Source organism: Clostridium sp. (assembly GCF_047777555.1).
Taxonomy (GTDB): domain Bacteria; phylum Bacillota; class Clostridia; order Clostridiales; family Clostridiaceae; genus Clostridium_H.
Window position 1 is genome coordinate 115,343 of record NZ_JBKEEV010000001.1, and the last position, 57,671, is coordinate 173,013.

The window sequence follows — 57,671 nt, forward strand, 5'->3', positions numbered from 1 at the left end:
ATTAAGCTTTTAGCTCCTTTTGCTCCTCACTTTGCAGAAGAACAATGGGAACTACTTCAAAAGAACTTTTCAATATTTAATGAGTCTTGGCCAAAGTTTGACCCTAGTGCATTAGTTAAAGATGAAGTTGAAATAGCTATTCAAGTAAGCGGAAAGATAAGAGCTAGAATGAATATACCTACTAATCTTACTGAAGATGAAATTAAAGAGGCTGCTCTTAACAATGCAACTATAAAAGAATTCCTTAATGGTAAAAATATTATGAAAGTTATTGTTGTTAAAGGAAGATTAGTTAATATAGTGGCAAAATAAAAATTTTATCTATAACTTAAAATATAAAAAGAGAAATGCATATCAGCATTTCTCTTTTTATATATCTCTTTATTTATATATTTTTAGACTTTTTTCTGTAGCTTGAAGTAATTTATTAAGTTCTCCAACTTCTCCTTCTGAAATAAGCTTATTTAGTTGATTTCTATAGTTATCTGCTTCTATGTTTCTTCCTATAGATATAAGAGTAAGTATATTTCCCATTATATCGGAGACTAGACTGGATTTTACCTCGAACAGCTTTTGAGCATCCATTATTTCATCCTTTATCTCAAGCATCTCTTGATCTAAGTTAAAAGCTGCATCAGCCGCATTTTTTAGCTTTTCTTTTATCTCCTCTGGAATTTGATGCTTATACTTATAATTTAGTGAATGTTCCACTGTTGCCCAAAAGTTCATCGCCAAGGTTCTTATCTGGAATTCAGCCAATATTTCCTTAACTCCATCTGCCATGTTTACAGGGTATTTTACAATTATATGATAACTCCTGTATCCGCTTGCTTTTACATCAGTTATATAGTCTTTTTCATACATAATCTGCATGTCTTTTCTCTTTCTGATTAAGTCTACAACCCTATATATATCGTCAACAAATTGGCACATTATCCTCATACCAGCTATGTCTTCCATCTCATATTCTATTCTCTCTAATGGTATATTAAATTTATCTGCCTTTTCCAATATAGAAGAAAGTTCTTTTACCCTTCCAGTTACAAATTCAATAGGTGAATTCTCATTTTTCCTTCTATATTCTCTTCTAATGCTTTTAAATTTAACTTTTAGTTCCTCTACTGCCTGCTCATAAGGTATAAGAAACTTTTCCCACTCCCTTACCGCCATATAATTCATCCTTTACATACGTATTATTTTTAATATTAATTTAAAACTTCTCCAAGTACTACAATATTATATTATAATACAGAATTAATATACATATAAATGTTTATTAAAAAAATTTATGATTTTTTTAATTTTTTTGCTATAATTTACTTAAACAAACTTTTTCTAATTTAGGATGGTGTAAATAATGAAGAATATATTTTCTGAATCTGATGAACTAGACTTTGATAAAATGAATTGCCTATATGATAAAAAGGTAACCTGCCCTGTTTGTGGTGCTGATTTTACAGTAAAGGCTGTTAAAACGTCTTCATATAGGATGAAAGGTAAGGACAGTGATTTTTTTATTAGATATGACATAATAAATCCTTATTTTTATGATGTCTGGATATGTAATGATTGTGGATATTCTGCCATGAAAGTCGATTTTGATAAAATAAAAAGTTTTCAAAAGAATTTGGTTAAATCAAAAATAACTCCTAAATGGAGAGCTAGGACCTATAATGTGCCTTACGATGTAAATACCGCTATTGAAAGATACAAACTATCTCTGTTAAATTATTTTTATATAGAATCCTACGCTAGTAAAAAAGCCATGAATTGTCTGAAGATAGCATGGATGTTTAGAATTCTTGAAGATACAGATAGTGAGCAAAACTTTTTGAGCCAAGCCTTAAAAAATTTTAATGATGCCTACTATAACGAGGATTTTCCTATATATGGTATGGACAAGTTCACTATAATGTATTTAATAGGAGAACTTAATAGAAGGTTAGGAAATAATGAAGATGCTCTTATTTGGTTTAGCAATGTAATAACTTCGCCAATGGCTTCTCCAAAAATTAAAAACATGGCAAGAGATCAAAAGGATTTAATAAAAAAGCCTACTATTTCAGAAGAAAATGATTCCTCTCAAAGCAGTTCTAATAAGAAAAAAGGATTTCTTTCCTCATTATTTAGAAAGTAATACCTTGTTAAATATAAACTCGGTTAGATCATTTAAGATTCTAACCGAGTTTATATTATTTTTACTGGATCAAAATTTATATAGTCACATGAAGTCATTATGTATTCAATTCCATTATACGTTCCTTCAAAAACATGATTTAGGGATGGTCCATGCAAATGCCCATATATTACCTTTTCCACACCATATTCTTCAAATATCTCTGTAAAGTTAGAAGGTTCAAATTTATCATTTACTGGAGGGTAATGAATCATAACAATTATTTTATTATGTCCTGAACTAATAGCCTTGTCTAAAGATATCTTCAGTCGTATTTGTTCTCTATTGTATATTTTTATATCGTGACTACTACTTTTATCCCCTGGAACAGTCCACCCTCTTGTACCACAAATTGCATAATCTCCATAAGTAAAAAAGTTATTTTGAATGAAGCTTATATCTTCGTAAAGATTGTTAAGCTTACTTATACTTCCCCACCAATAATCATGGTTTCCTTTAGAGACTATTTTTCTTCCAGGAAGACTGTGTATCCATTCTAAATCTGCTAAGCCGTCCTCCATCTTCATAGACCAGGAAACATCTCCTGCTATTAATACAGTATCTTTATCACTGATTTTTTTTATCCAATTTTCCCTTATTCTCTCGTGATGATTGTTCCATTGCTCTCCAAATACATCCATAGGCTTATCACTAGATAGGGATAAATGTAAATCTGATATAGCATAAAGCCCTATTTTCATCACCTTCAATCTGCTAATCTGTCTGTATCCATTATATAAGCAATTACTTCTGCTACAGCGTTATATAGCTCTTCTGGTATATAACTGCCTACATCTACATTAGTCAATAACTCTGCTAATTCTTTATTATACACTACTGGTACTTCATTTTTTTCGGCTTCTTCAATAATTTTATCAGCTATATATCCCATTCCAGCCGCAGTTACTATAGGTGCATTATAATTACTTTCATATTTTAGAGCAGCAGCCCTTTTTCTTTTATTTTTACTTGTATTTTGTTCCACAAAAGCCTCCTATTCACTAAGCCATAAGGTTTATTCTCGTAAACTCACTATCTTCAAAAAAATCTCTACATTCTACTAAATCAACTTCTTTATGTTTCTTCTTTACCTGTATACTTACATTATAACCTATATCAGAAAGCTTTCTCCATAGTTTTTCCTTACCTAACTCTAAAATTTTTGTACAAGACTCTTCACAGTTTATGTCTACGTTAATATTGGAATTGAATACCTTAATATATGCATCTACAACTCCCATATTTATAGTTTTAACTGAAACTACAAATTTCACATTGGAGGAATCAATCTTTTTTCCATTTTTTCTATCATCTTTGATAATAAGCTTGCATGGATACTCTTCATTATTAAACTTAACAGGTACATCTAGATAATAGTATTGGTTTGATATAGAATTAAATACCTTAAAATCATTAGCTTTGCTTTGCAAACTTTGAAGTATTTTATTAAAATTCTCCGATTTACCATTATTATTTTCTTCTATAAATCGCTTAATTATATCCTTCATTTCGCCAATTTTACTGTTTAACTCTTCCTTAATATCATGAGAAATTTCTAGGACTTTATTATTGATATTATCAGTTTTACTATTTAGTTCTTCTTTGATATCATGAGAAATTTCTAAAGTTTTACTGCGAGGATTATCCGTTTTACTGCTCAACTCTTCCTTGATGTCATGAGAAGTTTTCAGAACTTTATCATTAGCATTATCAGCTTTATTGCTTAATTCTTCCTTAATGTTATTAGAAGTTTCTAGAGATTTATTAGAAACTTTATCAGAAATATCTTGTTCTTTAATTATAGGCTTGCTTTCAACTTCTTCAGAATCTAAATCTAACAGCCTTTTGAGTATTTCCTTTCCTGATATATCTTTGCTGCCAACTGAGAAATTATCAATACTTTTTAATATTTTTCTAGAGCCTAACTGTACCTCTTTAAAATTTGGCGATGACCCATTATCCATATTAATCTCTAGCAAATCTTCAGTATTCTCCATAACCTCCTTAGGGTCTTTATAAGAATATGCATTCTGATCTTCTAAACTTTTAGGAGAAATATCAGGATTATCTTGTCCTATGTTAATCAAGGCTTTAAATATATCCAAAGCTTCTTTATCTATATTATTAAAGCTTTTAATACTGTCCAAAGAAAAATCTATGTTTTTCTCCAACATAGATGTCAGTACCTTTCTATTAGGCTCATCAAGCTTATAAAAAAGTTCCTTTAATAGCCTTTGAGCAGCTTTCCCATTTTCACTGCTTATATCAATATTCTTATTTTCTAAATACTTTAATACAGATGTTTCCAAATCCTTTGTTATTATTTCTAAGTTATTTTTATGATTTGGTGCTGCAATAATTGAACTTTCATTCTCCTTGAACAAGCTTTTGTCTAAATCAATTAAACCCTTATATATTACTGCAGATTCTTTATTAATTCTATTAAAGCTTTTAATGTTTTTCTCAGTAAGCTCTATATCATTTTCTATAAGAGTAAAAAGTTCATCTATATTTAAGCTTTTAAATTCCTTAAAAAATCCTTTTAATATTTTTTGTATATCTTTACCCTTTTGTTCACCTATATCAATTACCTTATTATTTAAATATCTTGATATAAATATTTCTTCTTCACTCGGATTTTCTATTATCTTATGTTGAAAATCCAATAAAGACTTCATTTTTGATATATTTTCTTTATTTAATGGCATATTATGTTTTACCATCTTTTCCAACATAACATAATCTTCTTTTTTTAAGTTTATTCCTTGCTCTCTTAAAGTATCTAAAAGAGAACTTTCCTTCACTTCTACTTTTTCTTCTCCAAGTACCTTTAATATAATTTTTCCCTGCTCATATCCTTCAACTTCAAACCTTATCAATTTATTTGGTGTAAAATCTATTTTATCTTTAATCTCAGCTGAAAATTGCCATCCATCTAAAAGCTTTAAAATAGCTTCTCTAGTTTCTTCATCCAAGCTCATAATTCTAGCAGAAAAACTTTCTCCGATTTCAAATAAAAGCTTCTTATGAATTCTTTTAGAATTTACATTATAATTACCATTTACATTCCAAATTTCTGGCAATTGATTTCACCTCCAAATAAATTAATAACCAGTCTAATTTGGCTTAATACAAACTAATCTTTTCAATAAATTAATCCTAATCACTAATTTCTAATCGCTAAAATTATAAATATTGATTTAAATAATAGCGACTAGAAACCAGAGATTAGTCATTAATAAGTACTAGAATTGGGAAATAATTTTACTATTGTATAATGATTTTATAGTAGTTTTTCTTTCCTTTTTTAACAAGAACACTTCCATCTTTAAAGTCTTCTTCTTTTAATGTTAGATTTGGATCTTCTACTTTATTATCGTTCATGTATAGTCCGCCTTGATCAATTAATCTTCTTCCTTCCTTTTTAGATGGAATTGCTTTTCCTCCTACTAATATATCTAAAAGAGATTTATTAAGATCATCTTTTGATACTTCAATAGTTGGAACATTGCTCATGTCTGTTCCACCGCCAAATAAGGCTTCAGCTGCTGATTGAGCCTTTTTAGCTTCATCTTCACCGTGAACAAGCTTAGTTACCTCATAAGCTAAAACCTTTTTAGCTTCATTTATAGCAGAATCTTTTAAACTTCCAAGTCTTCTAACTTCGTCCATTGGTAAGAAAGTAAGCAATGCTAGACACTTTTCTACATCAGCATCATTTACATTTCTCCAGTATTGATAGAATTCATATGGTGAAGTTTTTTCTGGATCAAGCCATAAAGCTCCCTTTTGAGTTTTACCCATTTTCTTTCCTTCACTATTAGTTAATAATGTACATGTCATTGCATAAGCTGGTTTTCTTTCTTTTCTTCTTATAAGATCCATACCAGCTATCATGTTAGACCATTGGTCATCTCCACCAAGCTGCATAACACAACCATATCTTCTATTTAATTCTAAGAAGTCATATCCCTGCATTAACATATAGTTAAATTCTAGGAAGGATAATCCTCTCTCTAGTCTTTGTTTAAAGCATTCTGCAGTAAGCATTTTATTTACTGAGAAGTGAACTCCAATTTCTCTTATAAATTCTACATAATTAAGATCTAAAAGCCAATCAGCATTATTAGCTAGTATAGCCTTGCCATCTTCAAAATCTATAAATCTTGTAAGCTGTTTCTTTATTTTATCCACATTACAATTTATCTCTTCTTTTGTAAGCATTTTTCTCATATCAGTTCTTCCACTTGGATCTCCAACCATTACAGTTCCACCACCAACTAAAGCTATTGGTCTGTGTCCTGCTTTCTGCATATGAGACATGAACATTAATGCAATAAAATGCCCTACATGAAGACTGTCTGCTGTAGGATCAAAGCCTATATAAAACGTAACCTTTTCCTTTCCCAATAACTCTCTTATTTCATCCTCGTGGGTAGTTTGTTTTATGTATCCACGCTCTTTTAAAATGTCAAATACATTTTCCATTTTTAGCCCTCCGTATAAATATTATTTTTTAAATAAAAAGTCCCTTTATATTTTGAATATAAAGGGACGAATCTTCTCCGCGGTACCACCCAAGTTGATATGCATTTCTATATGCATATCCTCTTATTCCCTATAACGTTGGGATATCCGTATCAACCTACTAGGCGTAAATTGCTTTTCAGTCTAAGATTCAGGAATGTATTTCACCATACTCCTCAACTGGTTTGCACCACCCACCAGCTCTCTTAATGATTTATATGACTACTTCTTTCCATCATCATCTTTGTTCTTTATAGATTTATCTATAATTATATAAACTTTCACTATAAAATGCAAGAACAGAATGCAATAAAAATGCGCAGCGCTTTTTTAAGTGGAGGCGTCAATGCACAAGTGGAGAGTGGAGAAGTGGAGAGAGTGTAAGTTCTAAAACGCTCTCATTTAATAAATGAGATAATCTTTTTTTAATATTGAACTGAAATATGAGATTTGCATTGTAGGAAGCGTTGAACTAGCATTAGAAGCTTTCCTAAATGCAAATCTCATATGGAATATTCAATATTAAGGATTGTTACAATTTATTTCAATCACGCAACGTATTTTTTCATAAACTCCGGCATGACATTATTTTCAAAATTTATATTTAGATGGAAGTCAACCTCATATTTCTGTGATAATTTTTCCATGGCATAAAATAAATGTGCAGCATCTTCGATATTTCCTTCTATGATATTAAACAATCCATCTATATAGATATTGGTAATATCATAGTCCTCCGATAAAATGCCGCACAAAAATCCGTAGAAATGGCTACAGTCCTTTAAATCATATTCTTCAGTTGAAATAAATCTGATTTTGCTATCTAATTGGAACATAGGTCCTTTGTCATCATCGATATAAACTATATGACCTTTTGAATCTTTAACCTTTTCGTTAGCAGAATCAATCAAAAATTTAGTTTTACCTGATCCTTTCCTATCACAAAAAACATGAAGCATGTTAACCACTCCTTCTTTTTTATTTTTATAATATATAATTTATTATAATTATATACAATTTAATTATATAATATTCTGAATTTTCTTTCAACATCTTGTAAAATATTTTAGCATATTATTCAAAATAAGTTATAATTCCTGTACTCATTTATAATTTATCCTTCACTATATTTATACCTGGATATATGACTTTAAAGCTATTATCTCTTAATGAATTTACAAATATAACCTTGTTCATTTTTTTAAAGGCTTTTTTCATCCTTGAAAATCCTCTTCCTGACTGAACAAATCTGTTTCTATCATCTAAGGTTATAAGCTTTTCATAAATCCACATGTTTCTTTTTATATAATTATGAGAATATGTTCCCGCATCCTTTGTATCTTTTAATAGTACTCCAGGACTTATTACCTTTACACTATTATATCCTATAACAACTTCAATCTCTTTGTTCATAATAGTATAATCCCTGTATAAAACTGCATTTTTAACAGCTTCATGCACAGCAAATAAAGGATAATTTTTAGGAATTATCTCTGACATTATCTTTTCGCTCTTGTCTAAAATACCTAATAAATCTCCCTGTATTATATTGACTTCATCTACATCTTTGTTTACCTTATTTATAATTCTCACCATATTATGAGGAGCATATATATAATTTATCTTAGAAAAAACTAATAGACCGCCTAATGTTACATAATATTTCTTAGCTTCCTCATCTAAATGAACTATTCTCGCATTTTCCATAAGAGTTAGCCTATTCTCATCATTTGCTTCAATACCATGGTTTTTAAAATATTTATCTACTAAATCAATATTTAAGTCTTCTATGCTGCTTTTCACAACAGGAGTTAGTTCTATATTTAAATTCATATTTTCTTGAAAGGCTGTAATTAACTCCTGCTTTCTCATAGTATCTGTAGTAGAGCCTCTTCTAATATAAAAAGCCCCGTTTTCTCTAAACTGATATGGCTTCTGGCTACTCTGAAATATAGTTATAACAGCTATGTCCTTACCTTCTATATTAAAGGTTTCTAAAATGATAGGTATAGGAGGCTCACATCTTGAGCATACTATTTGCTGAATTTGCTCTTCTGTAAAGCTAGATTTTTCAATTCCAACTATTTTCCTTGTTTTATCCTCTACACCTATTATAAGGTATCCTCTTCCTCCTCTAGAATTTGCTATGGCACAAATATCTTTTGCTAGCTCTTTTTTTTTACCATTTTCGCAGTTTAAATCTAATTGCAGCTTATTTTTCCTCTAGAAATGGCACAAATATCTTTTGCTAGCTCTTTTTTACCATTTTCGCAGTTTAAATCTAATTGCAGCTTATAATCTAATTTTACTCCTTCATGCCTTTTTAAAACTCATCAACTTTTTCTCATTCATAACTTCTACCCTCAATTTCGTGCTTATTATATTGTATTCAAAAAATGACGATGAATTCCTCATCGTCCTACTTATCAATGACTTTATTTTTCCCTTTTTTCTTAGCTGCATACAACCTAGAATCAGCTACGCTTATCATCTCGTTTATATTAGCACCATCAATTGGATAATAACTTATTCCAAAACTAGCAGTAATTTTTTGCTCAATATCTTTATACCTTACAACGTTTTCGCTTATTTTTACTCTTATATTATCTATTTTTTTATAAACCTCTTCAATATCGGTTACTTTTCTTATGCAAATTATGATTTCTTCTCCACCATATCGTGCTACTAAATCATTTTTATCATCTATATTATCCAATATTACATTCGTGGTCTGTATTAATACTTTATCACCAAATTGATGACCATATTTATCATTTACTTGTTTAAAATTGTCTAAATCCATCATTGCAAACGCAATTGCTTCCATTGGATTTTTACATAAAACATCCTCTACAGTTTCAAAAAAATATTTTCTATTGTATATTCCAAGCAAAGGGTCTCTTATAGCAAGTTCTCTTATTCTATTGTATAAAGCATTATTCTCTAGAGCAATTGCTATCTGGTTTGCTATGGTAGAAATAAACTTTATATGTTCATGACCAAAAAAGTTATTTAGTCCGTGTTCAACTAGTATATACCCCATAAACTTTTCTCTTAAATATATAGGAACACCTATTACGGAATGTATTTCGCTTTTTAAAGTTTCTTTAGAAAATATTGTATCTTTACAATTTATTATAAATGCTTTTCCGTTAAATAACTCTTTATATTCATCATTGCAAAAATTGTAATTTTTATTTTCAACATTAGTAGCTTTAACCACTAAACAATCATTATCCACAATATAAATTGAAGAATAGGTGGCCCCTAATATTCCAATTATCATATCATTTATCATGGGGATTAAATTTTTATCGCTAAGGTAAGAATTTATATACTTACTTATTTCCACTATGTTTATTATAGAATCTAACTTTTTTTCTAATTTTATATTTTTTTCTGTTATCATTTGAATAGTACTTTCAGCAAAGCTTTGGTATGTTTCAAATTCATCCTTTAGTTTTAAGAACTCTTCCTTATACTTATCTTTTAAATCGCCATCATAACTTTCCATATAGTTCCATTTTCTCCTAAATTATTAAATTAAAACATATATAGTGCAAATTTATATATTGCATAGGATTATAAAACCTCTTGAAAATATTTAGTATTAACATTTTAATTATACCATATTTTACAGAACTATATTAGCATATTTTAAAGCTTTTTTTATACTTAAACTTAGAGGAAGACTTATTATTATTCCTGCTGCAGCTTGAGCTATATTTCCTGGTATATCTTTCATAGCAATAATACATGCCTGATTTAAAGTTGCGGCTTTCAAAACAATAAATCTAGCCAAAATCACTCCACTAAAATAGTAAGCAGCAACCATAAATATGCCTGATATTAAGAAGGCAAATAAGTTATTTATAAAGCTTTCTCCTTTATAATTTTTTCTATATGCAATGCTCCCTGCTATTAAACCCATTAGTCCCTTTATGATAAAAGTAAATGGAGCCCAAGCAGTATACCCATTTAGTAAATCAAATAAGCTCATTCCAACAGCAGCAGAAATGGCTCCTTTTTTCTTTTTTAGTAAAACAGCACCTAAAAGTACCATACTATCTCCCAGATGTATAACCCCCATAAAGGAAGGTATATGCGCTATGGATGTCATTACAAAGATTACAGCTGCCATTAATCCTACTTGAATAATATCATGTATAGCTGTGGTTCTTGAAGTTAAATTAGTCTTTTCATAATCCATAATCTTTTCCCTCACTTTGTTATATTGCTAATTCAATTATAAAATAACATATGCATTAAGCAACTGTATCGATACAAATCTAATAACACTATCTCAACTTTAATTTTATTATCAGTAAAGCTATTTATAATTATCATTGTTCTGCAAATACTATTATTAATTTAAATAGAAAGAAGAGAAATTAGTATGAATATATTCAAATGGATAGGAGGATTTATTCTTGTTATATGGCTTTTAGCCATATTGTTTAGAGTAGGAAATAGTTTAATACATGATCTACTTATTCTTGCGTTCATACTTTTTATCATAGATCTTTTATATAACGAAGATAAATCCAAAGAAAATAAATCTAAGGAAAATAAATCTAAATAGGAATACTAATTCCTAGAAAGGAGTGAAAGCTGTTTAAATCAGCTAAATATTATGACATTAGAAAATAAGTATACATATTGTAATATTATAAATAGGGGATATATACGTTACCCAGCTTTAAGCAAAAATGAAAAATGCGATGTTGTAGTAATAGGTGGTGGTATATCTGGTTGCTTAACTACCTATTTTCTTTCTCAGCATAATTTAGATACTATATTAATCGAAAAGGATTTTGTAGCTAACGACACTAACTATAGCAATCTAGGATTTTTAGAAAATAGAACTGATTTTTCTTCTCATAAACTTACGGAACTTATAGGCAAAGAAAGTGCTTATAGAGCAGAAAAGCTGTGTAAAAGAGCTGTGGATATTTTAGAAAATATTCTTTATAACATAAACTATAAACATATTTTTCAGAGAAATGATTTTAAATATATTTTCAATTCATCTAGTAAAGGATGCTTAGAAAATTATGAAGTAATAAAAAATTGTGCTGTAGTAGATCCTTTTAAATTGTGCCATGTAATTTTAAAGGCTTCACTAAAAAAAAGTGCTAGAGTTTATGAAAACACTTGTGCTTCTGGCTATGATTATTATTCTAATAATTTAAGAGTTAACTTAAAAAACTCTAATTATATAGAATGCAAAAATATAATCTTTACAGACATATGGACTTCTTACAAGTTAATAAAAGAATGGGAACTGTTAGAGAAATCTAAAGTCTATAATATAATTACAGAACCTTTAAATAACATACAAATTGATTCTCTTCAAAAATATATAATTTTACAAGAAGATGATGATTTATACACTTATATTAAACCAACCATTGATAAAAGGCTTATGATTTCGGAGTTCAATGGTGCTTCTAGTCCTGATAAGGAATCTGAACTTTTAAATAAACTAAAAGATATTCTATCTTGCTCTAAGGATTTAAAAAGTGAATACTTTTTTGAAAAAAGCTATGCTCAATCTCCTGATGGACTTCCTTATATAGGAAGACATCCAAAATTCAATGGATGTTACTTTAATCTAGCTCTTGGCAGAAATAATATCTGCTACAGCTTAATTGGTGCTGAAATCATAAAAGATTTAATTCTTTACGAAAGCAGTCCAGATGCTGAAATATTTAGTTTCGAAAGAAATTAAATATTTAGTGGAGAAGCTTATAAAAATCTACTTAATTAACTTCTAAACTTCTCCACTCCTGCATTACTTTACTGTATTTATTATTCTTCGCTCTTGCTTATATCGGAAAGTACAAGTCCTTTATTGTGGTCAAGAGCCCATTGTATTCCCCAATCATTTGAGAATATCAATAAGTCTTTATCGTTTAAATCTTTAACAACCTTGGTATCACTTGTGATGTTAAGGTCTTCTGGTGGTACATCTGACTTTTCAATCCATCTTATATTTCTAAATGGAAGTCTCTCAATCTTAATATCTACGTTATATTCATTTTTAAGCCTATATTCTAAAACTTCAAATTGAAGCACTCCCACAACTCCTACAATAATTTCTTCTACTCCAATAAATAATTCTTTAAACACTTGAATTGCTCCTTCTTGAGCAATCTGAGTCACACCTTTTATAAACTGCTTTCTCTTCATAGTGTCTACTGTCCTTACCCTTGCAAAATGCTCTGGAGCAAAGGTTGGTATTCCTTCAAATTTAAATTTGTTTGAAATAGGACATAAAGTATCTCCTATTCCAAATATACCTGGATCAAATACTCCAATTATATCTCCAGCATAAGCTTCCTCAACTATTTCTCTCTCTTCTGCTAAAAACTGCTGAGGTTGAGTTAATTTTATCTTTTTTCCCTGCTGAACGTGATATACTTCCATACCTTTAGTGTATTTTCCTGAACAAATTCTCATAAAAGCAATTCTGTCTCTATGAGCCTTATTCATATTTGCTTGAATTTTAAATACAAAAGCTGAAAAATCCTCGCTGAATACATCTATTTTACCTTTATCTGTATTTCTAGCTAAAGGTGGTGGAGTAAGTTTTAAGAACTCATTAAGGAATGGCTCTACTCCAAAGTTGGTTAAAGCACTTCCAAAAAATACAGGAGTAAGTTCTCCACTTCTTACCTTTTCTAAATCAAATTCTTCTCCAGCCTCTTCAATAAGTTCTATTTCTTCTAATAACTTTTCATATAAATCTTCACCAATTATTTCTTTTATACTGCTGTCTTCTAAGTTACCCTCAATAGTCTCTACTTCGCTTGAACCATGATTTCCCCCATTAAACAGCAATATATGCTTTTTATTCCTATCATATACACCTTTAAAACCAGCTCCACATCCTATTGGCCAGTTCATAGGATAAGATTTTATACCAAGCTCATTTTCTATATCATCTAACAAAACAAAAGGGTCTTTAGTCTCTCTATCCATCTTGTTTATAAAAGTGAATATAGGTATTTCTCTTAGACTGCATACATGAAATAGCTTTCTTGTTTGTTCCTCTACCCCTTTAGCTCCATCAATTACCATAACCGCACTATCTGCCGCCATAAGAGTTCTGTATGTATCCTCACTAAAATCTTGGTGTCCTGGGGTATCTAATATATTTATGCAGTGATTTGCATAATTAAACTGTAAAACTGAAGATGTAACAGAAATACCCCTTTGCTTTTCTATTTCCATCCAGTCAGACACAGCATGTTTTGATGCTCTTCTTGCTTTTACAGAACCTGCCTCTCTTATAGCTCCTCCATATAGCAGTAATTTTTCTGTAAGTGTTGTTTTACCAGCATCTGGGTGAGATATTATAGCAAAGGTTCTTCTTTTTTCGATTTCTTTTATTAAGTCTGCCACCTTTTTCTCCTCTTTCCATATTATTAAAAATTATCCATAGTTTTTTACATTTAAATTATTTTAAAAAAATATAAGAAATTAATAATCTGTTAAAACATATTTCTTTCCTTTATTGATTTTATATTTATTATGGCTCCTTGTCAAACCTATCTGTTACAGCATTGCAAAAGAATTTTTTACCTTAATTCAATATGAATCATTATGTAAAATAATATGTTTGAATACTTTTTTATTATTTGCGTGTTATAATATTAATGCTAAATAATTAAAACTATAGATGGAGGCTTTTAAATGTTTAAACTAATTGCATTAGATATGGATGGAACTCTCTTAAATGAGGGCAAAAAAATTTCTGAGGAAAACAACATTGCTATAAAAAAAGCTAAAGAAAAAGGGGTTAAAGTTGTTTTAGCAACTGGAAGACCTATAAAAGGTATAGAAAATTATTTAAATGAATTAGATCTTATAAGCGATGAAGATTATTGTATAACTTACAATGGTTCTCTAGTTGTAAACACAGGTACTAATGAACTATTAACTCAGGTTTTGCTTAAATCTGAAGATGTTCATTATCTATATGATTTAAGTAAAAAGTTGGACATAGATATTCATGCTCTAACTACATCTGGGTGCATCACGCCTAAACTAAGCGAGTATACTGAACTTGAAATAAGAATGAATAATATCCCTTTTGAAGAAATAGACTTTAATAACATAAAAGATGATACTGAAATAGTAAAAGTCATGTTTGTAGGAGAGGAAAAAAAGCTTTCAGCTGCTATTGAAAAGCTGCCTAGAGAAGTATATAAAAAATATAATGTTGTGAGAAGTGCTCCTTACTTCTTAGAATTCTTAGATAAAAATGTAAGCAAAGCCACTGGAGTAAAAGCTCTAGCAGAAAAACTTGGGATAAATCGCAGTGAAATAATCTGCGTAGGGGATGCTGGCAATGATATTGATATGATAGAGTATGCCGGTCTTGGAGTTGCTATGGGAAATGCTTTCTCTGAAGTAAAAAAGGCCGCAAACTATATAACCTCTTCTAATGAAGAAGATGGAGTTGCTCATGTTATAAATAAGTTTATACTAGATCCCGAACTTATAAATATGGATGCTTAAAACCTATGAATTTGCATATAAAACTCATACAATAAGTTGTTTAACCTCAGGAGGTTTCTAAATGTATAAATTGATAGCTTTAGATATGGACGGAACTCTTCTAGACAAAAATAATATTATATCAAAAGAAAATCAACAGGCCATAAAAAAGGCTAAGGATAAAGGAGTTAAAATTGTTTTGGCTACAGGAAGAACTCTAAAAGGCATAAAGCCTTATCTTGAAGAGCTAGATATTACAGATGGGAATAACTATTGTGTCACTTGTAATGGCTCCATAGTTATAAACTCGAGTACTAATGAAATTATCACAAAAGTATTATTAAATTATGAAGACCTTCTATATTTATATAAATTGAGTAAAAAATTGAATATATATATACATGCTTTAACCACTTCAAACTGTATCACACCTATATGTAATAAATATACAAAAATTGAAGCTAACATGAATAGGGTTTCTATTGAAGAGGTAGATTTTAATACTATCAGTGGTCCTTTAGAAATTATTAAAATCTTATTCGTAGGACCAGAAGAAAAGATATCTTTAGCTATTAATACTCTACCTAAAGAGGTTTATGATAAGTATACTGTTGTAAGAAGTTACCCATACTTTTTAGAGTTTATGCATAAAGAAGTAAATAAAGGGACTGGCGTTGAATCCTTAGCCAAAAAGCTTCATATAAAACCTAGTGAAATTATATGTGTAGGAGATGCTGAAAATGATCTTCATATGATTAAATATGCTGGACTTGGAGTTGCTATGGAAAATGCCTTTCCAAATGTAAAGAAAGCTGCAGACTACATAACCTACTCTAATAATGAGAGCGGAGTTGCACACGTTATAAATAAGTTTATACTTTAAGAAAAATGCACAGCAATTTTCTTATATGGAACATCACCTATGGGATTTGCATTTAGGAAAGCTTCACTTTGCAAAGAAGCTCTAATATTTCTGGATTTAAAACTCCTAAACTTTCTAAACTCGCTGTCGCTCAGACAATAGAAGGTTCTTACGGTGTTTTAAATCCAGAAATAAAGCCTTTCTAAATTAGAACTAAATTGTTGTACAATTTAGTTCTAATATTTATCTTGCTACTGGTATAAACCCTATTTTCTTTTGCATTTTTCTTAGAGTTTTATTAGCTACATAATTTGCCTTTTCTGCACCCTTTTTATAAATGCTTTCAAGATATTCTTTGTTAGATGTAAGTTCTTTCACCTTAGTTTGAATTGGTTCAAGCTCTCCTACTACAGCTTCTGCTACATCCTTTTTAAATTGAGCGTATCCTTGACCTTCATACTCTTTCTCTATTTCCTCAATAGACTTTCCTTTAATCACGCTCAAAATTGTAATTAAATTTTTAACTCCAGGCTGTTCATCACTGAATTTTACTACTCCTATGCTATCTGTAACAGCTCTTGATATTTTCTTTCTGATAACTTCTGGTGGATCCATTATAAGTATATAAGAATTAGGATTATCAGAAGACTTAGACATCTTTTTAGTGGGGTCTTGAAGATCCATGATTTTTGCTCCAGCCTTTGGTATATATGGTTCTGGTATTTTAAAAGTAGGACTATATGCATTGTTAAATCTTTCAGCAATATCACGTGTTAATTCCAAGTGCTGCTTTTGATCTCCTCCAACTGGAACTAAGTCGGCTTGATATAAAAGTATATCTGCTGCCATAAGCACTGGATAGTTAAAAAGTCCTGCCCCGATATTATTTCCATACCTCTGGGACTTATCCTTATATTGAGTCATTCTTGAAAGTTCGCCCATATATGTGTTACAGTTTAAAAGCCATGCAGCTTCAGCATGTGCTGGCACATGAGATTGTATAAATATTGTGTTTTTTTCTGGGTCTATTCCTGCAGCAATGTATATAGCAAGAACCTCAAGTGTTCTTCTTCTCAAATCCTTTGGCTCTTGTCTTACTGTTATGGCATGCATATCAACTATACAATAGTAGCAATCATATTCATCTTGAAGTTTAACCCAGTTTTTTAGGGCCCCTAAATAATTTCCTAAAGTAAGTTCTCCTGAAGGCTGTATTCCACTAAAAATAACCTTCTTTTGTTCAGCGTTTTCCATCATATATCCCTCCGATTTCTATTATTAAAATTATAATTATTGACAAATCTATAATAAAAATAAAGCCCTATATAACATTTTTTGCTATATAGGGCGTAATATGCACGCGGTGCCACCTAAATTCAAAATACTAAAGTATTTCCTCTCATAAGATACATAAATATATCCTGTCTTTATATCGTAAGACTAGAACGTTTAGAACTACTTAATTTCATCCTAAAACCTCAAAGACCCATTCAGCTTAAGCATAATTGCTATAATCCCACCACATACAGCTCTCTGGAAATCTGTTTTTAAGCCTACTTGCTTCTTTTCATCGATTAAAATATACTTTTTAAATATAATATTCTTATTATTCATTTTTGTCAATAGCCTTCATATAGCACTTTCAAGTTCCATAATTATTTTTATAAAACACTATTTAGCCTATAATTAAAGATAAAAAACAAAGATCTAGCGCTAACAAAATCTATAACGCAAGATCTCCGTTTTTAATATATTTTAAAATTGAAATTGGGCTAAATTATTTTAAAACTTAAAGCTCTAATTCTCCTTTTATTAAATCCTCATAGGACTGTCTTTTGCAAATAAGCTTTGCACTGCCATCCTTAACCAATACTACTGCAGCTCTAGGAATCTTGTTATAATTGCTGGACATTGAATATCCATAAGCTCCAGTACTTAATACTGCTAGTATATCTCCACTTTCAGCTTCAGGAATTTCCACATCATTCAATAATATATCCCCTGACTCACAGCATTTTCCTGAGATTGTAACAGTCTCTTTTAAAGATGAATTTACCTTATTTGCTATAACACATTCATAATTTGCATTATAAAGTGCAGGTCTAATATTATCTGTCATTCCTCCATCCACAGCTACATACTTTCTTACTTTTGGAATTTCTTTTATTGAGCCTATAGTATATAGAGTAGTCCCTGCATTACCAACTATAGATCTTCCTGGTTCAATAATCAAACTTGGCAATTCTATATTTAAATCTCTACTGATGATTTCTGCTTCTTCTAATATAGCATCACAAAATTCTTCAAATTTCTTTGGTGAATCTCCATCGTTGTAGTATATACCGAAGCCACCACCTAAGTCTAACTCTTTTATCTCATAATTTAATTTATCTTTAACTTCCTTTATCAAAGAAAGCATTATTTTTACTGCATCTCTATAAGGTTCTATATCAAAAATCTGAGAACCGATATGACAATGAAATCCCATAAGTTCTATATTTTTAAGATAATTTGCTCTCTCTACAGCCTGAATGGTTTGGTTCTGCAGCATAGTAAATCCAAACTTAGAATCTATTTGACCCGTTTTTATATAATCATGAGTATGTGCTTCTATTCCTGGAGTAATTCTTAAAAGTATTTTTTGAGTCTTTCCATACTTTTCAGCTATTTCATTGATTTTTTCAATCTCATAGAAATTATCTACAATAAATCTACCAACTCCAAGTTTAATTCCCATCTCTATTTCTTCTAAAGTTTTATTATTTCCATGGAAAAACACCTTCTCCATAGGAAATCCACTTTTATAGGCAGTATATAACTCTCCACCTGAAACAACATCAAGGCACAAGCCTTCCTCATTTATTATCTGGCACATTGCTATAGTTAAAAATGCCTTACCAGCATAAGCTACTTTATTTTGTCCTTCATCTACTTTAAAACCTTTATAATATCTTCTGCAATTATTCCTTATCAATTCTTCATCCATAACATACAAAGGAGTTCCAAATTCCTTTGCTAATTTTAATGTACTAACTCCCCCTATATATAATTCATCATTCTCAATTTTCATAGTTCCAAATAGCTTCATTTTAAAGCCCCCACTCTATTTTTAAAGATTAAATTCCTTTGCTACGATTTGGATTGCCTTAGTTTTATCTTCTTGACTTATGGCACAAGTAATTCTTATCTCTGATGTTGTAATCATTTTTACATTTATATCATTTTCGCTAAACAACTTGAACATCTTAGCAGCCACACCTGAAGTATTCTTCATTCCTATTCCTACAACTGAAAATTTAGTTATATCTTCATCTATTGATATGTTTTCATCACTTGCAAAGTTCTTTATTATTTTCATACATTCTTCCTGTTCATCCTTAGGAATAGTAAAAGACACATTCACTTTATCATTTAAAGGTGCAGTTTGACTTATCATGTCTATATTGATTTTCTTGCTTCCTATAGTTTCAAATAAATTTGATAAAATGTTTATATCTGCATTTATATCCTTCAAAGTTACTGCTATATCATCATCACTAGTTGCAAGTCCTGTTACTGGTTTACTTTCTAAATTCATTTTGTCTACCCCCTTAATAATTGTTCCCTTAATATCACTATTGCTCAAACCTACATATAAAGGAATGCCATATTTTTGAGCAAGTTCTATCGATCTTGAATGCATAACTTGAGCTCCTAAACTTGACAACTCCAGCATTTCCTCATAGTCAATAACATTTAGCTTTTTCGCCTCTTTATATCTCCTAGGATCTACACTATATATTCCATCCACATCTGTATAAATTTCACATGTTCCTTTAAGCTTAACAGCTAAAGCAACTGCAGATGTATCGGAACCACCTCTTCCTAAAGTGATTATATCTCCCTCTTCATTAATCCCTTGAAATCCTGCTACAATTACAATTTTTCCTTCTTTCAAACTTTCACTTATTTTTGTATCATCTATATCATCAATCAAGCCTTTTCCATATTGTCCACTGGTTTTTACACCTATTTGATATGCAGTATAACTTACTGCATCATATCCTTTTTCTTTTATTGCCATAGAAAGTAATGCACAAGACATCATCTCTCCTGTAGACATTAAAGCATCCAATTCCCTCTTATCTGGATTCTTAGAAATTTGCTTAGCTAAGGATATTAGATCATCTGTTGTATCACCCATTGCAGATACAACAACTACTAAATCATCTCCTTGCTCTTTCCTTTTTATTAAAGTATCCGCAATTCTTTTTATTTTTTCTGTTGTGGCTACAGAACTTCCACCATATTTTTGCACAACTATACCCATATGTATAACCCCCTTTTTAGTAACCATCGCCAAGTTTTTTATACAAGGTATCACTCTTCGAAACAATATTTTTAAATAAAAAAATATTACGACAAGGAACACCCTCGCCGCAATATTAAAATATATTCCGAACTCAGTGTACCTTGTAGCTCTCCACGTAAACTTAACGTGACAGCCTTACACATATTCTGTGCAAAGCCAGAAGATAAATTCGCCAATTTATCTTCTTCGGCTATAATTCCTTTCTTTGCTCATCTCTGCCTGCCGACTCTTAGCAAATACTCTTAATTACAGCACCTCTACCCTAGGTAACTAACGTTATTAATTTTTAATTTTAAATTATTCATAGTTTATCATAATATTTTTTTATAATCAAGTATTTTTTATTCACTTCTTAGAAAAATTTGTCACACTAAATTTTTATCATAATATAAGACAAAATAATGAATTGTCAACTCTTAATTTTCTTTGCTATACTATATCTATTACAAAACTTAGGAAATTGGAGGATTTGAAATTACATATGAATAAACAAAGTATAACTAAACTAAAGCTTTTCTTTATGGGACTAGAAAATAGATATTCTGAAAACAGTTCTATTTTTAAAGAAATTACAGTTGTTTTTAAAGCTGGATTAAAAACTTTTAAAGGAACAGGTTTCTATGAAAATGGGAACATAAAATATAATTTCAATGGAGTAACTGTAGTAAAAAATATAAGTGATATACTTAATGGTATAGTAAAGGATGCAGAAATTTATGAATCTCTCAAACTTGTGTATAGTGAAAGAGGTACTAATATATTGATTACTGCAGATAATAAAAATGTTTCAATGAGAAATATAGAGGTTTCTGAATCTCCTTCTGATAAATCAGATAGTAAGTCTAGCGGAGTATGTGATGTAGGATGTAATGACCACAATGCAGATGCTAAAACATCTACTTTGCTCAACAGAAATTATTTTATTAAAGTTGGAAAAGCTGACGCTCTTCTTAAAGAAATCAACATTATGACTAAAGATGGAAAAATTAAAAATGACAAGATAAGAAAATATAATCAAATAGACCACTATGTTGAACTTTTAGAGAGCATATTTGATAAGCTTTCAAATAAAGGAACTTTAACTATATTAGATTGTGGATGCGGTAAGTCCTATCTTTCATTTGTTTTAAATTATTACTTAACAGAAGTTAAAAAATTAAAGTGTCACTTTATAGGAATAGATTACTCTGAGTCTGTAATAAAATCTTCAAGAAAAATGGCTGAAAATCTTGGTTATAGAAATATGGAATTTCATGCTATGGACATAAAAGACTATGTTCCAAACAGACAGATAAATGTGGTGCTATCTTTACATGCTTGCGACACTGCAACTGATATGGCTCTTGCTTTAGGAATAAGAGTGAACTCCGACGTTATAATTGCAGTTCCTTGCTGTCATAGAGAACTTTTAAACCAATATTCCTATGAACCTTTTAAAACTGTAATAAAACATGGAATATTAAAGGCTAGAATGGCTGATATTCTAACTGATGGCATGAGAGCTGCTATGCTTGAAGCAAAAGGATATGATGTTTCTGTAGTTGAATATATATCCCCTCTTGAAACTCCTAAAAACCTTATGATTAGAGCCGTAAAGACAAAAGATGAAAATCCTAAAGCCATGGAAGAATATTTAAATTTAATGCAAGCGTTAAATGTGTATCCAGCACTTTATAGATTTTTAAATGAATGGGACAACTAAACTAAATTGTGACAATCTTTAATATTGAACATTCCATATGAGATTTGCATTTAGGAAAGCTTCTAATGCTAGTTCAACGCTTTCTACAATGCAAATCTCATATTTAAGTTCAATATTAAAAATTTATCTATAAAGCTTAAAGTATAGTACTATAGTAATTATAATGTTAGGAAGACCAAATAAGGATAACGCCCTTGCCCAGTTTTCTCCTTCCTCTAATGCCTTATTTCCTTTTTCTCCTCTTGCTTCTGCTCTTTTTCTTGAAATTATACCTATATTTCTAAACATACTAGACATTACAATACTCATTACAGCTGCAACTCCAGATATGGCAAAGGAAAACTGCCAATTATCAATTGCCATGGAAACTAAAGCTCCTATAGCAGCAACAAATAAGCCTATTACTAAAGCAATAATCATATTATCCCCCCTCACTTAATGGCTAGTTCAACTATTTTTGCTTCAACTAAATTCTCATAGATTTCAAGATAAGCAATACTGACTGGTAGTCTAAATCTTCTTGGCCCTGCACTTCCTGGGTTTAAATATAATATTCCATCTCTTTCTTCTATTGAAGGCTTATGAGAATGTCCACTAATAACCACATCAAAACCAGCTCCTTTAGGATCTAAATCCAACTCATTTATATCATGCAATATGTATATAAACTTTCCTCCAATCTCCACTACTTCAGTTTTAGGATATATTTTAGCAAGTTCTCCTTTATCATTATTACCTCTCACAGCAGCCACAGGAGCTTTAGTATTTAATTTTTCTATAATATAACTATCTCCAATATCTCCTGCATGAATTATCATATCCACATCATTGAATGCTGATATAGCTTCTTCTCTTAACAATCCATGGGTATCTGAAATTACTCCTATCTTATGCATACTCATTATTATCTCCTTATGATTCAAATTTCATAAAAATATAATTTTAATATAAAAATAGAACCTCTAAAATCATCATGAGGTTCCTATTTATCTTCTCATACTCTAATCTACATCGCTGTAAATTGGTTAATGGATTCAGTATATTCATACCCTACTGATTTCAATTTGCTTTTGATTTTTTCAATGTCTATTTCATAGTTATTACAAAAATCCTCAAGGCTAGTAAATTCATCTCTTAATTTCATGTTAACTACACTCAATAGCATATAAGGCTCCATGACTAAAAGCTTTTCCCTATCCATTATTATATCACCATCCAAATAAAAATTATAAGCCGTATTTTTATAATATATCAAAATCATCATAATAGAAATAAATTGTGAAAATCTTTAATATTGAACATTCCATATGAGATTTGCATTTAGGAAAGCTTCACTACGCAAAGAAGCTCTAGTATTTCTGACTTTAAAACTCTTAAACCTTCTAAACTCACTGTCGTTTAGACAATAGAAAGTTCTTACGGTGTTTTAAACTCACAAATAAAGAGCTTCTAATACTAGTTCAACGCTTTCTACAATGCAAATCTCATACTCCAGTTCAATATTAAAAGGATTATCAACATTTATATTAAATAAGAGCGTTTTAGTAAAAATGAATACACATACAGACAAATCTAATATTAGACTTACAATTATTAGCGTTTATTTAAACTTCATATCTAAGTGCACTTAAAAAAATGTATCAAACTCAGCAGCCTAACGGCTAAATTCAGCACTTTAGAGCCTACACTCTCTATACTCGCTAAACTCTCTAAACTTAGGACTTCAGCGTCTCCACTTCTTCACTTAATAAAATTCCATCGCAATTTTATTAAGTTCTTCTATTGTCAAATACGTATTTTCATATATAATATACTAGTCAGGAGTACAAAATAATATATTATATTATGTGATTATTTTATAGTTTTGAACCAATATGCTCCAGTATATGAAATACAGCATAAGTTTAAAATATTATTATCTCATTCGAAAGAGGTGCTACAATGAAAAAATTTGAAGATCTTATAAACGAAACCCTAGAAGCTGAGGATTCTGAAGAATTAGAAGCTGCTGCAGATTTATTTCAGTTTGGTATAGAGAAGGGATATTATACCAAAACTCAAGCGGCTAGGTTTAACGATACTTATTGGAAGGTAAAAGATAGATGCTTAGCTGCCGAGATTGCTAAACAAGTCAAAGGAAATAAGCTTGATATTATAAGTATAGTCTCTAGTGCTTCAGCTGACGTTAAGAATGATAATGATAAGCTTATCAGTTATGTAAATGATCGTCTAAAGGCATTAAGAGGAAAAATAAAGGGGCTTAAATAGACATATTAAAAATCATCGATTAACATTTTAGTGTTAATTGATGATTTTTTATTTTATCATAATCATATCCTTTTTCATATTATAAAAAGACTAATTTTATTTTTGGAGGTTTATATGTATATTCTTCCCTATATACCTATATACAGATTGCCAAACCCAAAGTATAGTATTACAATTAATGTTTCTGCCCGTAGACTTATACTATATCAAAATGGAAAGGTATTTAAAACTTACCCTATAGCTGTAGGTAAACCTTCCACCCCTACCCCTAGAGGAAATTTTAGAATTATAAATAAAGCTTTTAATCCAGGAGGACCTTTTGGTGCAAGGTGGCTTGGGTTATCTAAAAAAGGATATGGTATTCACGGAACAAATAATCCTTCATCTATTGGAAAAGCTATATCTAATGGTTGTATTAGGCTTCATAATGCTAATGTTATTGAGCTTTATAATCTAGTTCCTGTGGGAACGCCTGTGAGGATTGTTTAAATCTTTTCTATTTCTTTATTTTAAATTTTCATCTCCAGCTTTCTTTGAATTTCAATTTTAGAATATTAGCAAGAACTTTTAACTATTAATCTATTGAACTTCTTCTGCATTAATAGTAACATAAAATTAACTCATAAGGAAATATATGGAGGTTTGTAAATGAAAAGAGAAGATAAATATTCAATAGGCGAAGTGTCAAAAATTTGTAATGTCCCTAAGAAAACATTGCGTTATTATGATTCGATAAAACTGGTTGTTCCTGAACTTAGAGATGAAGGAAATAAATACAGATATTATAGTAAGGATCAGATGGTAACAATATGTATAATTCGTAGATTAAGAATGCTCGAATTTACATTAGAAGAAATTCGCCAAATAGTAAATGATAACAAAGCCGAAACCCTAAAAAAAAATATAGAGCATAAACTCCTAGAAATGTCCAAGGAAATAAATGACCTTGAAAAAAAATATTCTGACACCTATGTTTTTCTAGAAAGACTGAAGAAAGGAGCAGATATCATTTCTTATTGTGACAAAGATGATATTTTAAATAATGATATACACATTGAGGAAATTCCTGAGATCGATTTAGTCTTTACTAAAAAAGTAATGAAAAATTACTCCAATGCAGAAGTATCCTTAGAAAGATGGGTTGAAATAATTAATTTATGCAATAATCTACAGCTAAAAAGCAAAGGATCAATTATTGTTACATATCATTCAAAACCTCTTGAGCAGTTTTTATATAAAGATTCTCTAGTTGAATTTGGAATGTGCATAGAATCTCCTACAAAATACGAGAATTGCAGAAAGTTTGGAGGATTTACCGCCGTCACTACTACCCACATTGGAAATTACTCAAATATTGTAAATACTCATATAAAAATGATACAGTGGATTAACAAAAATGGTTACAAGATTGCAGGTAATATATCTGAAGAATTTATTATATCACCTCTTGATGTAAACAATGTAGACGAGCATATTACAAAAGTAATAATTCCTGTAACAAAAGCTTGAATTGTAAACAATTTCTATAAATCAAAAGCTTAGGGAACTCTTCTTATGAGTTCCCATTTCATTCTTAATTATATAACACCTTCTGATTTTAGATTTTTAATTTCTTCTTCTGTAAGTCCGAAAACTTCTGCATTATGTTGTCCTAATAATGGAGATGGAGCTTCTACACTACCTGGAGTTTCTGAAAGCTTTATAACACAGCCTTGGTAATATTGTTCTCCTGCTGTTGGGTGATTAACATGCACCATCATTTCTCTCGCCTGAATATGTGGATGCTCTATTGCCTCTTTAACGTTTAATACTGGACCGCATGGGATTCCTGCTTTATCCATTATATCTTCTATTTCTTTCTTCGTATAATTCTTGCACCAGTCACGAATTATATTTTGTAAATCTGGTACATAGTTTTCACAACGAGAAACATTTGTTTTATAACGAGGATCTTCAAGAAGTTCTTCATGACCTATAGTAGCACAGAATTTTTTAAATAACCTGTCATTACCAACTCCAAGAGCTACAAAACCATCCTTACACTTATAAATATCAAATGGACATATAGATGGATCTATATTTCCTTGACGTTCTGGAATAAAACCACCTATTGTATAGTTTACAATTGCATTTTCGAGTAAACTGAAAATTGTATCTATCATTGATACGTCAACATGTTGTCCTTTACCTGTCTTTTCACGATTGTAAAGGGCTAATAGTATTCCTACTGATAAATAAATTCCTGCAACATGATCTGCAATAGAAGGTCCAACCTTTACTGGATCTGTGTGTTTAAAACCTGTAAGATAAACCATACCACCCATGGCCTGTGCTACGATATCATAACAAGGACGATGTGTAATTGGTCCATATTGTCCAAATCCTGAACCTGAAGCATAAATAATAGTTGGATTTACCTTCTTTACAGACTCATAATCAATACCAAGCCTCTTTGTAACTCCACCCTTATAGTTCTCAACTAAAATATCAGCATCTTTTACAAGATCATAGAACATCTGTAACCCTTTTTCAGTTTTAAGGTTAAGAGTTACTCCCTTTTTATTACGGTTTACAAAGCAATAGAAACCACTTTCACCACTCTTTTCATCAATCGGTCCCCATGTACGAGATTGTTCACCATCAACTGGCTCAATCTTTATAACCTCTGCACCATAGTCAGCTAAAATCATTGTACAGAATGGTCCATTTAATGCGGTAGTGAGGTCAATTACTTTTAAACCTTCAAGTGCTTTTCTCATCTATAAACTCCCCCTATATTTGACCTATATTAATATGCCTCATAGACAAACTGAACTACTGCTGATAGCGGTGGATCAGGTAATACATCAATAGAACTTGGGTATGGTGGATTTTCAGGAACTTCAATAATCTTAAAAGCACGAACTTCAATTAATGCACGTTTCCCTTCTATCTTCTTAATTCTTCCAATATACTCCATATAGTCGCCTGCATATGAAGGAAGATAAAGACGAACTTTCTTTACCTCAACACAATGACCTGTGTTTCCAAATTCTTTCGCCATAAGTCTGTTTGCTACATCATTCATAAGTGTAATATTTCTTGCACCGTTTACAACTCCGCCGCCATAAAATACATCACGGTCTGACATTCTATAACGAAATGTTACTGTTTGTTGTTCATTCATAACACAACTCTCCTTTATTTTATATTTTGGATTTAGATTTTTATCTTAGATTTATTCTGGAAAATCCTCTAGTGCACGCCATGGATCTTTTACTGTTCCATCTGGTTGTGCTCCACGCTGTAAGTGCTTTTTAACTACTAAGCGAACATATCCTTCTGTACAAAGTACAGGTTCATCGAACCAAATCATATCTCCTGGTTTACAATCGGTTTTCCCTTCACGAAAAGCAGGTGTTGCAACTTTATAAACTTCAATTTTACAGTCACGAGATGTGTTTCCAGCATGTATAAGAGTTGCTTTAAAATCAACCATATCTCCTACATAAATATCTTTGTAGCATTTAACATCATGATATCCAAGGCAAAGTGACTCATCACCATCATTTAAAATCATTTGTTCTGTTTCAGCGTCTCCGATAAAATCAAATTGACGCCCAATTGGTACTAGTCCATCTGGATTGCCAGCATCTGCTGTTGTCATGTTATAGCTTAAAAAAGATACTCTTCTCATTATGACATCCTCCTAATATTTTTTATTATTTACATGCCTGCGCAATTGCGCACGCATTGATTTAACTAAGTTTTAAACTACTAGACTTTTATATTTTTATCAGATACTACTTTGTTTTTTTGGAATACTAAATAACCCATAATTGCAGCTACTGCTGTCCATGGTACCCACGCTAGCTTGTCAGATGATAGCGGAAGGCTCTCATATAATGTGCTTAAGTAACCTAAATTTATATTTAACTTAATTCCATAAGTATAAATGCTATCATAAACTCCAAATATTAAGGATGTTATCATTGCATAGCGGCATAGATTTAAATGTCTTTCACTTTGGTTGTTTGGCATTAATGAATAATATAAAACAAGTACGATAGCTGCTGGGTAAATACCATCAAGAATTGGTCCTAGAATTGTAAGTATTGAAGAAAGGCCCATACATCCAAAAATTGTGCTAAAAATCAAGACTATGATGGATGCCTTCTTATAGGTAGTCTTTCCTTCTGATACATCCACGAAAAACTCGGCACATCCAGAAGTCATACCGATTGCTGTTGTGAGGGCTGCAAAGAGTAGTGCTAATGAAAATAGTATTCCTCCTAATCGTCCAATAAGTTTAGTAGAAACTGCTGTGTAAAGAGCTGTATATTCTAAATCTATTGTTCCCCCTGTGGAAGCACCAATTAACATGTGGCAAAAGTGCGTACAGCTTAACATTGCTATACCAACGATGCCAACTCTGATGATATTCTTACTCATACGTTCCTCAGAAATACCTTTTTCTTTAAGACCATTTAAGATAACAATCCCGAATATTAATGAGCAAAGAATTTCGGCTGTTGCATAACCGTTTGTAAAACCGTAGGCAAATGCTGAACCCTCATATGTCTTTGCAACTGGCTCTGCAATTGGGGAGATAAGTCCCTTACCTACAACAATAATGACAATGATAAGAAGGAACGGGAAAAGAATCTGTGAAATACGATCCATTGTCTTTCCAGGATTCATTAAGAACCAATAAGTTATAAGATAGAATAATGTGGTAAATATAATCAGTGGTAATTTTGCTTCTGGATTTAAAGCAAAAGCCTGTACTATTGAGTCCCAAGCCGCTGCACTCATACGTGGAATAGCATATAAAGGTCCGAGCACAACAATCGTTATGACTGTGTATGATAAACCTAGTTTATTCCCAAGTACACGTTTAGTAATTTCTTTATAGGTACCATTACCTCTTGATAGTGCAACATATGCAAGCAATGTAAGTAATAAAGATGTTATAAATGCTCCACAGAACGCAATTATTACGGATGTACCACTCTCTTTCCCCCAGTTCACTGGCCACACCATACTAGATGCACCAAAGTGCATTGAGAAGAGTGCTCCACCCATTAATATTAGCGCTGGTAATTTCAAATCTCCATTCTTATTCAAATTTTTATTCATATATACCTCCGCTAATTAAATATTTATCTTAGCCAAGACACCAACATTATATTTAATACACTTAAAATAAGATTATTTATTGCTTTTTGCCTTTGTAATTTCCTCAATCATCATTGGAACAACCTTAAATAAGTCTCCAATAATACCGTAGTCTGCACAGTCAAAGATTGGAGCTGTTGCATCCTTATTTACTGCGATTATTAATTCGGAATCCTGCATACCTGCCTTATGTTGAATTGCACCAGAAATACCAAGAGCAATATAAACCTTTGGATGTACAGTCTTACCTGTCTGACCAACCTGGTGATCTGCTGTGAGCCAACCAGAGTCAATAACAGCACGGCTTCCACCTATAACTCCGCCACCAAAAGCCTCTGCAAGCTTATGAGCAAGCTTGATTCCAGCCTCAACATTCTTACCAATACCACGACCTACGGAAACGATAACATCCGCACCAATTAAGTCAATCATCTGTTTTGCTTCCTTAACAACCTTAAGAACTTTTGTATTTATGTCACTTTCAGAAATAAAAATAGGATACATCTCTACTTCACATGCATCAGCCTTTGCTTGGTTAAACTCTGACTTCTTCATAACACCTGGACGTACAGTCGACATACATGGTCTGAAACGTGGACAGATAATTGTTGCCATAAGATGTCCTCCAAATGCAGGACGTGTCATTTTTAAGTTCATATCATCCATTTTGAAGGTTGTCTTGGATAAATCAAGTGTAGAAGATGTTGTAAGAAAATCAACATACTTCTCCATGTCAATATCAAGATGTGTGCAGTCTGCTGTAAGGCCTGTATGTAAACGCGCTGCACAACGTGGGCCAAGATCTCGGCCAATGCTAGATGCTCCCATTAAGATAACTTCAGGTTTCTTATCCATTGCAACATCACAAAGCACCTTTGTATATGCCTCTGTTGTATAAACATTTAAGGCAGGATCATCACATACAATTACCTTGTCCGCACCGTATCCTCCAAGTTCTCTGGCAATGTCTTTTACATTGTGTCCAAGAAGTATACCGACAAGCTTTGAACCACGTTCATCAGCCAGTTTACGACCTTCGGAGATTAATTCAAAGTCAGTATTCATTAGTTTTCCATTGCGCTGCTCACAAAACACCCAAATATCCTTGAATGCACCTATATCAGAACTATTAAAATCCATATTCTCATGTCTCCTTTCAAATTAAATAACATGTTTCTCCTGTAATCTCGCTACTAAATCTGCTATTGCTTCTCTGCTAGCCCCTTCAAACATCATGCCTACACCCTTCTGAGGTGGTGTAAAAGACTTGAATATATTAGTAGGTGAACCTTTAAGCCCAATTGTATCCACCTCAATTAATGGTTCATCCTTAAGTGCTTGGAAATCAAGGATTGTAAGTGGTTTCTTATAGCAATTCATAATACCATCTATAGTCATATAACGAGTTGGAGAATTTTTTTCTTTTATACATGTGATTAGACAAGGAGTTTGAACCTGAATTATCATATATCCATCTTCAAGCATACGCTTTACTACTAGTTCATTATCTTTCTTACTAATTTCAGATACATAAGTAACTTGAGGAATATTAAGCTTTTCTGCAATTTGAGGTCCAACCTGCGCTGTATCCCCATCAATTGCCTGACGTCCACAGAAAATGATGTCCTCTTTACTAATTCCAAGATGTGAAATTGCTGCTGCAATAATCTGAGATGTTGCAAATGTATCAGAGCCACTGAATTCTCGCGAAGAAATCAGAACAGCATCATCTGCACCCATGGCAAGAAGCTCACGAAGCATTTTCTCTGCTTGAGGAGGACCCATTGTTATCGCTGTTACCCTGCATCCGGTTATATCTTTAAGTCTAAGTGCCTGCTCCATGGCGCCCATATCGTCTGGATTGGTTATAGTAGCCATAGAAGCACGATTTAGAGTTCCATCTGGATTTATTGCAACTTTACCTGAAGTATCCGGAACCTGTTTAACACAAACATAAATTCTCATTATTCCCTACACCCCTTTTCTATTTATTCATAACTGCTCTAGAGATAACTACTTTATGAATTTCAGAAGTACCCTCATAAATTTCTGTAATTTTAGCATCACGATACATACGTTCCAATGGATAATCCTTCATATAGCCATATCCTCCATGAATTTGGAGTGCTAAATTTGTAACAAAACGTGCATTTTCAGAAGCATTAAGCTTACACATAGCTGCCTCTGTTGTAAAAGGTTTCCCAGAATCCTCAAGATATGCAGCATACTGTACAAGGGTTTTTGCAGCCATTGTCTTTGTTGCCATATCAGCAATATACCATTGTATGCCCTGCAAATTTGCAATTGGCTTGCCAAATTGCACACGTTCTTTTGAATATTTAATAGAAAGTTCTAAAGCACCTTCTGCAACTCCTACAGCTTGAGCCCCTATTCCTATACGCGCTCTATCAAGTGCTTGCATTGCAATTTTAAAACCTTCCCCTTCTTTTCCAATAAGATTAGAAGCTGGAACACGGCAATCTTCAAATATAAGTTCAGCCGTTTCCGAACCTGCAAGTCCCATTTTTTCCTCAATCTTACCAACACTAAATCCTGGTGTTCCTTTTTCAACTATGATTGCAGACATTCCCTTTAATCCCTTGTTAGGCTGTGTAAGTGCAAATACTATAAGTACATCTGCACGGCTGCCTCCAGAAATAAAGCACTTTGTTCCATTTAATATATACTCATTTGTTTCCGGATCAAAAATAGCTGTTGTCTTTACGGAACCTGCATCAGAACCAGCATTTGGCTCGGTGAGTGCAAATGCTCCTAAGGATCCCCCCTTTGTAATCATAGGAAGATATTTCTGCTTCTGCTCTTCATTTCCATGCCTGTAGATACATTGAGGTGCAATTAGATGGATTGATAAAATTGCTGCAGAAGTCATACACTTCTTTGCAAACTCTGAAACAGCTATAACTTTTTCTAATGCACCACCACCAGAACCTCCGTACTGACTAGGAATGCCTATTCCCGTAAACCCCAGTGATGCCATCTTTTTGAAATTTTCTTCTGGAAAAACATGTTCAAGATCAATACGTGCTGCAGCTGGTTCTAATTCATTCTCGGCAAACTGTTGAGCTAAGTCTTTAATCATTTCCTGTTCTCTGGTTAATGAAAAATCCATATGCTTTCTCATCCTTTCTTTAATATGGAGTAGAGACATTTTTTAATACTATATTTAATGACCACACTTTGATGCTTCATCTTATTTTCTAATACTCTTCTTGCTATATTTCATATAAAATGTTATCTTATCCAGTTACTGGAATGTCAACAACTTTATTATGTTTTTATTTATATAATTTCAGTCAAGCTTTCCCCCGCTAAAATCCTAATATAATTTCAAGATATATAGTATATAACTCTGTTCTATAGTATCTAGTAATTTTAAAAAAGACTGTTGATAAGATACGCCTATCAACAGTCCTAATTTAATTTAAGAGTATATAGTTTTTAAAGCTACTTCATGTGGCTCTCTATTTTCCTTGAATCGAACTTCACCTGGAGTAATGCATTGATATACAGGGCAAACATTTAAGCATAAATGACAGCCAACACATTTATCATTTATAGTAGGTTTTCTATTTTCCTTATTCCAATCAATAGCTTGATGTCCTCCATCATAGCAAGAAATATAACACCTGCCGCAGCCAACACATAGTTCTTCATTTATTTTAGGAATAATCCTAAATGAACGATCAATTTCATCTGCTCCAACTATATTAGGTAATGCTAAACCTACTAAATCTTTTAATTTTTCAACTCCTCTCTCTTCCATATAGTAAGATAATCCACTAATCATATCCTCAACAATTCTATATCCATATTGCATTACTGCAGTTGTAACTTGTATGTTTTCACAACCTAATAACAAGAATTCTAAACAATCCTGCCAAGTTTCTATACCACCTATTCCTGAAACTGGAATATCCTTTAGTTCTGGATCATGTTTTAAATCTGAAATAAATCTAAGAGCTATAGGTTTTATTGCCGCACCAGAATATCCTGATACAGAAGATTTACCATTTACTACAGGCATTGCAGTTAGGTTTTCTAAATCAATATTAGTAATGGATTTAACTGTGTTAATAGCAGATATTCCTTTAGCTCCTGCCTCTATAGCAGCCTTTGCTGGAACCTGCATTAAAGTAATATTTGGTGTCATTTTAGCAATAACCGGTAGATGAGTGTTTTCTACTACAGCTTTAGTGTATTCATATACTAAAGCTGGATTTGTTCCTACATCAGAACCCATGGAAGAACTAGTCATTTGTGGACAAGAGAAGTTACATTCTATCATATCTGCTCCTGCTTCAGTTACCTTTTTAGCTAAAATTTCCCACTCTTCTTTAGTGCTGCCCATAATGCTAACAGCTAGAACTTTAGTAGGGTAATCTTTCTTTAATCTTCGTATATACTCTAAATTAACCTCTAATGGCTTTTCAGATATCTGTTCCATATTCTTAAATCCTGTCCAAGGAGTTCCTTCCTTTTTAGTTATGTCAAATCTAGGAGAGCATTCATCAGGAATATAAATACCTACTGTTTTATAGAAAACTCCTGCCCATCCTGCATCGAAAGCCTTAGCTATCATATCGTAATTGCTACAAACCGGTGAAGAAGATAGAAAAAATGGATTTTCACATTTTACACCTAAAAATTCTATAGATAAATCCTTTTTATATGCCATAATGACCCCTCCTATTTATTTAAATATGAAATAATTTTTTCTGCAGATTCTTTTCCCTCAGCAACTGCCTCTACCACAGTCTTTCCGCCGTTAATAAAGTCTCCAGCTGCAAATACGCCTTCTTCAATGGCATAGTTTTTATATTCTTCACTAGCTTCTTGTCCAATTGCAAAGATTATATGATCTGCCTTTAACTTCATTTCTGAGTATCCGTCTCTAGATTTGCAAACTAAACCTACAACCTTATTATTTTCTCCAAGTATCCTCTCTGGAGCAAACTCTGTATATATAGGTATTCCCATGCTTTGAGCATAGTGAAGTTCAGAACTATGTGCAGGTGATTCCTCAATACTTCTTCTATATACAATGCTAACTTTACCCTTAGATAACTGTCTAGCAGTTGTTGCACAATCCAATGCCACATCTCCTAGTCCAATAACAACAACGTTATCACCTATTTCAATTTTTCCGTTAGAACTTCGAGCATTTGCTAAAAATGATAATGCACTTTCTACTCCATTTAAATCGCGACCTTCAATATTAATATCCTTAGATTTAGAAAGACCAACACCAATGAATATAGCATTATATTCATTTTTTAATTTCTTAATATCCTCTGGTGCAATATGTTCATTAGTTCTAAATTCTACACCTAATTCCCTAAGACAATTAATATCTTGCTCAACAACTTCTTGAGGTAGACGTGATGGAGTGATTCCATAAGTAAGCATTCCGCCTATCCTTTCCTTTTCTTCAAAGACTGTTACTTGATATCCTTCCTCAGCTAACCTTGCAGCACATGCTAAAGAGGCTGGTCCAGAACCTACACATGCAATTCTTTCTTCTCTTTTTTTCTTAGGAGCCTTTAAAACCTTTAAATTAAATAATTTTTCTTGATCCATTGCGAACTTTTGTAATTTTCCAATATTGATTGGTTTGTCTATTCCGGTTCTGCTGCATGCTTTTTCACATAAGTCTTCATGTGGACATATCATGGCACAACATGCTCCAAGTATATTGTTAGATCTAATAACCTCTGCTGCTCCCTTTATATTCTTAAAGCGAATAGAACGTATAAACTTTCCTGGGTCAGTTTTTGCTGGACATTCTTTGCTGCATGGTGGATCCTCACATAATAAACATCTACTAGCTTCCTCAATTGCTGTTCTAATATTATAATCCTGCACATTTTGCTCACCATAAGCGAGTTTGTTAACTTTTGCCATTATAATTCCCCCTTACATAAATATAAAAGTTTATATTTCTAACAAATAACAGATGGTATATATGTCCATCTATTATTTATGGGTTTCTTTGATATACATTTATAAAGAGTACATAAGGGTTATCTCGAGATTTTATACCATGAGATAGCCCTTATATACATATATTAGTTTTTAATTTACTTTATAAATTTTTTTCTACTTTTCTACTCTTTTTATTAGTGAGATTAAAAAGCCAATCTCCGCTGCATTGACATGCGTGTCCTAATAAGCCTCCTAATAAAAGTGAAGGTAATACAAGCTTCCAATCTCCATTTGCAGCAAAAGTTGAAAAACTTCCAAAAAAAGTTCCAGGTATATATGCAAATAATTTACTTTTTGCTTGAATACACATACCAAATGTTATTATCGTTGTCATAATAGATCCAGCTATTTCAGGTTGAATTCCAAGTACTGGGCTTAATTTTATTGCAATCATAGCCCAAATTACTCCACTTATATTTGCAATAAGAGAAGCTTTTAATCCTTCCTTCTTTCCTCCTGCTGCAAAGTAACTTGTGCAACCAGAAAATCCAGCCCATCCTAATAACCCAATTATGCCGCTTACATAACTCCAAATTCCGCACAAAATGGCTGTTGTTATTGAAAGTGACAATAATGAACCCATCTTTCACCTCTAATCTAAATAATTATTTATAAATTAAACTATTATAGGAGCTCCTCTCTTTATAAATTCTCCTCTTCCTTCTTCTCCTACAAACTTACCATTTTCAGCAATCAAATCTCCTCGAGAGAAAGTTGCTACAGGATATCCTTTTATTTCAAATCCTTCATAAGGTGTATAATCAACATTTTCATGTAAAATACCCTTTGTTATCTTTACTTTCTTATTAGGATCTAAAACTACTATATCTGCATCACTGCCTACTGCAATTGTTCCTTTTTTAGGATACATACCAAATATCTTTGCACTATTTGTAGATGTAATTTCAACAAATTTATTTAAAGAAATCCTTCCCTTATCTACACCTTCTGAATACATTAATGCCATTCTTAATTCAATACCTGGAGCTCCATTAGGTATCTTAGTGAAATCATCCTTACCCAATTCTTTTTGTTTCATAAAAAATGGACAGTGATCTGTTGCAATAGTTTGTAAAACACCATCGTTAATCATCTTCCAAAGCGCTTCATTATTCTTCTTGTTCCTTAATGGTGGTGACATTACATATTTTGAACCATTAAAATTAGGTTCCTCGTATCTTGTATCATCTAATAGTAAATATTGTGGACATGTTTCACCCATTACTGGTAGGCCTTTTTCTCTAGCCTTTTTAATTGCAGCAGCAGACTCTTCACAGCTTACATGAACTACATGTAAAGGCGCATTTGAAATCTGTGCCATCTTTATTGCTCTATTTGTAGCCTCTTCTTCACATATATAAGGTCTTGACATTGCATGGTACTTTGGTTCAATCTTTCCTTCAGAAAGAAGTTTTTCTGTTAAATACTTTATAGCATAATAGTTTTCTGCATGTACACCAATAAGTCCACCTGCCTCACTAGCAGTTTTTAAAACTTCAATTAAAGTAAAGTCATCAACTCTCATATTGTCATATACCATAAATACTTTAAAACTAGAATATCCTTCAGAAATAACTTGAGGAATCTCCTTCTTTACATCATCATTTATTTGTGTAACCGCAATATGAATTCCATAATCTATAACAGCTTTATTATCAGCCTTTTTTCTCCATATATCAGCAGTCTCGTGTAAAGTCTTACCCTGAGGTTGCACAGCAAAATCTACTATGGTAGTAGTTCCACCAATTGCAGCAGCTTTAGTTCCAGTGCAAAAATCATCACTAGAGTAAGTTCCTCCGAAAGGCATATCTAAATGAGTATGCGCATCAATTCCTCCAGGTATAAGATACATTCCATTTGCATCATAAACTCTATCAGCTTCAGTTGCTAATATATTTTCTCCTATTTCCACTATTTTTTGATTCTTGACAGCAACATCTGCTTTAAATGTATCTGCTGCTGTAACAACAGTTCCATTCTTAATGACAAGATCATATTTTGCCATTATATAACACCTCTTTCTTACCTTTTTAATAAGCAACTATTACTTAACACATATCACTGAAATACAGGCTATTAGCTTTTATTTTTTATCAATTTGTAAGATTGTTTGTAGCAATACATTAGCTCCCTTGAAGCAATCATCATCGTCAGTTTTTTCTATTTCACAATGGCTATGTCCACCAATACTTGGAACGAAAATCATAGTTGTAGGTAACATATCTGCTACATATTGAGCATCATGCCCAGGACCACTATACATTCTCTTACTTGAATAACCGTAAAGGTTAGCAGCATTTTCAACAAAATTAACTAATTCTTTATCAAAAGTAACAGTTTTGCGTGACCATAATTCTTTGTAGCTAACTTCACATTTTGCAAGTTCTTTTGGAATATTTTCAATTATCTTAACAACTTGTTTTATTACCTCTGGATCTTGATGTCTTGCGTCCAAAGTAAATCTAACATCATCAGGTATAATTGTATGAATATTTGGAGAGCAATTAATTCTACCAGTAGTATATACTAGCTTGCTGTCAAGCTTATCTAGTTCTCTATGAAGATATTGAATGGCTTCAGAAGCTGCTAAAAGAGCATCTCTTCTAAGTTTTTGCGGAACTGTTCCTGCATGGCCAGCTTGTCCTCTGAATCTAAATTCATAGTTAACCATTCCAACAACGCCTTCTACAACTCCTATACTTATGTTTTCAGCTTCAAGTACTGGACCTTGTTCAATATGAAGTTCTACATAAGCCTTATAATCTTTAGGATTCATTCTATTCTTCTCGTCACCCTTATATCCACTTGCATCTAATGCTTCACCAAAAGTTATTCCTTCTGTATCTTTTGATGCTAGCATCTTTTCTTTATCAAACTTACCAGTTATAACACCTGAAGACATCATAGCTGGGTCAAAGCGTGCTCCCTCTTCATTTGTCCAAATCATAGCTGTAATAGGATGTCTGTGAGGAATCTTCTCAGTAACAATAGTTTCAAGAACCTCCATTGCTGATATTACGCCTAATATACCATCATAATTTCCACCTTGTATTACCGAATCACAGTGAGAACCCATTGCTATACGTGGAAGATCCTCTGATCCTTTAATAGTTGCATACATATTTCCCATATCATCTGTTACGATATCTGCACCTATAGCTTTCATTCTCTTAGAAAATTCTGCTCTTGCTTGTAAAGCTTCTTTAGATAAAGATAGTCTTGTTATTCCACCTCTTCCAGTATCACCAAATTTACTAAATGTAACAATCTTATCAACTAATCTTTCTTTGTTACAAGTTACCATACAAAACACACTTCCTTCTTTAAATTTTTATAATGAATCGTTTACATTATAAATATTTATGCTTATACCATTATCAATATGACATAAAAGCCAGCTCAAAAAATAGTATCTTATGAACTGACTTTTACATAATTTATGGTATTTATGAACCCCCGTATTTATTATCTGAATTTTAATCCCATCTATTTTTTACAACGCCTGATGGTTGAACTCCACGTTGTAAAGGCTTCTTAACAACTAATGTACCAACAGCTCTAGCAACAAGTACTGGTGGATCTAATACGTCTACATCACTTTCTGCTGCATCTGGCTTTCCGTTTCTTCTTGCTGGTGTAGCTACTTTATATGTTTCAAATTCGCATCTACGTGAACTATTACCTACCTTCACTATTCTGCCTCTTGCTTCTATATAATCTCCTTCATATACAGGAGCTAAAAATTCAACGTTTTCATATGATGCGAATAAAGATTCATCTCCATCTTGTAATACACAAAGTTCTGTTCCAACATCTCCATAAATATCTAAATGTATGTTAGGTTGAACAACTCCTCCTGCATAGTGTCCTTTGTTCATTCTATATCTTAATACAGACTCTCTTACCATACTAAATACCTCCTATTTTTATTAATAAACTTATGACTATAATTTAAATCTATTTTTCTGGTACTACATAAGTTGCAATTGCCTCAGATGTCATAACTGGAGTTTCTAAAACATCTACTGCTGAATCTTGTTCTTTAATACGAGCATTAGTAGCTATCTTGAAAGCTCTGCATTGAACCTTTCTCTTATTTCCTTCTATTCCGATAATTCTTGCTGCTACTTCTAAGAAATCGCCAGCATACATTGGTGCTGTAAATTGTATTGTATCGTATCCTATGCATTGTCCTTCATTTCCATCATGCATTATCATTAATTCTGTAGCAGCATCTCCCATAAGCTCAATTGCATGAGATCCATTTACTAATTCCCCTGCATAGTGAGCATCTCCTGAAGATAGACGCACACGAATCATAGTTTCATAATTCTTTTCTGGTTTTACAAATGCCATAATCTTTTACCTCCTAAAATTTTAAAAATTTATTACTTATCTCTTTTATCCTTGCGTAAATCTCATTGCTTTTTATATCCTATGTTTGTCCTTTCAAATAAAACTTTACAATATCCAGTTACTGGAATGTCAATAATTTTTTTGGTTTTTTTTTACAAGATCACATTAACTTTTGGACATACCTTCTATCTACTGTAGATGAATCAATAAAAACCATATTTGTAGACAAAAAATTAAATATTTAAATAGAAATGAATAACTTTTAAACAAAAAAATAATAAAGCAGAATTAACTGCTTTATTCATAAACTTAATGACTAAATATTATTAATATCTCTTAAATCTACAATTCTTGTACATACTCTCTTTGCCAGTTCTTCATTATGAGTTACTACAAGCATTCCCAGATTATTCTTTTTTACGATCCTTAACATCAAATTCCATATTTGAGCTTGGGTTATAACATCCAGCATTGTACTCATTTCATCAGCTATTAAAAATTTTGTCTTTGGTCCTAATGCCCTTGCAACACAGAATCTCTGCAGTTCTCCGCCAGACAATTCGGAGGGCCATCTATTAAGCCATTCTTTTTCTATTCCAATCTCCTTTAAAAACTCATCATCAGGTTTCCAAGCTTCATATAATATATCTCTCATCTTCCATCTTGGATTTACAGCCTTTTCAGGATGTTGATATATTAACTGTACTGGACAATATCCCCTACTAGGCAAAGGCTTCCCATCAAACAAAACTTCTCCCTCTATAGGAATTTCATATCCCGCAAGTATCTTAGATAAAGTGCTTTTTCCGTATCCTGAAGGGCCGATTAATCCTACACGTTCTCCAACCTCAACAGAGAGACTTACATTTTTTAATATCCATGGTCCTTTATTATATCTAAAACTTATATTCTTTGCTTCAATACGCATGAATACATCTAACCTCCCCGCCTCTTACCTTTCTCATCTTAATGTTTCCAGCACAAGCATCTGTTCTTTCGCTGCATCGCGGTGCAAATAAACACCCTGAAGGAAGATTTCCTGCATAAGGCTGAAACCCTGGTATTGGTTTAAATCCATTTTGAGGCAGCGCTTCCCATAAAGCTTTAGTATAAGGATGGCGAAGAGCATCCTTCCCTTTAATAAAGTCATCAACCTGTGCCACTTCCACCGTAGTTCCTGCATAAAAAACCGCTATTCTATCTGCATATTTAAAGGCTAAATCAATATCATGGGTTATAATAATTACTGAACATCCATTATCTGCAAGCTCCCTAAAATTCTGCATAGCCTCTCTAGCTATTTCAGAACTCAACCCAGGTGTAGGTTCATCTGCAATAATAAGCTTAGCATTTTTAATAACAGCTGTTGAAATTAACACTCTACGAGCCATGCCTCCTGACAATTGAAATGGAAACATCTTTGATACTGCTTCTTTTAAATTATATCGTTTAAAAATCTTCTTTTGATCCTCTTCTGTGGCATCAGTTCCCTGCACCTGTTTTCCAACCCTCATAAGAGGATCTAAATAGGATATGGATTGTGGTACAAATGCAATTTCTTTTCCTCTCAACTCTTTCTGATAATCCGGCGTTAATTCCTTTTCACAATATTTCATAGTTCCACTTACCTCTGCATTTGAAGGAAGTATCCCTAAAATAGCATGAGCTAAAAGACTTTTACCAGACCCGCTGGAACCCACAACTGCCAATATCTCGCCTTCCTTAACACTTATATCTAAGTCTGATATTACCTTTAAGTCCTTTTGTGTAAGTCCTTCATCATACATACGAAACTTAACAGAAAGATTTTTTACTTCCAATACTGTTTTTCTATCACTTTCCATATTAAGTCCTCCTACTCATGTGCGCTGTTTGGATCAATAAGCATCTTCAAGTTATCACCAAGTATATCAAACATAATAACCACGGATAAAAGCGCTAATCCAGGGAAAAATACAAGCCACCACATACCTGTACTTATATGTTTCATAGCTTCTGAAAGAATTATGCCAATAGCAGGCTTATCCAGTGACAGTCCAAATCCCAAAAATGTTACTGCAGCTTCGTGAAGTATTGCATGTGGAAATAATAGAATTAAACCTATTATAAACTGAGGTATTACATGAGGCATTATATGCTTTTTTGCTATATTAAATCTGCTTGTACCAAGCTTTTCTGCTGCTTTAACATAATGCTTATTTTTTATTTCCATTACCTCTCCACGAATTACACGAGTAAGATTTGGCCAGTGCGTAACTGCTACTCCTATTACAACTCCTTTGAATCCTCTTCCAACCATAAAAGATATTAACATAAGTAAAATTATATGAGGTACACTCATAAACAAATCTACAAACCAACATATAATTTTATCTGTTTTTCCTCCTAATGTTGCAGATATTAATCCAAGAACAAGAGCTATAAATGCACTGATAGTCGCAGCCAAAAGACCTAGCAGTAAACTTGTTGATAATCCCTTTATTGTACGAGCAAACATATCACGGCCTAGATAATCAGTTCCAAACAAGTGTTTTAATGATGGCGCTAATCTTTTAGCTTCATAATTTGGTGCATAGGACTCAGGATTCATAGTAATCCCTATTATTGCAACAGCTAATAAAAATATAATTGCACATATTACCAAAAATAAAGTTTTCTTACGCCTGTTCATTCTTACCTTCCTAACAGTATTCTTATCCAAATCTATATAATTATCAATCTGTAACTCACTCAAGTGATTCACCTACCCTTATTTCAGGATTTAATATTCCATAAAATATGTTGGCCATGAGATTTCCAACAAATACAAAAACTGCACTAAATAAAGCTATTCCTAGCAATAAAGGTACATCCCCCTTCAATCCTGCTGTGGTTGCAGCATTCCCAAGGCCAGGATATGAAAATACCTGTTCTGCTAGAACACTTCCTCCAAACAATTCACTAAAGGAAGCAAATTGTAATGTAACTGCAGGTATAGCTATATTTCTTATTCCATGCCTTCTAACAGCTGTCCACTTTGACTCACCTCTTGCAAGTGCAAATAACATGTAATCACTATTAAGCACGTCTATTATTTTCTGTCGTGTATGAAGAGCTATGTTTGCAACTCCTGTAATGCTCAAAGTTAATGACGGTAAAATGAGGTGATGTATCCTATCCACAAATGTAACCTCTTTTTCCAACTTTCCAAGAGGAGCTGCAAGTCCAAGTGGAAACCATTTTAATTTTACTGAAAATATAACCAACATTAATAGCCCAAACCAAAAGGTTGGTGTTGATGACATGATCAAGCAAAAGTTCTTAATAATTTTATCCAGAATACTTCCCTTGTTTGTACCTGATATGATTCCAAGAAAAAATCCCAATATTCCCGATAGTACCCATGCTGAAGCCATAAGTGCAAGAGATGTTTTAAATCTCTCTCCTATTATTTTTGCTACAGGCTGGCGATAAGTAAGAGATTCTCCCATGTCTCCATGTAATACATTGGTTATCCATATAGTATATCTTTCTACAGGTGATTTATTTAAGCCCCAGTATTCGGCTATATTTTCCCTCTGTTCTTGAGATACGGTGGATTCTGCTCCTACATAGGAATCAACAGGGTCAATTGGAGATAATATAACTAATATAAATGTTAAAATACTAACTCCAAATAGGAGAAGCAGCATACGAATAAGGTTTGAAGATATAAACTTTAAAAAATTTTTGCTCATTTTTTCTCCTTTCTTATAATAAGATAGCCACAAATAAACTCATGGCTATCTTAACTAAGTTTATTCTACTTCCAGCTCCATTCATTTAAATTTGCAATTATCGGAACACCATGTCCATGAGGATGTATTAACTGATCTCCTAAATCCAATCCGTCCCTTATAAAGTAAGTATGATCAATATTTACTATCCATAAAAATGGGTAATCTCCCTTTATTCCAGTTGTCCCATCCCACTGAGCTAGCTTCCAGTTCTTTATAGCTTCTTCTGTAGTAGTTGCCTCAAGAGCCTTTTCTATATAGCTGTCAACCTTTTCGTTTTTATAGCTGGATATATTAAGAAGCCCTACAGGATCTAGCTTTGAATAATTTGAATCATGAAGTGCTATAGGGCTGTAACTTCCACTTCCATATACAGTTGGAACGTTACGCACTATTTTCTTACATTCATCCCATGCTTTTGCTTCAGGTTTTATATTTATTCCTAGTTTTTTAGCATCTTCACTTAATGCGACTGCAAGATTATAACGCTGAAGGTCATCAGTACGTCCTGTAATTGTAAATTCAGCCTTTACACCATTTTTCTCACGAATGCCATCATTATCTGTGTCTACCCATCCTGCTTCTTCTAATATTTTAATAGCTTCATCCACTCTATTATCCTCAAATACGGTTTCTTCATTAAACCATGGTAACCCATCTACTTCTCCATAAGCTGGAACACCTATACCATTTAATGCATTTTGTATTATAGTTTTACGGTCTATACCTATATTTAAGGCCTTTCTTATTGCAAAATCACATGTTACATTATTTCCTATAATTGTACCATCCTTCAATGTTTTTTCAGGTATAACAGGAAGATTGATGCCTCTATTATCAACAGTTTTCAGGCTTTCTAAATGCATTCCTTCTACCTTTTCCTTTGCATATTCAGGATTTATCATAACTACATCAAGTTGACCTGATTTTGCACTTGCAAGAGCAGCATCTTCATCCAAATCAAGAATTGTAATTTTTTTAAACTTCGATTTTTCACCATAATAATATTCATTTGGCACTAGTATTAATTGCTGTCCTTTGTCTAGCTGTGCCACTTTGAATGGACCAGATCCAATAGGACTATCTCCATAATCATTTTTGTTATATGCATGCTTTGGAACTATTCCCAATAATGCAGTAGTAGAAGTAAATGGTGAATATTTTTTATTTAAAGTAAATTCTACTGTATATTTATCCTTTGCAACTGCACTCTTAAGCATTGTTAAATCTACACTTGAGCCACTATTCTTTGCTGTTAAATATGTAAATACTACATCTTCTGCTGTCAAAGGTTGTCCATCAGAAAACTTAACATCCTCACGAAGCTTAAATGTGTATTTTAATCCATCATCACTAATAGAATAATCAGTTGCTAAATCACTTTGCAAATTTATATTCTTATCAAATTTAAGCAATGTGCTATGAAATATGTTAAGTCCACCAGTAATTCCAAATCCTATAGTAGGGTCATATCCTCCACTTGTCATTCCATGACCTACATAAATAACTAACTCATCCTTATTTTTCTCTCCACTAGTGTTACTTCCCTCAGATGCAGCACCACACCCCGTAAATAATAATGCTGTTGCAATTGTTGCTACTAATACTTTTCTCAACTTCTTGAAAATTCTCATTGTTTATCCCCCTCAGTAAATAGTATTACTTATCAAAAGTGTTATTTAGCCAAAAAAACCATGAAGATTAATCCAATTTGCAAATCGGATTTAAAACCTTCATGGTTTTATTTTTTATTTTATTAAATATTATTGTGAAATTCAAACTAATTTTTGATTTATGGCTCTTTTCTATCTCTTTTATACTTTCTCGATTATAATGCGGTGCTCTACAAGTTCCATTTCCTTTATTTTTGCTTTCACTATCTTTCTTTGGCTAAAAATATTTTCTAAAAACAATCCTTCCTCTGTAGGAACAATCTTATCTACAGATTCTAATAACAATTTTTCATTTCCGTCCTTATCAAGAAAGTATACATTGGCTTCACACATGTTCTTCACCTCTCTGAACCTTCACTATTTGAATTGCATCATCGATGTAATGTGGAAGTGGTTTACTTTCAACTCCAGCAACTATTACATTACATCTATTTAATGGAATAAGTACTTTTTTTGCTGGACTCTCAGATATAGCTTTAGCCATCTTGGGTGTCAGTTCACCTAATAATGAATTTGCACAAACTATTCCTATTGGTCCTAAAATTAAATCAACCTTAGAAACATTGTAGCAAATAGCATTTTCTCCTGTAGCTCCTTCATTAGCACCAGCCTTCAGCATCAATGAGGTTGCTAAAGAGTTAGTTCCTAGAGCAATAATTTCAATTGTATCCTCAAATTCTTTTCTGAACTTTTCAACAATAGCTTTGCCAATTCCTCCACCTTGTCCATCTACAACTGCAATTCGCATTTTATCCCTCCAACCATTAAGTTAATATATATTATATCAAAAAATCAAGCGGAAGAATTTTCTTTTTATCTACACTTTAGATTCTTTCATTTAAATTTAACTAAATAGTAATTCCACCTGTATTAAACAGTATAATATCTTGAACTACTGCTTAAAGTAACCCATGGTACATGTAAGTATTACCTATAAATTTCTAAAATAAATGACTCATAAAGGTCAGTAAAACACTTAGCCCCTTCGTGAGTCTAATTATCATCAATTATTAAATTAATTTCTAAAATTTCTAAATATTTATTGTTATAGAAACCTTCATGGTTTCGTTTTCAATACAAATATATCACAAAAAACTAAGTTTTGTCAACCATCTTGAGGAATATCAGAATACACAAAATCCTTCCTTTCCTTCCTCCAACTTCATATAGATTCTAATGCTTGTCTATTGTTATTCTGAAAATATAATTATTTTAGAAAGGAAAAATTTTTATGTTTAAATCTAAATTTAAGAAGTCTAAAATATTTTTGTCTTCATTAGCAATTGGAACTACTATTTTTTCTAGCAGTGCTTATGCTCAATCTGTAGTTTACACAGTAAAACCTGGAGATAGCATGTGGAAAATCGCAACTAAGTATCAAGTAGGCATAAGTGAGTTAATCGCTGCAAATCCTAGTATAAAAAATCCTAATCTCATATATCCAAATCAAAAGATCACTATTCCTACTATTGATGATGTAAAGGCTTTTGAGAAGGAAGTAATAAGATTAACTAATGTGCAAAGATCAAAGTACGGCTTAAAACCTCTAAGTGAAAATTGGGAACTTTCAAGAGTTGCTAGATTTAAGTCTCAAGATATGATTGATAAAAAATATTTCGATCATACCTCTCCAACCTATGGTTCTCCTTTCACTATGATGAAAAATTTTGGAATTAGATATACTGCAGCAGGTGAAAACATTGCCTATGGACAAAAAACTCCACAGGAAGTAGTTAATGGATGGATGAATTCTTCAGGCCATAGAGCAAATATATTAAACGCAAACTTTACTCAAATAGGTGTAGGCTTTGCAAAGAACAGCAATGGCACTCCTTACTGGACTCAGACCAAATAAGATTTGCAATAAGTGATTCAACACAAATTCTAGGCAGGACAGGTAAAATAATAAACTTATTTCGATCATACCTCTCCAAAGACTATGATGAAAAATTTTGGAATTTATAAGCCTGGGACAAAAAACTCCACAGACAGCCATAGAGCAAATATATTAAACGCAAACTTTACTCAAATAGGTGTATGCAAAGAACAGCAATGGCACTCCTTACTGGACTCAGACCAAATAAGATTTGCAATAAGTGATTCAACACAAATTCTAGGACAGGTAAAATAATAAACTTAGAAGACTTAAAGCCTGGGCAGACAGTAAGAATAGCCTATGCCACTTTTATGACAGCTAGCATTCCTCCTCAAACTACAGCATTTAGAATACAAGTCCTTTAAAAAATAAGGAGATGACCTTTAATCATCTCCTTATTTTCCGCTATCTTCTAAAAGTATTTAATAATCTAAAAAACAAAATCTTTTAATATATCATTTATTGTTTTAAAAACTTTCAATATAAATTTTAAGATATAAGGTAAAAAGAATGATGCTAATAACACTGAAACAGCTAAAATTAATATATTATAATTTATAGTTTGTCCTAATTTCTTAACTTGATACAGATGTATAGCTCCTATAGATATAGCCCCAACAATTAGTAGTTTAGTTGCTATCCATGAAATTATATTTATAATCTGACATAATAATATTATTACTGATAATATAACTATTATTGGTAAAGCTAATATTTTAAAGGGCAACATAATCAAATTAAATATTTTATTAGTACTGCCTTTGGAACCCTTCTTAACCTTTCTTCGTTTTTTACCCTTTTCCTTTTTATTATCATTCAATTTATTTCTGTTATCTTTGTTTTTTGAATCTCCTTTTTGGATTAAATTATCATCTTTTACACCATTACTTCTTCCTCTGCTTTTTGAATTATTTCTGTGTGTATATGTGTTATTTTTATTATTAGCCTCTAATTCTTCCTGCACTTCTTGTGGATTTATAATCAGTGTTGCATCATTTTTATCAATTGATTGATTTTCCTCTAAACTATTTAAAGCTTCATATGCCTCATCAAACAATTTCAAAAATTCATTAAGTCGCTTTTCATTAACCACTTCTTTTTTTATTTTTTCTACTTGCTTTTCATAAGCTTCCTTTATTTCTTCTTTTGATGCATTTTTTTCTATACCTAATACTTTATAATAATCTGTCATTTCTTATCTCCATTTAAAATTTACTGAGTAATATTCTTATTTTCACCTCACTATTTCCTCAAATATTATACTCAAAATTAGAATTAATTTAAAGTGCCATATTTGTTATGTTTTTAATACAAAAATGTAAACAAACTTTATTAAATCTTTAAAGAAACTTATTAGAATATTCTAAGACACTTTACACAATGGAATTATTGAGTTCATATTTACTCTCTATAATTTTAAGTAAGTTCTTCAAGAACATCAAAAATTGAAAGGATATTGTGTTAAATCCTTCCTCATATCAATTTAATATAATTTCCTTTTTATTCAATTAAATCTTAGGAGGTTTTACTAATGAAAAAGAACATTAAAATGATGATAGCAGCATTAGCTATAGCTGGAACATTACCAACTATAATCCCAACTACAGCAATAGCAGCTCAAACTAATTGTACTACTTCAATAACAATTCAACAAAATTGGCTAAAAAACTTTTTAAATAAATATCCTCAATTTAAGAACTATAAAATTGTTACTAATGTAAATACAAATACTACATCAAAGCCAGTTTTAAATAACACTACAGCACCTACAAAACCAGCAGAAACTACAACTACCGAAACAGCTAAGCCAGTGCAAAATGATGGACAAGCTTCTACTATAAGTGCTGAAGCAAATGAAGTAATAAAGTTAGTTAATGCAGAAAGAAGTAAAAATGGACTAGCTCCTCTTAAAGCTAATGCAGAATTATCAAAAGTTGCAGTAGCAAAAGCACAAGATATGATAGATAAAAATTACTTTGATCACAATTCACCAACATATGGCTCACCATTTGATATGATGAAGAAATTTGGTATTTCTTATATGGCAGCAGGGGAAAATATCGCTTACGGACAAAGGACCCCATCTGACGTAATGAACGCATGGATGAACTCTTCAGGTCATAGAGCAAACATTTTAAATGCTAATTTCACTGAAATAGGTGTTGGAATGGTTAAAAAAGCTGATGGAACTCCATACTGGGTTCAAATGTTCATAAATCCTGGGAAATAATCTTTTGATGGTGCAAAGGTTACAATAGATTTTCCACTGATATCTTGTAAGTTTACAAGAGTCCAAGCTTTTTGTACTTTTGGAAAAACTATAAAAGACGTTGGATATATTAGAGTATTTAAACTGAATTTAATATATAAAGGACTGTCTCAAATTTTTGTTTTGAAACAGTCCTTTTGTTGTGTCAGCTTCTAACTAAAAGCAATATAAACCATTTATTTCTTCTTTGCTGGATTCTTTGGGAACCATCCTTTTTCAACCCTTTTTTCTTGTTCAAATAGCTCAGGGATGCTCCAGAAACATGTGAATGCAGTTACCCCCATAAGTATTGAAATCAGGCTATTATTAATAATCATAGAAAAAATAATAAGAATCAATCCAGCTATTAAAAATACTGGCCAGATTTTTTTGCCAAAGTAGTATTCCCCTTTAATTACAATAGGATGGAAAACCCCAATTATTACGAAAGAGGCTAACCCAATAATAATACCATCTAAATTCATAACATCACCCCATTGACCTTAATATAATAAAGCATTATAGCTTAAACTATAAAATTTTAAGCAGCTATGCTCTAGCTGCTTTATTATTATGATGACTTAACTAAATTTATTAACTTGTGATGATATAATTTACTCAAATTTATAATTCATAAAATTTCTCAAATGCTCTTGTTACATAGTAATGATCCATAACTCCACAAAGTTCTCTTATAGAGTGCATAGCAAGCATTGGAGTTCCTATATCAACAGAAGGTATATTTATATGAGTTGAAGATATTGGCCCTATGGTAGAACCTCCTCTCTCATCAGAACGGTTCACAAACTTCTGAACAGGAACTCCTGCCTTTTCACATAAGGACACAAATACTGAAGTTGAATAACTGTCAGAGGTATAACTTTGACTTGCAGCAATTTTAATAGCTGGACCTTTATTTATAAATGGTCTATTTGTAGGATCACTCTTTTCCCCCTTGTTAGGATGAACAGCATGCGCTGCATCAGCTGATATTATAAAGGATTTAGCTAATGCTCTAAAGAAATCCTCTCTATCTCCATCTAAAGATAGAACTATTCTCTCTAGCACATTTGACAGCATCTCTGAGTCAGCTCCCTGTTTTGTAGAACTGCCTACTTCTTCATTATCAAAGCACACCAATACATTAGTAGCTGCAGAGTTCTCTGCATTAATCAAAGCATGAACTCCCCCATGAACTGCTTCTAAATCATCTAACCTTGAAGAAGATATAAATTCATCATTTATTCCTATGATACTACCCTTTTCATATTCATATAAAAATAAGTCAAAATCTAAAATATCCTTATAATCAACCTTTAGCTCATCAGCTATTACCTTAACAAGATAATTGTCCTTTTCAAACTTCTCATTTATAAGTCCTAATATTGGAAGAGTATCTACCTGTTTATTTAATTCTATACCCTCATTTATCTTTCTATTCATATGTATAGCAAGGTTTGGAATTATCATTATTGGTTTCTTTATATTTAAAAGCCTTATTTCAGGATTTAATATATTCTTTCCCTTTATTACTACTCTTCCTGCCACTGATAGTGGTCTATCAAGCCATGTATTTAATATAGGTCCACCATACACCTCTGTATTTAATTTTATATAGCTGTTTTCTGATATCATTTCTGGATTAGGCTTAACTCTGAAGCTTGGTGAATCTGTATGAGCTCCTATAATTCTAAATCCATTTTCTTGAATTTTTCCCTTTCCTACAGCAAAAGCTATTAAAGCAGAATGGTTTTTCACCATAAAGTACTTTTTACCTTTTTCAATCTTCCATTTTTCTTCTTCTTTTAATTGTTTAAATCCACTTTGTTCTAGAGTATTCTTAAGATTTTCTACAGCATGAAAGGCTGTTGGACTTTCATATATGAAATCTATAAGCTTTTTTGCAAATTCTAATTCTTTTGTCATGTTTATACCTCCGTAAAATTTAAAATACCTATATGTTAAGTATAACAAAATTGGAGTATTTTATCACAGAGGCAAGTAAACTTTATAAGAAAATTGCGATGCAATTTTCTTAAGTGTACCTAAATATGAAGTTTAAATAAACGCTAATGATTGTAAGCCTGATATTAGATTTGTCTGTATGTGTATTTAATTTTATAAAAACGCTTTTCTTTAATAAATGTGAATAATCTTTTTAATATTGAACCGGAGTATGAGATTTGCATTGTAGAAAGCGTTGAACAAGCGTTAGAAGTTCTTTATTTCTGGGTTTAAAACACCGTAAGAACCTTCTATTGTCTGAACGGTAGTGAGTTTAGAAGGTTTAGGGGTTTTAAACCCAGAAATATTAGAACTTCTTTGCGTAGTAAAGCTTTCCTAAATGCAAATCTCATACGGAATGTTCAATATTAAAGATTGTCACAATTTATTTCTAATCTGTTACTACTTCCTCATATGTCATATTCATAAGGTCTGCATAGCTTACTGAATTTTCTTCAGTGACCTTTGGCATATCTTCTACCTTGACATCTCCATTTATATTAATTGTATTTGAATCTAAGTTGATTGTTAGTGTATAAGATGAATCTGGATTAATCTGTTCTTCTAACGTATTTCCTTCACCAGCCATTGAAGCTATAGCAGCTGGATTAATAGTCGTTTTAATATTTCCATTTTGATATGAAACATATCCTTCTTTATTAACTCCAATATCAAATGTTATATCAAAGTTCATCATATTGCCAAGCTGATTTAATGCTGGTAAAGCTTGCTCTAAAGCTGCATAGAATTCTTCATTTGAAAGTTTTGGAGCGTTAGGATCAAGTGCCATAATTTCATCTAAATAAGCTTTAAATGTTCCCATCATCTCTTCATCTTTTAGCATGTCTCCAATTATTCCTATTAAATCATCATTATCAATATTTACTGAATAAGCTTTTACTATTCCTTTCTTTCCATCAGCATCTATCTTTGCAGCGTCTTTTCTTTCAACTATACCATACTTAGCATCTGCAATTTTTATAAACTCCTCAAAACTCTTAGTGAATTTTGTACTAAACCTAGTTGCTTTATCCATAATTTTGCTCATGTCTGGCACTGCTTCAGCTTGCTGCATGGCAGGGCCTTCCATCATCTCTGCAAGATCAAAAACTAGATAATCCTTGTTTGCAAGAGCTGGATTTGAGGCTTTTAATATTTCAGGAAATTGAATTATATATTTAATTTGAGGAACGCTGTTTGAAACATCTACATCTGCCCAAATGTCCATTTTTATTTCTTGTCCCATAAGACTTGCATTAAGATTTCCTGAAACCTTGCCTTTTGTGTTTTCTTCACCTGCAAATTTCATTTTAGAACTTATATTCATATCTAAAATTGACTTCATTATAGCAAGCTGCTCTTCTTCTTCTTTAGATAGATTTTTTCCATCCAAATTCATTGCAAAATTCGTTTCAGTTTCTCCGCTGATGATTTCTGCGTTTAGTTCATTTGCAGCCATTAATTCATCAATTGCTGGTTTTTCTGTTCCTTTATCTGTATATACATTTAAAAGATACCTATAATATGATCTATATGTGCCATCTTTCAAAGTAGCTAATGCCTTTCTAGCTGCTTTTATATTTGCCTCAGTAGGACTTAATTTAAGCTCTTTTAATATATTGTATGCTTCTATATCTAAATCTTTTTGTGTATTTACACTAGTAACTTGTGCATCCTCATTTGTTGCTGCGAAGGCTCTTACAGGTGAAATTCCTGCTCCTCCCATTAATATTCCTGATGCTAAAACCATAGAAATAATTTTTTTGCTCTTCATTATACCTATCCTCCCACTCAGCTTTTAAATATGATATAAGCAATTTATCATATATTTATATATTTTACCTTATTTTGCCTTGGATTTCAACATATATATACTTGTTGTAAAAACTTATTACTGCGCTAATACTAAGACAAGAGTATATTTTAATTGGTTATAAATTTTACATAAATTAAAATGATTAAAATGTAATATAATTTAATTTTTGATATAAACATGATATTATTAATAAGATATGATCTTTGTTATAAATTTCTAATTATTATGGAGGAAATAATATGTTATCTCGATTTTTAGTAACTAAATTCGTAAAAGACTACGAAAACATAAACAATAGCAAGGTTAGAGACTCTTATGGTTATCTAGGCGGTGTAGTTGGAATAATAGTCAATATAATCTTGTTTTTAGTAAAACTATTTGTAGGACTTATTGCAAAGAGTATTGCTGTTACTGCAGATGCCTTTAACAACCTATCTGATGCACTATCATCTTTAATAACTATAGCAGGATTTAAATTTGCTTCAAAGCCTGCTGACGAAGAGCATCCTTTTGGACATGGAAGAATAGAATATCTGTCTGGATTGCTAGTAGCTTTTATGGTTATGCTTGTAGGATTTGAATTTATTAAATCTTCTTTTAATAGAATTGTAAATCCTAATAAGGTAAATTTTGATCTTATCCCTTTTGTACTAATATTAGTATCTATAGGAGCAAAGATTTGGCTCAGCAGATTTAATAAATACATTGGAAATAAGATAAATTCTTCAGCCCTTCAGGCTTCTTCATTAGACGCTCTAGGGGACGTTATAACTTCAAGCACTGTAGCTTTATCTCTACTACTTTCTAAGTGGATTAGTATCCCCATAGATGGATATATAGGAATTTTAGTATCTTTATTTATTCTATACTCTGGTTACTCCTTAATAAAAGATACTATAAATCCTCTTTTAGGTGAAGCTCCAGATCCCGAATTTATAAGAGAATTAGAAAGTGATGTATTAAAATATGATTGTATAACTGGTGTTCATGATATAATAATTCACAACTATGGACCTGGTAGAAGAATGGCTTCTCTTCATGTTGAGGTTCCATGTAATATATCTATTATAAAAATTCACGAAATAATTGATACCATGGAAAGAGAACTCTCTAAAAAACACAGTATGTTTCTAGTGGCTCATATGGATCCTTTAAATACAGATGATAAAGAAGTAGAATCTGCAAGAATGGAGTTAGACAACATTTTAAAATTTTTCCCAGAAATTAAATCTTACCATGATTTCAGAGTTGTCGGAGAAGGAGATTATAAAAACTTAATCTTCGATATAGTAGTTTCTCCTGATTTTAATATTGAAAAGGAAGGTCATATTCTAGAAACTAGATTAAACGAAGAACTAAAAAAACTCCATCCAAAATATAACGCCATGATTACAATTGATAAAAAATACTCATAATTAGAAAATTGCCTTGCAATTTCTCTTCACAATCCCCCTATGAAATGATATAATTTAGTTATTTATCACTAAATTATTCAATAATTTTACAATTAGTATATTTTTTCAACAAGCGAAATGACCACTTATTGTAATATTTATAATTTTTAAGGGGGAGTTACTTAATGTTTGCAAAAAATACATTGAAAGGCAGATTATCTTTACTCTTATGCATATCAGTAATAATACCTATGGTATTCATTTCACTATTTAACTACTACATGCAAAAGAACACATCTAGAGAAAACTTTTATAAGCTAATGGAAAGTTCGTCTGATAATGTATCTTCTATTATAACAGATATTGTAAAATATAATATGCAATCTGTAGATATGTTATCTGAAAACGAATACATGATGAATGTAACTCAAACACCAGCCATAGAAGCACCTATGATGAAATTTCTCTATACTTTTAGAGATAGCCACGATGATGTCTTAACAGCTTTTTTTGGAAATACCCTTGGCAAGCAATATGCTACTGTTGATAAACTTCCTGAAGGCTTTGACCCGAGGACACGTATTTGGTTTAAAGATGCTATGGCATCTAATGAAAAGACTATCATAACTTCTCCTTATGAAGATTCAAATGAAAAAGGAAGATATGTCATAACTATTTCTAAAACAGTAAAGGATTCAAATGGAAATGTTGTTGGGGTCGTTGGGACAGATATATCTCTTTCTCATCTTGCTGATGTAGTTTCTAATATAAAACTTGGTGAAAATGGCAATGCTGCTGTAATAGATGATTCTGGAAAGATTATAGCAATAAACAATAAAAACCTATTAGGTAAAACTTCTAAAGAAGAACCTTGGATTAATGATGCAGTAAAAAATATAAATACTAATTCCTTAATAACTATAGATGGAACTAATTATATTTCATATACTACCGAAAATAAGTTAACAGGATATAAAATTATTTCACTCATTCCAGAAGTTGAATTAAATTCTATTCTGTCTAAGGCAAGAAATTCTGTAATATTTGCTAGTTTGATATTCCTAATTATTGCTCTAATTATAGGAAATATATTTGGAGAACAAATTTCAAAGTCCATAAATAGACTGATTAGCATGATTGAACGCATCAGTAAAGGTGACTTTTCTCAATCTATTCAATATAATAAAAAGGATATTTTAGAGGTTAAGGCAGTATCAAATTCATTAAATATTATGATAGAGGATATAGGAAACCTTCTTAAGCATATTAAAGATTCTTCTATTAATCTTAAAAAATCCTCTGAAAATTTAGTAACTTTATCTGAAGAATCTAGTGCAGCTTCAGATGAAATATCTCAAGCTGTTCAAAGTATTTCTGTCAGTACACTAGAACAGTCCTCTGAATTAAAAAATAGTTCAAACTCCATTTCTGCTCTTGAAAAAGAGGTTAACAACTCTATTGAAAATAGCAAGATCATGAATGAAGCTTCACTTAAAGTTAGTGAAAGTGCATCATATGGTATGAACAGTATAAATGATCTAAAAAAGAACTATAAGCTCAATTCTGAGGCTACTGATAAACTTTTAGAGGAAGTAGATATTTTAGACAAGAGTTCTCAAAAGATAATGACAATAACAGACAGTATTAAAAGTATTACAGAACAAACTAATCTTTTAGCTCTAAATGCTAGTATTGAAGCTGCACGAGCTGGTGAGGCTGGACGTGGCTTTGCTGTAGTTGCCGAAGAGGTAAGAAAACTGGCGGAGGAATCTGCTGAATCTGCATCTCAAATAAACGAAGTTTTAACCGATATGCATAATAATATAAATTTGATTATAGCGGGAATAAGAAACAGTAAATCCCTAAATGATTTAACAGGCAGCAGTGTAGATGTTACAAGTTCAAGTTTTGAAAGCATATTAAAAGATTTAAAAAATTTACAACTTCATATTGATACTGTAACTTCTTCTTTAGACAGCATAAACTCTCATAAAAATAATGTTATAGAAAAAGTATCTAGCACCTTAAGTCTGTCAGAAAGCATAGCCTCAGCTGCCGAAGAAGTAAGTGCATCAACAGAGGAGCAATCTGCTTCATTCGCCCAAGTCGTGACCCTTGCAGAATCTCTAGCGGTCCTTGCAACTACATTGGAAGAAAATATAGAAAAATTCAATATCTAATTGTTCTTTTACTTGCTAAATAGAAATATTTTACATCGTAAAATATTTCTATTATTTTGCAACTATTTCTAAGTTCCTAAATATAATATAAAGGATATGAAAATAGGAGTGTGATTTTATGAAAGGTGAATTTAGACACTTTTTCCCTGGGAGCAACACATCAAAAGGTTTCTATTCTTTTTATAGGTATATCCTTCCTCAAGAAACTGCTAGAAGAATATTCTGCATAAAAGGTGGCCCAGGTACTGGAAAATCCTCATTTATGAAGAGAATTGGACAATATTTTAATGAAAAAGGATACGATGTTGAATATCATCACTGCTCTTCCGACAATAATTCATTAGATGGGGTTGTTATTAAAGGATTAAATGTTGCATTTATAGACGCAACAGCTCCACATATTGTGGATCCAATAAGCCCTGGTGCAGTAGATGAAATATTAAATTTCGGTGATTGTTGGAACGAAAGAGGTATGAGTGATTATAGAAATTCTATAATGTCAATCAATAAACAAATAGGAAAAACCTTCAAAAGAGCTTACAGATATATAGGAGCTTCTAAAACTATTCATGATGATTGGAGTTTTTACAACAATGAAGCTCTAAATAATTCTAAATTAAATTTATTTAAAGAAGATCTTAAAAACGAAATTTTTGGAGATATTCCTATATCTAATACTGGAATAGACAGGCACTTGTTCGCTACAGCCTTTACCCCAAATGGCATAGTTACCTATATAGATTCAATATATAAAAATTATAAGAGAGTCTATGTTTTAAACGGAGAACCAGGTACAGGGAAAACCAGTGTTTTATCTT

The 57,671-nt window shown here is 31.8% G+C and carries 56 protein-coding genes, 1 riboswitch and 2 other annotated features (2 of these 59 running past the window's edge); of the genes, 15 read left to right on the forward strand and 41 right to left on the reverse strand.

All coding sequences use genetic code 11. The annotated features are described in order from the left end of the window. On the forward strand, nt 1-312 hold the 3' end of the coding sequence (leuS, locus tag ACFWTK_RS00575; RefSeq protein WP_415874227.1) for a leucine--tRNA ligase. 2,127 nt of this gene lie to the left of the window's left edge; 312 of the gene's 2,439 nt are visible here — the last part of the coding sequence; its start codon lies beyond the left edge, outside the window; its stop codon occupies nt 310-312. Nucleotides 313-381: 69 nt separating this feature from the next. Here leuS and ACFWTK_RS00580 read toward each other — a convergent pair whose 3' ends face one another. Then, the gene (locus ACFWTK_RS00580) at nt 382-1,170 is read right to left on the reverse strand and encodes a GTP pyrophosphokinase (RefSeq protein WP_415874228.1); all 789 of its coding nucleotides are present in this window, start codon (nt 1,168-1,170) and stop codon (nt 382-384) included. Nucleotides 1,171-1,357: 187 nt separating this feature from the next. Between ACFWTK_RS00580 and ACFWTK_RS00585 the strand changes: the two genes are divergently transcribed. Then, nucleotides 1,358-2,137 carry a DUF2225 domain-containing protein gene (locus ACFWTK_RS00585; protein ID WP_415874229.1) on the forward strand — a complete coding sequence of 260 codons (780 nt, stop codon included), beginning with the start codon at nt 1,358-1,360 and terminating at the stop codon, nt 2,135-2,137. 50 nt (nt 2,138-2,187) lie between these two features. Here ACFWTK_RS00585 and ACFWTK_RS00590 read toward each other — a convergent pair whose 3' ends face one another. The 8 genes from ACFWTK_RS00590 to ACFWTK_RS00625 form a co-directional block, all read right to left on the reverse strand. Further along, nucleotides 2,188-2,871, reverse strand: a complete 684-nt coding sequence (locus ACFWTK_RS00590; protein ID WP_415874667.1) for a metallophosphoesterase — start codon at nt 2,869-2,871, stop codon at nt 2,188-2,190. An 11-nt stretch (nt 2,872-2,882) separates the two neighbouring features. Further along, nucleotides 2,883-3,161 carry an EscU/YscU/HrcU family type III secretion system export apparatus switch protein gene (locus ACFWTK_RS00595; RefSeq protein WP_415874230.1) on the reverse strand — a complete coding sequence of 93 codons (279 nt, stop codon included), beginning with the start codon at nt 3,159-3,161 and terminating at the stop codon, nt 2,883-2,885. A 16-nt stretch (nt 3,162-3,177) separates the two neighbouring features. Further along, on the reverse strand, nt 3,178-5,259 hold the full coding sequence (locus tag ACFWTK_RS00600; RefSeq protein WP_415874231.1) for a hypothetical protein: 2,082 nt from the start codon (nt 5,257-5,259) through the stop codon (nt 3,178-3,180). Between the two features lie 184 nt (nt 5,260-5,443). Next, the gene (gene tyrS, locus ACFWTK_RS00605; protein WP_415874232.1) at nt 5,444-6,664 is read right to left on the reverse strand and encodes a tyrosine--tRNA ligase; all 1,221 of its coding nucleotides are present in this window, start codon (nt 6,662-6,664) and stop codon (nt 5,444-5,446) included. Between the two features lie 59 nt (nt 6,665-6,723). Continuing rightward, nucleotides 6,724-6,951, reverse strand: a binding site (T-box leader). 300 nt (nt 6,952-7,251) lie between these two features. Further along, a complete protein-coding gene (locus ACFWTK_RS00610) occupies nt 7,252-7,662 on the reverse strand; it encodes a hypothetical protein (protein WP_415874233.1) in 411 nt (136 codons plus the stop codon). A 148-nt stretch (nt 7,663-7,810) separates the two neighbouring features. Continuing rightward, nucleotides 7,811-8,914: an AlbA family DNA-binding domain-containing protein gene (locus ACFWTK_RS00615; protein WP_415874668.1), complete on the reverse strand. Its 1,104-nt coding sequence runs from the start codon at nt 8,912-8,914 to the stop codon at nt 7,811-7,813. Between the two features lie 208 nt (nt 8,915-9,122). Beyond that, nucleotides 9,123-10,217, reverse strand: coding sequence for a sensor domain-containing diguanylate cyclase (locus ACFWTK_RS00620; protein WP_415874234.1), 1,095 nt, complete (start codon nt 10,215-10,217; stop codon nt 9,123-9,125). Nucleotides 10,218-10,337: 120 nt separating this feature from the next. Beyond that, nucleotides 10,338-10,913, reverse strand: a complete 576-nt coding sequence (locus tag ACFWTK_RS00625; RefSeq protein ID WP_415874235.1) for an ECF transporter S component — start codon at nt 10,911-10,913, stop codon at nt 10,338-10,340. Between the two features lie 186 nt (nt 10,914-11,099). Here ACFWTK_RS00625 and ACFWTK_RS00630 point away from each other — a divergent pair, with 186 nt between their 5' ends. Together ACFWTK_RS00630 and ACFWTK_RS00635 are read left to right on the forward strand one after the other, a co-directional pair. Beyond that, nucleotides 11,100-11,285, forward strand: coding sequence for a DUF5670 family protein (locus ACFWTK_RS00630; protein WP_415874236.1), 186 nt, complete (start codon nt 11,100-11,102; stop codon nt 11,283-11,285). Between the two features lie 51 nt (nt 11,286-11,336). Further along, complete coding sequence (locus ACFWTK_RS00635; RefSeq protein ID WP_415874237.1) at nt 11,337-12,434, forward strand: NAD(P)/FAD-dependent oxidoreductase; 1,098 nt, start codon at nt 11,337-11,339, stop codon at nt 12,432-12,434. 80 nt (nt 12,435-12,514) lie between these two features. Here ACFWTK_RS00635 and ACFWTK_RS00640 read toward each other — a convergent pair whose 3' ends face one another. Next, nucleotides 12,515-14,110 carry a peptide chain release factor 3 gene (locus ACFWTK_RS00640; protein WP_415874238.1) on the reverse strand — a complete coding sequence of 532 codons (1,596 nt, stop codon included), beginning with the start codon at nt 14,108-14,110 and terminating at the stop codon, nt 12,515-12,517. A gap of 291 nt (nt 14,111-14,401) precedes the next feature. Here ACFWTK_RS00640 and yidA (ACFWTK_RS00645) point away from each other — a divergent pair, with 291 nt between their 5' ends. Continuing rightward, entirely contained in the window at nt 14,402-15,229 is an 828-nt protein-coding gene (gene yidA / locus ACFWTK_RS00645; RefSeq protein ID WP_415874239.1) for a sugar-phosphatase, read from the forward strand. Nucleotides 15,230-15,290: 61 nt separating this feature from the next. Next, the gene (yidA, locus tag ACFWTK_RS00650) at nt 15,291-16,091 is read left to right on the forward strand and encodes a sugar-phosphatase (RefSeq protein ID WP_415874240.1); all 801 of its coding nucleotides are present in this window, start codon (nt 15,291-15,293) and stop codon (nt 16,089-16,091) included. Nucleotides 16,092-16,313: 222 nt separating this feature from the next. On the opposite strand, the gene trpS is transcribed toward yidA (ACFWTK_RS00650), so the two are convergent. The 3 genes from trpS to ACFWTK_RS00665 all read right to left on the reverse strand — a co-directional run bounded on the left by trpS (nt 16,314) and on the right by ACFWTK_RS00665 (nt 20,379). Further along, nucleotides 16,314-17,324, reverse strand: coding sequence for a tryptophan--tRNA ligase (gene trpS / locus ACFWTK_RS00655; RefSeq protein WP_415874241.1), 1,011 nt, complete (start codon nt 17,322-17,324; stop codon nt 16,314-16,316). 86 nt (nt 17,325-17,410) lie between these two features. After that, nucleotides 17,411-17,650 (reverse strand) — a binding site (T-box leader). Between the two features lie 209 nt (nt 17,651-17,859). Further along, nucleotides 17,860-19,158, reverse strand: a complete 1,299-nt coding sequence (gene lysA / locus ACFWTK_RS00660) for a diaminopimelate decarboxylase (protein ID WP_415874242.1) — start codon at nt 19,156-19,158, stop codon at nt 17,860-17,862. A gap of 21 nt (nt 19,159-19,179) precedes the next feature. Continuing rightward, nucleotides 19,180-20,379: an aspartate kinase gene (locus ACFWTK_RS00665; protein WP_415874243.1), complete on the reverse strand. Its 1,200-nt coding sequence runs from the start codon at nt 20,377-20,379 to the stop codon at nt 19,180-19,182. A gap of 138 nt (nt 20,380-20,517) precedes the next feature. Beyond that, a riboswitch (Lysine riboswitch) is annotated at nt 20,518-20,689 on the reverse strand. 213 nt (nt 20,690-20,902) lie between these two features. Between ACFWTK_RS00665 and ACFWTK_RS00670 the strand changes: the two genes are divergently transcribed. Continuing rightward, the gene (locus ACFWTK_RS00670; protein WP_415874244.1) at nt 20,903-22,123 is read left to right on the forward strand and encodes a class I SAM-dependent methyltransferase; all 1,221 of its coding nucleotides are present in this window, start codon (nt 20,903-20,905) and stop codon (nt 22,121-22,123) included. A 123-nt stretch (nt 22,124-22,246) separates the two neighbouring features. Here ACFWTK_RS00670 and ACFWTK_RS00675 read toward each other — a convergent pair whose 3' ends face one another. The 3 genes from ACFWTK_RS00675 to ACFWTK_RS00685 all read right to left on the reverse strand — a co-directional run bounded on the left by ACFWTK_RS00675 (nt 22,247) and on the right by ACFWTK_RS00685 (nt 23,387). Continuing rightward, nucleotides 22,247-22,543 (reverse strand): hypothetical protein, encoded by a 297-nt coding sequence (locus ACFWTK_RS00675; RefSeq protein ID WP_415874245.1) that lies wholly within the window; start codon nt 22,541-22,543, stop codon nt 22,247-22,249. Between the two features lie 11 nt (nt 22,544-22,554). Beyond that, nucleotides 22,555-23,019 (reverse strand): metallophosphoesterase family protein, encoded by a 465-nt coding sequence (locus tag ACFWTK_RS00680; RefSeq protein WP_415874246.1) that lies wholly within the window; start codon nt 23,017-23,019, stop codon nt 22,555-22,557. A 110-nt stretch (nt 23,020-23,129) separates the two neighbouring features. Further along, nucleotides 23,130-23,387 (reverse strand): DUF4250 domain-containing protein, encoded by a 258-nt coding sequence (locus ACFWTK_RS00685; protein WP_415874247.1) that lies wholly within the window; start codon nt 23,385-23,387, stop codon nt 23,130-23,132. Nucleotides 23,388-24,064: 677 nt separating this feature from the next. Between ACFWTK_RS00685 and ACFWTK_RS00690 the strand changes: the two genes are divergently transcribed. From ACFWTK_RS00690 to ACFWTK_RS00700, 3 genes are all read left to right on the forward strand, one after another. Next, nucleotides 24,065-24,391: a hypothetical protein gene (locus ACFWTK_RS00690; RefSeq protein ID WP_415874248.1), complete on the forward strand. Its 327-nt coding sequence runs from the start codon at nt 24,065-24,067 to the stop codon at nt 24,389-24,391. Between the two features lie 114 nt (nt 24,392-24,505). After that, entirely contained in the window at nt 24,506-24,880 is a 375-nt protein-coding gene (locus tag ACFWTK_RS00695) for a L,D-transpeptidase (protein ID WP_415874249.1), read from the forward strand. Between the two features lie 159 nt (nt 24,881-25,039). Next, nucleotides 25,040-25,900 carry a MerR family transcriptional regulator gene (locus ACFWTK_RS00700; RefSeq protein WP_415874250.1) on the forward strand — a complete coding sequence of 287 codons (861 nt, stop codon included), beginning with the start codon at nt 25,040-25,042 and terminating at the stop codon, nt 25,898-25,900. A gap of 68 nt (nt 25,901-25,968) precedes the next feature. Here ACFWTK_RS00700 and ACFWTK_RS00705 read toward each other — a convergent pair whose 3' ends face one another. From ACFWTK_RS00705 to ACFWTK_RS00805, 21 genes are all read right to left on the reverse strand, one after another. Continuing rightward, entirely contained in the window at nt 25,969-27,150 is a 1,182-nt protein-coding gene (locus tag ACFWTK_RS00705) for a CaiB/BaiF CoA transferase family protein (protein WP_061858131.1), read from the reverse strand. A 29-nt stretch (nt 27,151-27,179) separates the two neighbouring features. Next, complete coding sequence (locus tag ACFWTK_RS00710) at nt 27,180-27,557, reverse strand: hotdog fold domain-containing protein (protein WP_061858132.1); 378 nt, start codon at nt 27,555-27,557, stop codon at nt 27,180-27,182. Between the two features lie 51 nt (nt 27,558-27,608). Then, on the reverse strand, nt 27,609-28,067 hold the full coding sequence (locus tag ACFWTK_RS00715) for a hypothetical protein (RefSeq protein WP_061858133.1): 459 nt from the start codon (nt 28,065-28,067) through the stop codon (nt 27,609-27,611). Nucleotides 28,068-28,147: 80 nt separating this feature from the next. Next, entirely contained in the window at nt 28,148-29,509 is a 1,362-nt protein-coding gene (brnQ, locus tag ACFWTK_RS00720; protein WP_415874251.1) for a branched-chain amino acid transport system II carrier protein, read from the reverse strand. A 72-nt stretch (nt 29,510-29,581) separates the two neighbouring features. Next, nucleotides 29,582-30,688, reverse strand: a complete 1,107-nt coding sequence (acrA, locus tag ACFWTK_RS00725) for an acryloyl-CoA reductase electron transfer subunit beta (protein WP_415874252.1) — start codon at nt 30,686-30,688, stop codon at nt 29,582-29,584. Nucleotides 30,689-30,709: 21 nt separating this feature from the next. Continuing rightward, entirely contained in the window at nt 30,710-31,513 is an 804-nt protein-coding gene (gene acrB, locus ACFWTK_RS00730) for an acryloyl-CoA reductase electron transfer subunit gamma (protein ID WP_061858136.1), read from the reverse strand. 19 nt (nt 31,514-31,532) lie between these two features. Then, entirely contained in the window at nt 31,533-32,678 is a 1,146-nt protein-coding gene (gene acrC, locus ACFWTK_RS00735) for an acryloyl-CoA reductase (protein ID WP_061858137.1), read from the reverse strand. 312 nt (nt 32,679-32,990) lie between these two features. Then, entirely contained in the window at nt 32,991-34,244 is a 1,254-nt protein-coding gene (gene preA, locus ACFWTK_RS00740; protein ID WP_061858138.1) for an NAD-dependent dihydropyrimidine dehydrogenase subunit PreA, read from the reverse strand. Between the two features lie 11 nt (nt 34,245-34,255). Beyond that, the gene (locus ACFWTK_RS00745) at nt 34,256-35,470 is read right to left on the reverse strand and encodes an FAD-dependent oxidoreductase (RefSeq protein ID WP_061858139.1); all 1,215 of its coding nucleotides are present in this window, start codon (nt 35,468-35,470) and stop codon (nt 34,256-34,258) included. 181 nt (nt 35,471-35,651) lie between these two features. After that, the gene (locus ACFWTK_RS00750; RefSeq protein WP_061858140.1) at nt 35,652-36,134 is read right to left on the reverse strand and encodes a DUF1097 domain-containing protein; all 483 of its coding nucleotides are present in this window, start codon (nt 36,132-36,134) and stop codon (nt 35,652-35,654) included. 33 nt (nt 36,135-36,167) lie between these two features. Further along, on the reverse strand, nt 36,168-37,556 hold the full coding sequence (gene hydA / locus ACFWTK_RS00755; RefSeq protein ID WP_061858141.1) for a dihydropyrimidinase: 1,389 nt from the start codon (nt 37,554-37,556) through the stop codon (nt 36,168-36,170). A gap of 78 nt (nt 37,557-37,634) precedes the next feature. Further along, nucleotides 37,635-38,855, reverse strand: a complete 1,221-nt coding sequence (locus tag ACFWTK_RS00760) for a Zn-dependent hydrolase (RefSeq protein ID WP_061858142.1) — start codon at nt 38,853-38,855, stop codon at nt 37,635-37,637. A 172-nt stretch (nt 38,856-39,027) separates the two neighbouring features. After that, the gene (locus ACFWTK_RS00765; RefSeq protein ID WP_061858143.1) at nt 39,028-39,459 is read right to left on the reverse strand and encodes a hotdog domain-containing protein; all 432 of its coding nucleotides are present in this window, start codon (nt 39,457-39,459) and stop codon (nt 39,028-39,030) included. 49 nt (nt 39,460-39,508) lie between these two features. Next, nucleotides 39,509-39,907, reverse strand: coding sequence for a hotdog fold domain-containing protein (locus ACFWTK_RS00770; RefSeq protein ID WP_061858144.1), 399 nt, complete (start codon nt 39,905-39,907; stop codon nt 39,509-39,511). A 316-nt stretch (nt 39,908-40,223) separates the two neighbouring features. Then, a complete protein-coding gene (locus ACFWTK_RS00775; protein WP_415874253.1) occupies nt 40,224-40,835 on the reverse strand; it encodes an ABC transporter ATP-binding protein in 612 nt (203 codons plus the stop codon). Further along, complete coding sequence (locus ACFWTK_RS00780; RefSeq protein WP_415874254.1) at nt 40,825-41,751, reverse strand: ABC transporter ATP-binding protein; 927 nt, start codon at nt 41,749-41,751, stop codon at nt 40,825-40,827. Before ACFWTK_RS00780 ends, ACFWTK_RS00775 begins: the two co-directional genes overlap by 11 nt. Nucleotides 41,752-41,762: 11 nt before the next feature. Beyond that, complete coding sequence (locus tag ACFWTK_RS00785; RefSeq protein ID WP_415874669.1) at nt 41,763-42,578, reverse strand: ABC transporter permease; 816 nt, start codon at nt 42,576-42,578, stop codon at nt 41,763-41,765. 55 nt (nt 42,579-42,633) lie between these two features. Then, nucleotides 42,634-43,623, reverse strand: coding sequence for an ABC transporter permease (locus ACFWTK_RS00790; protein WP_415874255.1), 990 nt, complete (start codon nt 43,621-43,623; stop codon nt 42,634-42,636). 65 nt (nt 43,624-43,688) lie between these two features. Next, nucleotides 43,689-45,296 (reverse strand): ABC transporter substrate-binding protein, encoded by a 1,608-nt coding sequence (locus tag ACFWTK_RS00795; RefSeq protein ID WP_415874256.1) that lies wholly within the window; start codon nt 45,294-45,296, stop codon nt 43,689-43,691. Between the two features lie 180 nt (nt 45,297-45,476). Beyond that, nucleotides 45,477-45,668 carry a CooT family nickel-binding protein gene (locus tag ACFWTK_RS00800; RefSeq protein ID WP_415874670.1) on the reverse strand — a complete coding sequence of 64 codons (192 nt, stop codon included), beginning with the start codon at nt 45,666-45,668 and terminating at the stop codon, nt 45,477-45,479. Continuing rightward, nucleotides 45,661-46,083, reverse strand: a complete 423-nt coding sequence (locus tag ACFWTK_RS00805) for a DUF3842 family protein (protein ID WP_415874257.1) — start codon at nt 46,081-46,083, stop codon at nt 45,661-45,663. Before ACFWTK_RS00805 ends, ACFWTK_RS00800 begins: the two co-directional genes overlap by 8 nt. A gap of 483 nt (nt 46,084-46,566) precedes the next feature. Between ACFWTK_RS00805 and safA the strand changes: the two genes are divergently transcribed. Then, complete coding sequence (gene safA, locus ACFWTK_RS00810) at nt 46,567-47,190, forward strand: SafA/ExsA family spore coat assembly protein (RefSeq protein WP_415874258.1); 624 nt, start codon at nt 46,567-46,569, stop codon at nt 47,188-47,190. Between the two features lie 451 nt (nt 47,191-47,641). Here safA and ACFWTK_RS00815 read toward each other — a convergent pair whose 3' ends face one another. Further along, complete coding sequence (locus tag ACFWTK_RS00815) at nt 47,642-48,403, reverse strand: DnaJ domain-containing protein (RefSeq protein WP_415874259.1); 762 nt, start codon at nt 48,401-48,403, stop codon at nt 47,642-47,644. A gap of 339 nt (nt 48,404-48,742) precedes the next feature. Between ACFWTK_RS00815 and ACFWTK_RS00820 the strand changes: the two genes are divergently transcribed. Beyond that, nucleotides 48,743-49,441: a CAP domain-containing protein gene (locus ACFWTK_RS00820; protein WP_415874260.1), complete on the forward strand. Its 699-nt coding sequence runs from the start codon at nt 48,743-48,745 to the stop codon at nt 49,439-49,441. Between the two features lie 215 nt (nt 49,442-49,656). Here the strand turns inward: ACFWTK_RS00820 and ACFWTK_RS00825 are convergent, their stop codons facing one another. From ACFWTK_RS00825 to ACFWTK_RS00835, 3 genes are all read right to left on the reverse strand, one after another. Further along, complete coding sequence (locus ACFWTK_RS00825) at nt 49,657-49,944, reverse strand: DUF4491 family protein (protein WP_415874261.1); 288 nt, start codon at nt 49,942-49,944, stop codon at nt 49,657-49,659. A gap of 139 nt (nt 49,945-50,083) precedes the next feature. Then, the gene (locus tag ACFWTK_RS00830) at nt 50,084-51,385 is read right to left on the reverse strand and encodes a M18 family aminopeptidase (RefSeq protein WP_415874262.1); all 1,302 of its coding nucleotides are present in this window, start codon (nt 51,383-51,385) and stop codon (nt 50,084-50,086) included. Between the two features lie 469 nt (nt 51,386-51,854). Further along, the gene (locus ACFWTK_RS00835; protein WP_415874263.1) at nt 51,855-53,237 is read right to left on the reverse strand and encodes a hypothetical protein; all 1,383 of its coding nucleotides are present in this window, start codon (nt 53,235-53,237) and stop codon (nt 51,855-51,857) included. Between the two features lie 281 nt (nt 53,238-53,518). Here ACFWTK_RS00835 and ACFWTK_RS00840 point away from each other — a divergent pair, with 281 nt between their 5' ends. The 3 genes from ACFWTK_RS00840 to ACFWTK_RS00850 all read left to right on the forward strand — a co-directional run. Continuing rightward, on the forward strand, nt 53,519-54,694 hold the full coding sequence (locus tag ACFWTK_RS00840) for a cation diffusion facilitator family transporter (RefSeq protein WP_415874264.1): 1,176 nt from the start codon (nt 53,519-53,521) through the stop codon (nt 54,692-54,694). Between the two features lie 164 nt (nt 54,695-54,858). Beyond that, nucleotides 54,859-56,853 carry a methyl-accepting chemotaxis protein gene (locus ACFWTK_RS00845; protein WP_415874265.1) on the forward strand — a complete coding sequence of 665 codons (1,995 nt, stop codon included), beginning with the start codon at nt 54,859-54,861 and terminating at the stop codon, nt 56,851-56,853. Nucleotides 56,854-56,971: 118 nt separating this feature from the next. Then, nucleotides 56,972-57,671, forward strand: the 5' portion of a protein-coding gene (locus tag ACFWTK_RS00850) for a PRK06851 family protein (RefSeq protein ID WP_415874266.1). The gene runs 407 nt beyond the window's last position; the window shows 700 of its 1,107 coding nt (coding positions 1-700); its start codon is at nt 56,972-56,974; its stop codon lies off the right edge, out of view.

Bases quoted from the DNA above. Each gene is read 5' to 3' on its own strand.
- ACFWTK_RS00580 (WP_415874228.1), bottom strand. From the start codon at position 1,170: ATGGCGGTAAGGGAGTGGGAAAAGTTTCTTATACCTTATGAGCAGGCA.
- ACFWTK_RS00585 (WP_415874229.1), top strand. From the start codon at position 1,358: ATGAAGAATATATTTTCTGAATCTGATGAACTAGACTTTGATAAAATG.
- tyrS (WP_415874232.1), bottom strand. From the start codon at position 6,664: ATGGAAAATGTATTTGACATTTTAAAAGAGCGTGGATACATAAAACAA.
- ACFWTK_RS00610 (WP_415874233.1), bottom strand. From the start codon at position 7,662: ATGCTTCATGTTTTTTGTGATAGGAAAGGATCAGGTAAAACTAAATTT.
- ACFWTK_RS00620 (WP_415874234.1), bottom strand. From the start codon at position 10,217: ATGGAAAGTTATGATGGCGATTTAAAAGATAAGTATAAGGAAGAGTTC.
- ACFWTK_RS00625 (WP_415874235.1), bottom strand. From the start codon at position 10,913: ATGGATTATGAAAAGACTAATTTAACTTCAAGAACCACAGCTATACAT.
- ACFWTK_RS00630 (WP_415874236.1), top strand. From the start codon at position 11,100: ATGAATATATTCAAATGGATAGGAGGATTTATTCTTGTTATATGGCTT.
- ACFWTK_RS00635 (WP_415874237.1), top strand. From the start codon at position 11,337: ATGACATTAGAAAATAAGTATACATATTGTAATATTATAAATAGGGGA.
- yidA (WP_415874239.1), top strand. From the start codon at position 14,402: ATGTTTAAACTAATTGCATTAGATATGGATGGAACTCTCTTAAATGAG.
- yidA (WP_415874240.1), top strand. From the start codon at position 15,291: ATGTATAAATTGATAGCTTTAGATATGGACGGAACTCTTCTAGACAAA.
- trpS (WP_415874241.1), bottom strand. From the start codon at position 17,324: ATGGAAAACGCTGAACAAAAGAAGGTTATTTTTAGTGGAATACAGCCT.
- lysA (WP_415874242.1), bottom strand. From the start codon at position 19,158: ATGAAGCTATTTGGAACTATGAAAATTGAGAATGATGAATTATATATA.
- ACFWTK_RS00665 (WP_415874243.1), bottom strand. From the start codon at position 20,379: ATGGGTATAGTTGTGCAAAAATATGGTGGAAGTTCTGTAGCCACAACA.
- ACFWTK_RS00670 (WP_415874244.1), top strand. From the start codon at position 20,903: ATGAATAAACAAAGTATAACTAAACTAAAGCTTTTCTTTATGGGACTA.
- ACFWTK_RS00675 (WP_415874245.1), bottom strand. From the start codon at position 22,543: ATGATTATTGCTTTAGTAATAGGCTTATTTGTTGCTGCTATAGGAGCT.
- ACFWTK_RS00680 (WP_415874246.1), bottom strand. From the start codon at position 23,019: ATGCATAAGATAGGAGTAATTTCAGATACCCATGGATTGTTAAGAGAA.
- ACFWTK_RS00685 (WP_415874247.1), bottom strand. From the start codon at position 23,387: ATGATGATTTTGATATATTATAAAAATACGGCTTATAATTTTTATTTG.
- ACFWTK_RS00690 (WP_415874248.1), top strand. From the start codon at position 24,065: ATGAAAAAATTTGAAGATCTTATAAACGAAACCCTAGAAGCTGAGGAT.
- ACFWTK_RS00695 (WP_415874249.1), top strand. From the start codon at position 24,506: ATGTATATTCTTCCCTATATACCTATATACAGATTGCCAAACCCAAAG.
- ACFWTK_RS00700 (WP_415874250.1), top strand. From the start codon at position 25,040: ATGAAAAGAGAAGATAAATATTCAATAGGCGAAGTGTCAAAAATTTGT.
- ACFWTK_RS00705 (WP_061858131.1), bottom strand. From the start codon at position 27,150: ATGAGAAAAGCACTTGAAGGTTTAAAAGTAATTGACCTCACTACCGCA.
- ACFWTK_RS00710 (WP_061858132.1), bottom strand. From the start codon at position 27,557: ATGAATGAACAACAAACAGTAACATTTCGTTATAGAATGTCAGACCGT.
- ACFWTK_RS00715 (WP_061858133.1), bottom strand. From the start codon at position 28,067: ATGAGAAGAGTATCTTTTTTAAGCTATAACATGACAACAGCAGATGCT.
- brnQ (WP_415874251.1), bottom strand. From the start codon at position 29,509: ATGAATAAAAATTTGAATAAGAATGGAGATTTGAAATTACCAGCGCTA.
- acrA (WP_415874252.1), bottom strand. From the start codon at position 30,688: ATGGATTTTAATAGTTCTGATATAGGTGCATTCAAGGATATTTGGGTG.
- acrB (WP_061858136.1), bottom strand. From the start codon at position 31,513: ATGAGAATTTATGTTTGTGTTAAACAGGTTCCGGATACTTCAGGTAAA.
- acrC (WP_061858137.1), bottom strand. From the start codon at position 32,678: ATGGATTTTTCATTAACCAGAGAACAGGAAATGATTAAAGACTTAGCT.
- preA (WP_061858138.1), bottom strand. From the start codon at position 34,244: ATGGCATATAAAAAGGATTTATCTATAGAATTTTTAGGTGTAAAATGT.
- ACFWTK_RS00745 (WP_061858139.1), bottom strand. From the start codon at position 35,470: ATGGCAAAAGTTAACAAACTCGCTTATGGTGAGCAAAATGTGCAGGAT.
- ACFWTK_RS00750 (WP_061858140.1), bottom strand. From the start codon at position 36,134: ATGGGTTCATTATTGTCACTTTCAATAACAACAGCCATTTTGTGCGGA.
- hydA (WP_061858141.1), bottom strand. From the start codon at position 37,556: ATGGCAAAATATGATCTTGTCATTAAGAATGGAACTGTTGTTACAGCA.
- ACFWTK_RS00760 (WP_061858142.1), bottom strand. From the start codon at position 38,855: ATGGTAACTTGTAACAAAGAAAGATTAGTTGATAAGATTGTTACATTT.
- ACFWTK_RS00765 (WP_061858143.1), bottom strand. From the start codon at position 39,459: ATGGTAAGAGAGTCTGTATTAAGATATAGAATGAACAAAGGACACTAT.
- ACFWTK_RS00770 (WP_061858144.1), bottom strand. From the start codon at position 39,907: ATGGCATTTGTAAAACCAGAAAAGAATTATGAAACTATGATTCGTGTG.
- ACFWTK_RS00775 (WP_415874253.1), bottom strand. From the start codon at position 40,835: ATGCGTATTGAAGCAAAGAATATAAGTTTTAGATATAATAAAGGACCA.
- ACFWTK_RS00780 (WP_415874254.1), bottom strand. From the start codon at position 41,751: ATGGAAAGTGATAGAAAAACAGTATTGGAAGTAAAAAATCTTTCTGTT.
- ACFWTK_RS00785 (WP_415874669.1), bottom strand. From the start codon at position 42,578: ATGAACAGGCGTAAGAAAACTTTATTTTTGGTAATATGTGCAATTATA.
- ACFWTK_RS00790 (WP_415874255.1), bottom strand. From the start codon at position 43,623: ATGAGCAAAAATTTTTTAAAGTTTATATCTTCAAACCTTATTCGTATG.
- ACFWTK_RS00795 (WP_415874256.1), bottom strand. From the start codon at position 45,296: ATGAGAATTTTCAAGAAGTTGAGAAAAGTATTAGTAGCAACAATTGCA.
- ACFWTK_RS00800 (WP_415874670.1), bottom strand. From the start codon at position 45,668: ATGTGTGAAGCCAATGTATACTTTCTTGATAAGGACGGAAATGAAAAA.
- ACFWTK_RS00805 (WP_415874257.1), bottom strand. From the start codon at position 46,083: ATGCGAATTGCAGTTGTAGATGGACAAGGTGGAGGAATTGGCAAAGCT.
- safA (WP_415874258.1), top strand. From the start codon at position 46,567: ATGTTTAAATCTAAATTTAAGAAGTCTAAAATATTTTTGTCTTCATTA.
- ACFWTK_RS00815 (WP_415874259.1), bottom strand. From the start codon at position 48,403: ATGACAGATTATTATAAAGTATTAGGTATAGAAAAAAATGCATCAAAA.
- ACFWTK_RS00820 (WP_415874260.1), top strand. From the start codon at position 48,743: ATGAAAAAGAACATTAAAATGATGATAGCAGCATTAGCTATAGCTGGA.
- ACFWTK_RS00825 (WP_415874261.1), bottom strand. From the start codon at position 49,944: ATGAATTTAGATGGTATTATTATTGGGTTAGCCTCTTTCGTAATAATT.
- ACFWTK_RS00830 (WP_415874262.1), bottom strand. From the start codon at position 51,385: ATGACAAAAGAATTAGAATTTGCAAAAAAGCTTATAGATTTCATATAT.
- ACFWTK_RS00835 (WP_415874263.1), bottom strand. From the start codon at position 53,237: ATGAAGAGCAAAAAAATTATTTCTATGGTTTTAGCATCAGGAATATTA.
- ACFWTK_RS00840 (WP_415874264.1), top strand. From the start codon at position 53,519: ATGTTATCTCGATTTTTAGTAACTAAATTCGTAAAAGACTACGAAAAC.
- ACFWTK_RS00845 (WP_415874265.1), top strand. From the start codon at position 54,859: ATGTTTGCAAAAAATACATTGAAAGGCAGATTATCTTTACTCTTATGC.